The 54,109-nt window shown below is 65.9% G+C and carries 56 protein-coding genes and 1 pseudogene (1 of these 57 cut by a window edge); 27 read left to right on the top strand and 30 right to left on the bottom strand.

The annotated features are described in order from the left end of the window. Window positions 1–658, top strand: partial view of an ABC transporter substrate-binding protein gene (locus NFX52_RS07485; RefSeq protein ID WP_055396962.1) — the 3' portion only. The gene continues 491 nt to the left of window position 1, outside the view; only the last 658 of its 1,149 coding nucleotides appear in the window; its start codon lies off the left edge, out of view; its stop codon occupies window positions 656–658. A 54-nt stretch (window positions 659–712) separates the two neighbouring features. Here the strand turns inward: NFX52_RS07485 and argE are convergent, their stop codons facing one another. Continuing rightward, on the bottom strand, window positions 713–1,873 hold the full coding sequence (gene argE / locus NFX52_RS07480; protein ID WP_055396963.1) for an acetylornithine deacetylase: 1,161 nt from the start codon (window positions 1,871–1,873) through the stop codon (window positions 713–715). A 77-nt stretch (window positions 1,874–1,950) separates the two neighbouring features. Between argE and NFX52_RS07475 the strand changes: the two genes are divergently transcribed. The 4 genes from NFX52_RS07475 to NFX52_RS07460 all read left to right on the top strand — a co-directional run bounded on the left by NFX52_RS07475 (window position 1,951) and on the right by NFX52_RS07460 (window position 7,416). Then, entirely contained in the window at window positions 1,951–3,162 is a 1,212-nt protein-coding gene (locus tag NFX52_RS07475) for a M20 aminoacylase family protein (RefSeq protein WP_055396965.1), read from the top strand. Window positions 3,163–3,254: 92 nt separating this feature from the next. Beyond that, a complete protein-coding gene (locus tag NFX52_RS07470) occupies window positions 3,255–4,352 on the top strand; it encodes a M14 family metallopeptidase (RefSeq protein WP_055396967.1) in 1,098 nt (365 codons plus the stop codon). A 204-nt stretch (window positions 4,353–4,556) separates the two neighbouring features. Beyond that, entirely contained in the window at window positions 4,557–5,597 is a 1,041-nt protein-coding gene (locus NFX52_RS07465) for a helix-turn-helix transcriptional regulator (RefSeq protein WP_055396969.1), read from the top strand. Between the two features lie 172 nt (window positions 5,598–5,769). Further along, on the top strand, window positions 5,770–7,416 hold the full coding sequence (locus NFX52_RS07460) for a tannase/feruloyl esterase family alpha/beta hydrolase (RefSeq protein ID WP_207401934.1): 1,647 nt from the start codon (window positions 5,770–5,772) through the stop codon (window positions 7,414–7,416). Window positions 7,417–7,488: 72 nt separating this feature from the next. Here NFX52_RS07460 and NFX52_RS07455 read toward each other — a convergent pair whose 3' ends face one another. After that, on the bottom strand, window positions 7,489–7,956 hold the full coding sequence (locus tag NFX52_RS07455; RefSeq protein ID WP_055397008.1) for a nuclear transport factor 2 family protein: 468 nt from the start codon (window positions 7,954–7,956) through the stop codon (window positions 7,489–7,491). Window positions 7,957–8,059: 103 nt separating this feature from the next. Here NFX52_RS07455 and NFX52_RS07450 point away from each other — a divergent pair, with 103 nt between their 5' ends. Further along, a complete protein-coding gene (locus NFX52_RS07450) occupies window positions 8,060–8,644 on the top strand; it encodes a TetR/AcrR family transcriptional regulator (RefSeq protein ID WP_055396971.1) in 585 nt (194 codons plus the stop codon). 22 nt (window positions 8,645–8,666) lie between these two features. On the opposite strand, the gene NFX52_RS07445 is transcribed toward NFX52_RS07450, so the two are convergent. Then, entirely contained in the window at window positions 8,667–9,047 is a 381-nt protein-coding gene (locus NFX52_RS07445; protein WP_055396973.1) for a tautomerase family protein, read from the bottom strand. Window positions 9,048–9,134: 87 nt separating this feature from the next. On the opposite strand from NFX52_RS07445, the gene NFX52_RS07440 reads away from it, so the two are divergent. Then, window positions 9,135–9,992: a LysR family transcriptional regulator gene (locus tag NFX52_RS07440; RefSeq protein WP_055396975.1), complete on the top strand. Its 858-nt coding sequence runs from the start codon at window positions 9,135–9,137 to the stop codon at window positions 9,990–9,992. A 36-nt stretch (window positions 9,993–10,028) separates the two neighbouring features. Here the strand turns inward: NFX52_RS07440 and NFX52_RS07435 are convergent, their stop codons facing one another. Further along, complete coding sequence (locus NFX52_RS07435) at window positions 10,029–10,625, bottom strand: DUF922 domain-containing Zn-dependent protease (protein WP_238385551.1); 597 nt, start codon at window positions 10,623–10,625, stop codon at window positions 10,029–10,031. Then, window positions 10,622–12,256 (bottom strand): wax ester/triacylglycerol synthase family O-acyltransferase, encoded by a 1,635-nt coding sequence (locus NFX52_RS07430; protein ID WP_055396977.1) that lies wholly within the window; start codon window positions 12,254–12,256, stop codon window positions 10,622–10,624. Before NFX52_RS07430 ends, NFX52_RS07435 begins: the two co-directional genes overlap by 4 nt. Window positions 12,257–12,404: 148 nt before the next feature. Here NFX52_RS07430 and NFX52_RS07425 point away from each other — a divergent pair, with 148 nt between their 5' ends. Beyond that, the gene (locus NFX52_RS07425; protein WP_055397012.1) at window positions 12,405–12,659 is read left to right on the top strand and encodes an acyl-CoA-binding protein; all 255 of its coding nucleotides are present in this window, start codon (window positions 12,405–12,407) and stop codon (window positions 12,657–12,659) included. Window positions 12,660–12,721: 62 nt separating this feature from the next. On the opposite strand, the gene NFX52_RS07420 is transcribed toward NFX52_RS07425, so the two are convergent. After that, window positions 12,722–13,642, bottom strand: a complete 921-nt coding sequence (locus NFX52_RS07420; RefSeq protein WP_055396979.1) for a hydroxymethylglutaryl-CoA lyase — start codon at window positions 13,640–13,642, stop codon at window positions 12,722–12,724. 211 nt (window positions 13,643–13,853) lie between these two features. Between NFX52_RS07420 and ocd the strand changes: the two genes are divergently transcribed. Next, entirely contained in the window at window positions 13,854–14,915 is a 1,062-nt protein-coding gene (gene ocd, locus NFX52_RS07415) for an ornithine cyclodeaminase (protein WP_055396980.1), read from the top strand. Window positions 14,916–14,936: 21 nt separating this feature from the next. Here ocd and NFX52_RS07410 read toward each other — a convergent pair whose 3' ends face one another. From NFX52_RS07410 to NFX52_RS07400, 3 genes are read right to left on the bottom strand one after another with little or no spacing between them, the layout of a single operon-like run. Continuing rightward, a complete protein-coding gene (locus NFX52_RS07410) occupies window positions 14,937–15,641 on the bottom strand; it encodes a nitroreductase (RefSeq protein ID WP_055396982.1) in 705 nt (234 codons plus the stop codon). A 17-nt stretch (window positions 15,642–15,658) separates the two neighbouring features. After that, on the bottom strand, window positions 15,659–16,066 hold the full coding sequence (locus NFX52_RS07405; protein WP_055396984.1) for a polyhydroxyalkanoic acid system family protein: 408 nt from the start codon (window positions 16,064–16,066) through the stop codon (window positions 15,659–15,661). Next, entirely contained in the window at window positions 16,059–17,189 is a 1,131-nt protein-coding gene (locus tag NFX52_RS07400; RefSeq protein WP_238385552.1) for an aminopeptidase, read from the bottom strand. Before NFX52_RS07400 ends, NFX52_RS07405 begins: the two co-directional genes overlap by 8 nt. Window positions 17,190–17,304: 115 nt before the next feature. Here NFX52_RS07400 and NFX52_RS07395 point away from each other — a divergent pair, with 115 nt between their 5' ends. Next, the gene (locus tag NFX52_RS07395) at window positions 17,305–17,970 is read left to right on the top strand and encodes a DNA-3-methyladenine glycosylase I (protein WP_055396987.1); all 666 of its coding nucleotides are present in this window, start codon (window positions 17,305–17,307) and stop codon (window positions 17,968–17,970) included. Window positions 17,971–17,974: 4 nt separating this feature from the next. On the opposite strand, the gene NFX52_RS07390 is transcribed toward NFX52_RS07395, so the two are convergent. The 5 genes from NFX52_RS07390 to phnF are packed head-to-tail and all read right to left on the bottom strand — an operon-like array spanning window position 17,975 to window position 21,741. Further along, window positions 17,975–19,174: an MFS transporter gene (locus tag NFX52_RS07390; RefSeq protein WP_055396989.1), complete on the bottom strand. Its 1,200-nt coding sequence runs from the start codon at window positions 19,172–19,174 to the stop codon at window positions 17,975–17,977. Window positions 19,175–19,213: 39 nt separating this feature from the next. Continuing rightward, entirely contained in the window at window positions 19,214–19,636 is a 423-nt protein-coding gene (arsC, locus tag NFX52_RS07385; protein WP_055396991.1) for an arsenate reductase (glutaredoxin), read from the bottom strand. Continuing rightward, on the bottom strand, window positions 19,633–20,247 hold the full coding sequence (phnN, locus tag NFX52_RS07380; RefSeq protein WP_055396993.1) for a phosphonate metabolism protein/1,5-bisphosphokinase (PRPP-forming) PhnN: 615 nt from the start codon (window positions 20,245–20,247) through the stop codon (window positions 19,633–19,635). Before phnN ends, arsC begins: the two co-directional genes overlap by 4 nt. Continuing rightward, window positions 20,244–20,972: a DUF1045 domain-containing protein gene (locus NFX52_RS07375; protein ID WP_207401933.1), complete on the bottom strand. Its 729-nt coding sequence runs from the start codon at window positions 20,970–20,972 to the stop codon at window positions 20,244–20,246. The genes phnN and NFX52_RS07375 overlap by 4 nt, the downstream gene beginning before the upstream one ends. Beyond that, window positions 20,959–21,741 carry a phosphonate metabolism transcriptional regulator PhnF gene (gene phnF / locus NFX52_RS07370; protein WP_055396997.1) on the bottom strand — a complete coding sequence of 261 codons (783 nt, stop codon included), beginning with the start codon at window positions 21,739–21,741 and terminating at the stop codon, window positions 20,959–20,961. The genes NFX52_RS07375 and phnF overlap by 14 nt, the downstream gene beginning before the upstream one ends. Window positions 21,742–21,816: 75 nt before the next feature. Between phnF and phnG the strand changes: the two genes are divergently transcribed. The 12 genes from phnG to NFX52_RS07310 all read left to right on the top strand — a co-directional run bounded on the left by phnG (window position 21,817) and on the right by NFX52_RS07310 (window position 31,627). Continuing rightward, entirely contained in the window at window positions 21,817–22,329 is a 513-nt protein-coding gene (phnG, locus tag NFX52_RS07365; protein ID WP_055396999.1) for a phosphonate C-P lyase system protein PhnG, read from the top strand. Continuing rightward, on the top strand, window positions 22,326–22,967 hold the full coding sequence (phnH, locus tag NFX52_RS07360; protein ID WP_055397001.1) for a phosphonate C-P lyase system protein PhnH: 642 nt from the start codon (window positions 22,326–22,328) through the stop codon (window positions 22,965–22,967). Before phnG ends, phnH begins: the two co-directional genes overlap by 4 nt. Window positions 22,968–22,969: 2 nt before the next feature. Then, window positions 22,970–24,073, top strand: a complete 1,104-nt coding sequence (locus NFX52_RS07355; RefSeq protein ID WP_207401932.1) for a carbon-phosphorus lyase complex subunit — start codon at window positions 22,970–22,972, stop codon at window positions 24,071–24,073. Continuing rightward, window positions 24,070–24,990: an alpha-D-ribose 1-methylphosphonate 5-phosphate C-P-lyase PhnJ gene (locus NFX52_RS07350; RefSeq protein WP_055399970.1), complete on the top strand. Its 921-nt coding sequence runs from the start codon at window positions 24,070–24,072 to the stop codon at window positions 24,988–24,990. Before NFX52_RS07355 ends, NFX52_RS07350 begins: the two co-directional genes overlap by 4 nt. Beyond that, window positions 24,987–25,448, top strand: coding sequence for a GNAT family N-acetyltransferase (locus tag NFX52_RS07345; protein ID WP_055399972.1), 462 nt, complete (start codon window positions 24,987–24,989; stop codon window positions 25,446–25,448). Before NFX52_RS07350 ends, NFX52_RS07345 begins: the two co-directional genes overlap by 4 nt. Next, entirely contained in the window at window positions 25,445–26,233 is a 789-nt protein-coding gene (phnK, locus tag NFX52_RS07340; RefSeq protein ID WP_055399975.1) for a phosphonate C-P lyase system protein PhnK, read from the top strand. Before NFX52_RS07345 ends, phnK begins: the two co-directional genes overlap by 4 nt. Next, entirely contained in the window at window positions 26,230–26,961 is a 732-nt protein-coding gene (gene phnL / locus NFX52_RS07335) for a phosphonate C-P lyase system protein PhnL (protein ID WP_252635593.1), read from the top strand. Before phnK ends, phnL begins: the two co-directional genes overlap by 4 nt. Further along, window positions 26,958–28,112 carry an alpha-D-ribose 1-methylphosphonate 5-triphosphate diphosphatase gene (locus NFX52_RS07330; RefSeq protein ID WP_055399979.1) on the top strand — a complete coding sequence of 385 codons (1,155 nt, stop codon included), beginning with the start codon at window positions 26,958–26,960 and terminating at the stop codon, window positions 28,110–28,112. The genes phnL and NFX52_RS07330 overlap by 4 nt, the downstream gene beginning before the upstream one ends. Before the next feature lie 103 nt (window positions 28,113–28,215). Then, a complete protein-coding gene (gene phnC, locus NFX52_RS07325; protein ID WP_055399980.1) occupies window positions 28,216–29,076 on the top strand; it encodes a phosphonate ABC transporter ATP-binding protein in 861 nt (286 codons plus the stop codon). Window positions 29,077–29,121: 45 nt separating this feature from the next. Then, window positions 29,122–30,069 (top strand): phosphonate ABC transporter substrate-binding protein, encoded by a 948-nt coding sequence (gene phnD / locus NFX52_RS07320; protein ID WP_055399982.1) that lies wholly within the window; start codon window positions 29,122–29,124, stop codon window positions 30,067–30,069. A 34-nt stretch (window positions 30,070–30,103) separates the two neighbouring features. Then, on the top strand, window positions 30,104–30,910 hold the full coding sequence (gene phnE / locus NFX52_RS07315; protein WP_055399984.1) for a phosphonate ABC transporter, permease protein PhnE: 807 nt from the start codon (window positions 30,104–30,106) through the stop codon (window positions 30,908–30,910). A gap of 132 nt (window positions 30,911–31,042) precedes the next feature. Beyond that, window positions 31,043–31,627 (top strand): phosphonate degradation HD-domain oxygenase, encoded by a 585-nt coding sequence (locus NFX52_RS07310; protein WP_055399986.1) that lies wholly within the window; start codon window positions 31,043–31,045, stop codon window positions 31,625–31,627. A gap of 36 nt (window positions 31,628–31,663) precedes the next feature. Here the strand turns inward: NFX52_RS07310 and NFX52_RS07305 are convergent, their stop codons facing one another. After that, window positions 31,664–32,125, bottom strand: a complete 462-nt coding sequence (locus NFX52_RS07305) for an Lrp/AsnC family transcriptional regulator (RefSeq protein ID WP_055399988.1) — start codon at window positions 32,123–32,125, stop codon at window positions 31,664–31,666. Between the two features lie 97 nt (window positions 32,126–32,222). Between NFX52_RS07305 and NFX52_RS07300 the strand changes: the two genes are divergently transcribed. Beyond that, window positions 32,223–33,191 carry an EamA family transporter gene (locus NFX52_RS07300; protein WP_055399990.1) on the top strand — a complete coding sequence of 323 codons (969 nt, stop codon included), beginning with the start codon at window positions 32,223–32,225 and terminating at the stop codon, window positions 33,189–33,191. Here the strand turns inward: NFX52_RS07300 and NFX52_RS07295 are convergent. The 6 genes from NFX52_RS07295 to NFX52_RS07270 are packed head-to-tail and all read right to left on the bottom strand — an operon-like array spanning window position 33,136 to window position 40,130. After that, entirely contained in the window at window positions 33,136–33,534 is a 399-nt protein-coding gene (locus NFX52_RS07295; protein ID WP_055400021.1) for a RidA family protein, read from the bottom strand. The genes NFX52_RS07300 and NFX52_RS07295 overlap by 56 nt on opposite strands. Next, window positions 33,534–35,198, bottom strand: coding sequence for an AMP-binding protein (locus NFX52_RS07290; protein WP_055399992.1), 1,665 nt, complete (start codon window positions 35,196–35,198; stop codon window positions 33,534–33,536). The genes NFX52_RS07295 and NFX52_RS07290 overlap by 1 nt, the downstream gene beginning before the upstream one ends. A 4-nt stretch (window positions 35,199–35,202) precedes the next feature. Further along, window positions 35,203–36,420 (bottom strand): acyl-CoA dehydrogenase family protein, encoded by a 1,218-nt coding sequence (locus tag NFX52_RS07285; protein WP_055399994.1) that lies wholly within the window; start codon window positions 36,418–36,420, stop codon window positions 35,203–35,205. Between the two features lie 4 nt (window positions 36,421–36,424). Then, window positions 36,425–37,279, bottom strand: a complete 855-nt coding sequence (locus tag NFX52_RS07280; RefSeq protein WP_055399996.1) for an enoyl-CoA hydratase family protein — start codon at window positions 37,277–37,279, stop codon at window positions 36,425–36,427. Next, window positions 37,276–37,767 carry a MarR family winged helix-turn-helix transcriptional regulator gene (locus NFX52_RS07275; RefSeq protein WP_055399997.1) on the bottom strand — a complete coding sequence of 164 codons (492 nt, stop codon included), beginning with the start codon at window positions 37,765–37,767 and terminating at the stop codon, window positions 37,276–37,278. Before NFX52_RS07275 ends, NFX52_RS07280 begins: the two co-directional genes overlap by 4 nt. A gap of 2 nt (window positions 37,768–37,769) precedes the next feature. Beyond that, window positions 37,770–40,130: a bifunctional salicylyl-CoA 5-hydroxylase/oxidoreductase gene (locus NFX52_RS07270; protein WP_055399999.1), complete on the bottom strand. Its 2,361-nt coding sequence runs from the start codon at window positions 40,128–40,130 to the stop codon at window positions 37,770–37,772. A gap of 113 nt (window positions 40,131–40,243) precedes the next feature. Between NFX52_RS07270 and NFX52_RS07265 the strand changes: the two genes are divergently transcribed. From NFX52_RS07265 to NFX52_RS07255, 3 genes are all read left to right on the top strand, one after another. Continuing rightward, window positions 40,244–41,512 (top strand): class I SAM-dependent methyltransferase, encoded by a 1,269-nt coding sequence (locus NFX52_RS07265; RefSeq protein WP_055400023.1) that lies wholly within the window; start codon window positions 40,244–40,246, stop codon window positions 41,510–41,512. A 29-nt stretch (window positions 41,513–41,541) separates the two neighbouring features. Continuing rightward, window positions 41,542–41,865, top strand: a complete 324-nt coding sequence (locus NFX52_RS07260; protein ID WP_055400001.1) for a DUF1840 domain-containing protein — start codon at window positions 41,542–41,544, stop codon at window positions 41,863–41,865. A 99-nt stretch (window positions 41,866–41,964) separates the two neighbouring features. Next, window positions 41,965–42,354: a nuclear transport factor 2 family protein gene (locus tag NFX52_RS07255; RefSeq protein WP_055400003.1), complete on the top strand. Its 390-nt coding sequence runs from the start codon at window positions 41,965–41,967 to the stop codon at window positions 42,352–42,354. Window positions 42,355–42,382: 28 nt separating this feature from the next. Here the strand turns inward: NFX52_RS07255 and NFX52_RS07250 are convergent, their stop codons facing one another. The 9 genes from NFX52_RS07250 to NFX52_RS07210 form a co-directional block, all read right to left on the bottom strand. Further along, on the bottom strand, window positions 42,383–43,411 hold the full coding sequence (locus NFX52_RS07250; protein ID WP_055400005.1) for a Bug family tripartite tricarboxylate transporter substrate binding protein: 1,029 nt from the start codon (window positions 43,409–43,411) through the stop codon (window positions 42,383–42,385). A 181-nt stretch (window positions 43,412–43,592) separates the two neighbouring features. Further along, window positions 43,593–44,579 carry a tripartite tricarboxylate transporter substrate-binding protein gene (locus NFX52_RS07245; RefSeq protein ID WP_055400007.1) on the bottom strand — a complete coding sequence of 329 codons (987 nt, stop codon included), beginning with the start codon at window positions 44,577–44,579 and terminating at the stop codon, window positions 43,593–43,595. Window positions 44,580–45,042: 463 nt separating this feature from the next. Then, entirely contained in the window at window positions 45,043–46,290 is a 1,248-nt protein-coding gene (locus tag NFX52_RS07240) for a phenylacetate--CoA ligase family protein (protein WP_055400009.1), read from the bottom strand. Window positions 46,291–46,515: 225 nt separating this feature from the next. Next, window positions 46,516–47,328 (bottom strand): ABC transporter ATP-binding protein, encoded by an 813-nt coding sequence (locus NFX52_RS07235; protein ID WP_055400025.1) that lies wholly within the window; start codon window positions 47,326–47,328, stop codon window positions 46,516–46,518. A gap of 221 nt (window positions 47,329–47,549) precedes the next feature. Beyond that, window positions 47,550–48,878 (bottom strand): ABC transporter substrate-binding protein, encoded by a 1,329-nt coding sequence (locus NFX52_RS07230; protein ID WP_055400011.1) that lies wholly within the window; start codon window positions 48,876–48,878, stop codon window positions 47,550–47,552. Window positions 48,879–48,930: 52 nt separating this feature from the next. After that, window positions 48,931–50,007, bottom strand: coding sequence for a branched-chain amino acid ABC transporter permease (locus tag NFX52_RS07225; protein ID WP_055400013.1), 1,077 nt, complete (start codon window positions 50,005–50,007; stop codon window positions 48,931–48,933). 29 nt (window positions 50,008–50,036) lie between these two features. Next, a complete protein-coding gene (locus NFX52_RS07220; RefSeq protein ID WP_055400015.1) occupies window positions 50,037–50,966 on the bottom strand; it encodes a branched-chain amino acid ABC transporter permease in 930 nt (309 codons plus the stop codon). Between the two features lie 15 nt (window positions 50,967–50,981). Beyond that, on the bottom strand, window positions 50,982–51,767 hold the full coding sequence (locus tag NFX52_RS07215; protein WP_055400027.1) for an ABC transporter ATP-binding protein: 786 nt from the start codon (window positions 51,765–51,767) through the stop codon (window positions 50,982–50,984). A gap of 38 nt (window positions 51,768–51,805) precedes the next feature. Further along, window positions 51,806–53,752: an AMP-dependent synthetase/ligase gene (locus NFX52_RS07210; RefSeq protein WP_121507718.1), complete on the bottom strand. Its 1,947-nt coding sequence runs from the start codon at window positions 53,750–53,752 to the stop codon at window positions 51,806–51,808. 243 nt (window positions 53,753–53,995) lie between these two features. Between NFX52_RS07210 and NFX52_RS07205 the strand changes: the two are divergent. Continuing rightward, a pseudogene (locus NFX52_RS07205) lies at window positions 53,996–54,109 on the top strand (ExeA family protein); the annotation flags it as partial.

Raw genomic sequence — 54,109 nt, 5'->3', positions numbered from 1 at the left:
CAACCTGGGCCTCAAGAAGATTGCGGTGTTCTACCAGAACGACGCCTACGGCAAGGCGGGACTTGATGGCGTGACAAAGGCGCTGACCGAACTCAAGCTCGCGCCTGTGGCCACTGCCACGGTGGAGCGCAATTCCACCGACGTGAAAGCGGCTGTGGACAAGCTGGTGCCGGCCAAGCCGGATGCCGTGGTGCAGATCACTGCCTATGCCTCGGCCGCATCCTTTGTGCGCGCAGCGCGCAAGGCGGGCTTTGGCGGCACGTTCTACAACGTGTCTTTCGTGGGCACGCAGGCGCTGGCCGACGAGCTGGGCAAGGATGGCGCCGGTGTGGTGGTGTCGCAGGTCGTACCTTCGCCCTATCAGCCGTCGCGCCAGATTACCCGCGAGTTTCTGGAAGCCATCAAGAAGGGCGGCGACAAGGTGCAGGCCAACTACTCCAGCATGGAGGGTTTTCTGGCCGCCCGCATCTTCACTGAAGGCCTGCGCCAGGCCCAGGGCAGCGGAAGGCCCACCCGCGAGAGCCTGATCACCGGCATTGAGTCGCTGGGCAGCCAGGTGATTTCGGGCTTTCCGGTCACCTACAGCGCTACGAGCCATGCGGCATCGAAGTTTGTCGAGATGTCCATGCTGACGGGCGACGGCCGTGTGAGGACCTGACTGCAGCGCCGCAGGCCCCGGCGGAGGGCTCTGCGGCATCTATCTGCAAGGCGATCAGCCCAGTGTGCGTGTGCGCACCAGTCCTTGCATGAAGGCCTCGCAGCGCGCCAGCTGCTCCAGGCTCACGTATTCGTCGGGCTGGTGGGCCTGCTGGATGCTGCCGGGGCCACACACCACGGTGGAGATGCCCGCGTTCTTGAACAGGCCCGCCTCGGTGCCAAAGGCCACCAGCGTGGTGTTCTTTTCGCCGCTCAGCTCCTGCGCCAGGCGTGTCACCGGGTCATCCTTGCTGCCCAGAAAACTCGGAATCTCGCAGATGGTCTCGAATTCAAAGCCTGCTGCGGGCGCCACCTTCTTCATCGCAGGCTCCAGCGACTTGGCATAGGCCACCACCTCGGACTGCATCTGCGCCGCATTGGCCGTGGGCAGGTCGCGGAACTCGTAGCGGAACTCGGCGTCGCGCGGCACCACGTTGTCGGCAATGCCGCCGTGGAACTGGCCCACGCTGGTGGTCGAAAACGGCACGTCGAAGCCCTCAAAGCGGGGCTCATTCTTTTCAAAGTCTTCCGCCATGTCGCGCACCCGGCCCACCACGCGGGCGGCCATCTCGATGGCGTTGACCGAATGCGGCGTGAGGGAGGAATGCGCCTCCTTGCCGCGCACGCAGCACTTGTAGCGGTACACGCCCTTGTGTGCGATGGCGGGCACCATGCTGGTGGGCTCGCCCACGATGCAGGCCAGGGGCTTGATGTTGGCATCGCGCAGGTCGGCGATGAGCTCTTTTACGCCAAAGCAGCCGATCTCTTCCTCATAACTGAAGGCCAGGTGGATGGCGAAGGGCGCGTCGCTGTTCAGGAATTGCTCGGCGTGCGAGACCGCAATGCCAATGAAGGCCTTCATGTCGGCACTGCCGCGCCCGTACAGATTGCCGTCCTTGACCAGAGCGCTCAGTGGGTCCATGGTCCAGTCCTGCCCGTCCCACGGCACCGTGTCGGTGTGGCCCGAGAGGATCACGCCAGCGGGTTTGCCCTCGCCCAGCGTGGCGAACAGATTGGCCTTGGTCTTGTCGTCGTTGAAGGTCAGTCGGCTTTTCACGCCCAGCTTGGCCAGGTGGTCGCGGATGAAATGGATCAGTTCCAGGTTGGAGTGGTGGCTGACGGTGTTCATGCGCACCAGGGTTTGCGCAAGTTCGAGGGCGTGGGGGGAGAGTGTCATGTTGCAGTGCAAATAAACCCGGGGTGGCGCAAGGGGCGGCCAGCGGGCTAGACTGTGAGATCGTAAGGACACATATCATGAACGTTATTGACTCCATCGTCACCCAGGCGGCCAGTATTGCAGCGGTGCGCCGGGACATTCACGCCCACCCCGAGCTGTGCTTTGAAGAGGTGCGCACCGCCGACGTGGTGGCCCAAAAGCTCACCGAATGGGGCATTCCCATCCACCGGGGGCTGGGCAAGACGGGCGTGGTGGGCATCGTCAAGGGGCGCGACGGTGGCGCCAGTGGCCGGGCGATTGGCCTGCGCGCCGACATGGACGCCCTGCCCATGCAGGAGTTCAACACCTTCGCCCACGCCAGCAAACACCAGGGCAAGATGCACGCCTGCGGCCACGACGGCCACGTGGCCATGCTGCTGGCGGCGGCCCAGCACTTTGCCAGGCACCGCAACTTTGACGGCACTGTGTACCTGATCTTTCAGCCCGCCGAAGAAGGCGGCGGCGGCGCCCGCGTGATGATCGAAGACGGCCTGTTCGAGCAGTTCCCCATGCAGGCCGTGTACGGCATGCACAACTGGCCCGGCATGCCCGTGGGCACTTTTGCCGTCAGCCCCGGCCCGGTCATGGCATCGACCAGCGAATTCAAGATCACCCTGCGCGGCAAAGGCGGCCATGCGGCCCTGCCGCACACAGGCATCGACCCGGTGCCGATCGCCTGCGGCATGGTGCAGACCTTCCAGACCATCATCAGCCGCAACAAGAAGCCGGTGGACGCGGGCGTGATCTCGGTCACCATGATCCATGCGGGCGAGGCCACCAATGTGGTGCCCGACAGCGTCGAACTGCAGGGCACGGTGCGCACCTTCACCGTGGAAGTGCTGGACCTGATCGAAAAGCGCATGCGCCAGATTGCCGAGCACACCTGCGCCGCACACGACGCCACCTGCGAGTTCGAGTTTGTGCGCAACTACCCGCCCACCATCAACTCGCCCGCCGAGGCCGAGTTTGCTCGCAAGGTCATGACCACCATCGTGGGTGAAGAGCGTGTGCTGGCGCAAGAGCCCACCATGGGCGCCGAAGACTTCGCCTACATGCTGCAGGCCAAGCCCGGCGCGTACTGCTTCATCGCCAACGGTGACGGCACGCACCGCGAAATGGGCCATGGCGGCGGCCCCTGCATGTTGCACAACCCCAGCTACGACTTCAATGACGACCTGATCCCGCTGGGGGCGACCTACTGGGTCAAGCTGGCTGAAGAGTGGCTGGCTCAGCCCACCAGCGTGGCCTGAAGCGCCGTTGAACTACCTTTACCCCGGGCGCACGCAGCGCGCGTGCCCGGGTTTTCTTTTTCCTCCCACACTGACTCCTGAAAGCCCCGCCCATGACCGGAATCGTTGAAGCCTTCTCGCCCAGCTACGCGCAGGCGCGAAAGAAGTTTCTGGAGGCCGCCGCAACAGCCGGCCTGCCCATCGAATCGCACGCCCATCCGCTCAAGGGCCGCGACGGCGAGGACCTGGCCATGGACGTGGTGCGTGACGGCCCGGCGGACGCGAAGAAGCTGCTCATCGTGAGCAGCGCCTGCCATGGCGTCGAAGGCTATTGCGGCAGCGGCGTGCAGGTGTTTGCGCTGCACGACGCCGAGTGGCGGGCCAAGGCGCGCGATGCCGGTGTGGCCACGCTCTACATCCATGCGCTGAACCCGTATGGCTTCTCGCATGTGCGCCGCTTCACGCACGAGAACGTGGACCTGAACCGCAACTTCCAGGACTTCAGCAAGCCCCTGCCCGTGAACACCGCCTACCGCGAGGTGCAGCCCCTGCTGCTGCCCGAGCAGTGGCCGCCCGGCCCCGAGAACCTGGCCGCCGTGCAGCAGTACATCGCCACCAAGGGCGAGGCCGCGTGGCAGGCGGCCATCTCGCAGGGCCAGCACGAGTTTCCACAGGGCGTGTTCTTTGGTGGCACCGAGCCCACCTGGAGCAACCGCACGCTGCGCCAGGTGCTGCGCCAGCACGGCGCCAGCGCTTCGAACATCGCCTGGATTGACCTGCACACCGGCCTGGGCCCCAGCGGCCATGGCGAGCGCATCTACGCAGGCAATGATGACGATGTGGCCGTGGCCCGTGCGCGCGCCTGGTGGGGCGGCGGTGGCGCCACGCCGGTCACGTCCATCTACGACGGCTCGTCCACCTCGGCCTTCCTCACCGGCCTCATGTGGACCTCGATCTACGACGAATGCCCGCATGCAGAGTACACCGGCATCGCCATGGAGTACGGCACGGTGCCCGTGCTCGACGTGATGAACGCCATCCGTGCCGAGCAGTGGCTCAACCTGCACCCCGACACGCCCGCCGACAAGGCCGCCCAGATCAAGGCACAAATGCTGGCGGCCTTCTACACCGACACCGATGCCTGGAAGGGGCAGATCATCAGCCAGGCGCGGCAGTCGATGTTCCAGGCGGTGGAGGGGCTGGTTTCTTGAATACTTGGTGAAAAATGCACCTGGCGCTTATCCAGCAAGCGCAAGTAGCTATAAAAAATATAGTATTTCAGGTCCATGGGGCCTGGTTTTTACGAGGGAGCCGCTGGCGCATGGCGGCTACCATCGTTCCCAAAAACCAGGAGACCCCATGGCGCCACGCCCCCGCACACCCCCCATCCCGCACGCAGCAGAACACGCTGGCCCATGAGGCCGCCCAGCGTGGCACACGTGGCAGCGCAAGCGCAGCAAGCAGATCCCCTGCGCGCGCTCAGCCGCAGCCTGCTCCAGCTGGCTGAACAGGCCCAGCACGCGCCGCCGCAGGACCTGCTGCACCAGGCGCTGCAGACGCTGCGCGGGCTGGTGCCTTTTGATTCGGCGTGGTGGGGCGAGGTGTCGGCAGGCGAGTCTGGCGCAGGGGGCGGCGCGCAGGATGTGCAGGCCGCGCCGCGCAACTGGCTGCACGGCAGCATCGGCCTGGCCCGGGGCTTTGCCGACGAGTGGAACGCCCTGGCCGCTGCGGACGATTTTGCGCAGCATTCCATGCGACACCTGGGCGAGGTGATCCGCGAGCGCGACCTGGTCGGCGCGCCACCCGAAGACCCGCAGGTGATGGCCTTCGCAGAGCGGCATGGCCTGTACCACTGCATGGCCCTCACGGCCGAGCTGCCGCACAGCGGGCTGCTGTTTTTTGTCTCGGTCTACCGGACGCCCAAATGCAGTGAATTCACCGACGCCGAAACCGTGCTGTTTGGCGAGTTTGTGCTGCACCTGCTGCAGCACTGGCACTACCGGCTGCAGCGGTTGCAAAGCGATTCTCCACGCCGCCCGTGGGACAGCTTTGCGCTGGCACAGCCCACGGGCGAGCTGCTGTTTGCGGGCCTGCGCATCAGCCAGGCCTTGCGCGCGGCCTACCCGGAGTGGGCGGGCACCCGCCTGCCACCGGCCGTGGTGCAGGCGCTGCCCGGCGCGCCCTGCAACCTGGCGCTGGGCAAGGCCTGCCGCCTGCGGCTGGAGCGGTGCGGCCCGCTGGTGGCGCTCAGCATCGCATCGCGCCAGCACAAGCAGGCGCTGGCCCCGCGTGAGCTGAGCGTGGCCATGCTCTACGCCCAGGGGCAGTCGCACAAAGACATTGCGGCCACGCTAGGCCTCACGCCCGCCACGGTGCGAACTTACCTGCGCACTGCCTACGCAGCGCTGGGTGTGCGCAACAAGCTGGAACTGGTGGCGGCGCTGCGCAACGCGTAGGGCGGTGGCCCGCCGCTGTGCGGGCTCGGTAGTTTCCCGCTCCCTCTGCATTTGCAGAGGCCGCAGCGGCAGCTTCTTTTTCTATCGTCCGCACCGGAGTCCCAGAGACTGCGGTGGCGCTGCCGCCGCAAGCTGGGCTCCTGAGAAAAACACACCACAGGAGACTTTCCGCATGTTCCCGAACCCCACCCGCGCCGCCGTGGCGCAACCCCGTCGCATCGCACTCGCGGCACCCTTGGGCCGATGGCCCGCGCGTGCGCTGAGCGGCCTGGGCGCCGCAGCCACCCTGGCGCTGACGGCCTGCGGCGGTGGCAGCGATGCCCCTGCGCCGCTGGCCAGCAAGCCCCTGGCAGAAGCTTGCGCTGCCTACACGTCAACCACCTTGCCCCATGGCGCCAAGCTCACGCGCACCGAGCTGCGCAAGGCCGAGGGCACGTTGCCCGACGTGTGCATCGTGCGCGGGCAGATCGTGTCCTCGCCCGACTCCACCATCAACTGGGCGGTGGAACTGCCCACGCTGGCGCAATGGAACAGCAAGACGCTGACCATCGGCGGTGGCGGCTTCGACGGATTTATCCCCACCGACGATCCGTGGTACCAGCAGCTGGTGGGCCCATCGGCCAATCCGTATGTGAAGATCAGCTCCGACTCCGGCCACCAGATCCAGGGTTTTGCCTGGGGCAAGAGCGATGTGGCGCTGCGCAACCATGCGTTCGACGCCAACCATTTTGTGCTGGAGGTGGGCACCGCCATCGCCACCGAGTTCTATGGCAAGCGTCCCGTGCGGCGCTACCACATGGGCCATTCCAACGGCGGGCGCTCAGGTCTGATCTCCACGCAGAAGTACCCCAAGGACTACGACGGCGTGGTGGCCATGGAGCCCGCCATCGCCCAGCAGGCGCACCAGGTCAACCTGGGCCCCACGGTGCTGCGCCACATCTTCAAGAGCCGCGAGAACTGGATGAGCCCCGCCAAGATCGCGCTCTACGCCAAGGCCGAGACGGCCGCGTGCGACGGGCTGGACGGTCTGAAGGACGGCATCATCGGCAACGTCGAGGCCTGCAACTACGTGCCCACCGAGCTGCTGTGCCAGGGCGCGGACAGCGACAGCTGCCTCACGGCCGGTCAGATCGAATCCATCCGCCTCATCTACAGCGACCACAAGACGCCCGTGACCCTGTCGCGCGGCGCAGTGGGCTACCCGCGCTTTGGCCGGGGCGGCGCGTCCACGTCCGATTGGCAGTCGTACATGTTCGGCACCAGCTTCGATGCCCCCGATTCGTTCAACCACATGGCCGTGACGGCGGCTGCGCGCCTGGTGGAGGGCAACCCCAACGCCAACATCCTGAGCCACGACCCCACGCAGTACCAGGCGCAGTACAGCCGCCTGGCCGAGATGATCGACGGCACCGACCCGGACATTGCTGCCTTTGCCGACAACGGCGGCAAGCTGCTGATCTGGTACGGCGCGGGCGACACCTGCGTGTCGATGTACCGCACGGTGGAGTACCTCGACACGGTGAAGCAGCGCCTGGGCGCCAGCAAGGTGCAGAGCTTCGCGCGCATGGTCACCTCGCCTTCCAACGGGCACGACTTGGACGGCGTGGGCACCGAGCCCCGCTCCATCGACCTGCTGGCCGCCATGGACGCATGGGTGGAAAAGGGCACGGCGCCCGACAAACTGGTGGCCACGAAGTTCGCGCCCGGCACCACCACCCCCGTGGCCCAGCGCCCGGTGTGCGAGTACCCGAAGTTCCCGCGCTACAACGGCACGGGTGACCCGGCCAAGGCCGAGAGCTTCACCTGCTCGGCGACCTGAGCGCGGTGGGTGGAGCAAGGGCACGCCCTGCCCGGGCGTGCCCTTTGACCACGGCATGGGGCCTTTGCGGTTTCACAGCCCCAAGTCGCTCAACCCCGGATGGTCGTCCGGCCGGCGCCCCAGGGGCCAGAAGAATAGCCGGTCTGCGGCCTGGATGGGCCGGTCGTTGATGCTCGCGTGGCGCACGGCCATCAGGCCCGCATCGTTGAACTCCCAGTTCTCGTTGCCATAGCTGCGGTACCACTGGCCTGCGTCGTCATGCCATTCGTAGGCGAACCGCACGGCGATGCGGTGGCCGCTGAACGCCCAGAGCTCTTTGATGAGGCGGTAGTCCAGCTCGCGCGCCCACTTGCGCTCCAGCAGCTGCCGGGCGGCCTCGCGGCCCACGGGAAACTCAGCCCGGTTGCGCCAGCGGGTGTCCTCGGTGTAAGCCAGGGCCACACGCGCCGGGTCGCGCGAGTTCCAGCCGTCTTCGGCCAGGCGCACTTTCTGGATGGCGGTTTGCAGGGAGAAGGGCGGAAGAGGCGGGCGGGTTTCCATGGGCAGCACCTTGGGGTTGTGGGTCAAGAGGGTTGAGGATGTAGACAAGTCTGTCTACATCGCATCATAACGAAATGTAGACAGACTTGTCTACAATGCCCACATGATTCCCCTGCCGCCTTCCGACTGGAAAGACCTGCCTGCCCGCGACCGCCTGCTGCAGACCGCGCACGCGCTGTTTTACCGCGACGGTATCCGTGCCACGGGCATCGACCGAGTGATCGCCGAGTCGGGGGTCACCAAGGTCACGTTCTACCGGCATTTCCCCAGCAAAAACGATCTCATCTGCGCCTATCTTGAATACCGCCATGCAGGCTGGATTGCATGGTTTGCTGCGGCCCTGGAGCGCCATGGGAATGCAAAGCGTGGTGGTGCGTCCGGCCTGAATGCGCTGTTGGCCACGCTGGCCGAATGGTTTGGCCGCGGCGACTTCCGGGGCTGCGCTTTCATCAACAGCGTGGGCGAGCTGGGCGGCACGGTGCCGGAGGTGATGGAGATTGCACAGCGCCACAAGCATGAGATGACGGACCTTCTGGCCACCCTGCTGCCCCCTGGCGCACAGAGGGTGCGCGACGCGCAGGCCGTGACGTTGGTGGTGGAGGGCGCCATCGTGCGTGTGCAGATGGGCGAGCCTGTCAAGGCGGTGCTGGGCAGCGTGGAGCGCCTGCTGGCGGGCCTTGCCCCCTAGTGTCCCGGTGCCGCGCATCACCTCACGCGTACTGCGCCAGGCCGTGGCCGAAGGACCAGTTCTCCTTAGCCACCTCGACAATGTTGATGAACACGTCCTCGGGCCGCAGGCCTGGGCTCTCACCCAGCAGCTGCGCGGTGCGCGAAAACAGCGCCTTTTTCTGCTCCAGGCCGCGCGTGTTGTTGGCGGTGATCTGGATGAACACCACGTCGTCGCTGCGGGCCACGCCCAGGTACGTGGGGCTGTAGCGGAAGTTGGCGGCGTCGTGCTCGGTGATGGTCATGAACTGGTCGTCCTCGGGCACGTTGAAGGTCTCGCGCAAGGCGCGGTACAGCGTGTCAAAGATCGCCTGCCGGTAGGCCGCAGGCTTGCCGGCGCGCATGGCAATGTGGATGAGGGGCATCGCAAGATCCTTTCTGAACAAGATGCTGGCGAAATCCTATCCATATGAATATGCTATGGATATCTATTTCAGAAATATCAAATTCAAATGGTTGAGCGATCCCTGGATCTGGATGCCGTCGAAGCCTTTGTGCGCATTGCCGAGCTGGGCAGCTTCACGCGCGCAGCCGAAGCCATGGGCACGGCGCAGGGCGCGATAAGCCTGAAGCTCAAGCGGCTTGAGGACCGGCTGGGCTGCCGCCTCATCGAGCGCACGCCGCGCCACGTGCAGCTGTCGGCCCGGGGCGCGGCATTTCTGGAGCATGCGCGTGAACTGCTGGCCGCGCACGATCGCGCCCTTGCCACGTTCGCCCAGGCCCGCCAGCGCCTGACCATCGGCATCAGCGACCATGTGGCCGGGCCGGAGCTGCCCGCGCTGATCGCCCGCATGAACCAGCAAGACCCACAGCTGCTCATCGAGATCCGCATCGGCTCGTCGGGCGACCTGCTGCAAAGCTACGACCGGCGTGAGCTGGATGTCGTGCTGGCCCGCATGCACGTGGGCCGCAGCGATGGCGAGCTGCTGGCCGAAGAGCCCTTCGGCTGGTTCGCCGCCCCCGGCTGGCAGCACCGTGCGGGCGAGCCCTTGCCCCTGGCCACGCTGGCCGAGCCCTGCGGTGTGCGGGCGATGGCGGGGCAGGCGCTGGACGCTGCGGGCATCGCCTGGGCCGAGGTGTTTGTGGGTGGAGGCGTTGCTGCCGTGGCGGCGGCCGTGATGGCCGGGTTGGGTGTGGCGGCGCTGGCACCGCGCATGCTGCCGCTGGGGGCGGTGGATGTGGGTGCCCGCCTGGGGCTGCCTGCGCTGCCGCGCCTGCCGGTGCTGCTGCACACACGCACCCAAGACGGCCGTCCGCGCGATGCGCTGACAGCGTTGTCGGCGGCCTTTCGCAGCGCGGTGCGGGGATAGCTCACAAGCCTGTACCCTTGTTGATGGACCGGCCTTTCACTCCAGCCTGGCGCCTTGCGATGCGCCGTGCCGCGTGTCGCGGTCGTACTGCTTCTCGCGCTCCGCGTGTTCGCGCAGCAGGCGGTGGCCCAGCGTGTTGGCCTGGCGCTCCAGCGCCGCGCAGTCGGGGGCAGCAGGCAGTGCGGCAATGCCCTCGTCAATGGCCTGCGCCGCATCGCGCCCGAACTGGACATGGCCCTGTTCGTGGCGGGACAAGGCGCTCAGGTACCGGTCGAACACCGCCTGCTGGGCGGGTGTGGCGCTGTGCAGTTCGGGCAATTGCACCTGGGTGCGCAGCCGGGTGGTGACCTCGGTGATGGTGCAGCGGCCCGATGCCTCGCGCCACCAGCGAAAGGTCCAGCGCACCTTCCAGCGGGTGTAGCCGTGAAAGCGCTGGCCGTCGACGGTGATGGGCGTGGCAGCGTTCAGCGCTTTCCGCAGGGTCTCGCCGGGCTGGGCGCGCACGGGGTAGGGCTGCTGGATATGTTCTTCCGTGACGGCGGCATGGGCGGCGCCCGCGCAGACCAGGGCCACCAGCACCCCGGCAAGGTCCACCAAGCGCGCCCTCAGCACCACCGAGGCTCCCCGGTTCACTCGCCCCAGGGCAGCATCAGCGTGAGCAGCGACAGCTGGTCAAACTCGGGCGCAAACGCGTCGATGATCTGCTGTGGCTCGGGGCAGAGCGTGGTGTCGGTGATCACGCCAAACTGCACACCGCCACCGTAGCTCAGGATGGAGACACCGAGGCCGATGTCGCCCGACTGCGGCACCCAAAACATGCACTGGGTGACGCGTGAGCCGCACAGTGTCAGCTGCTCCTTGGGCCCAGGCACATTGGTCATCACGGCCGTGGTCTTGCGGCCGAAAAGATTGAGCAGCGCGTCCTGCGCGGGTTTGATCATCAGTCCTGCCACGGCCAGCATCGCAAACGCCAGGATGGGCTGGGTGCTGCCCTTGAGCGCGTTCATGCGCTTGCGCACCTCGTATACGCGCTCGACGGGGTTGGCCACGCCAATCGGCAGCACCAGCGGCACCAGCCCAAAGCGGTTGCCCAGCTTCCACGCCTCTTCCATGGGGCGCAGGTTGACCGGGATCATGGCGCGGATCTCCTGCCCCGTGGGGTCGTCGCCCTGGCTGCGCAGGTAGCCGCCGATGGCGCCCGCCACGCACGACAGCAGCACATCGTTGATGGAGCAGTTGAGCGCCTTGCCGATGGCCTTGACTTCTTCCAGCGGGATGGGCGGGCACCAAGCCACGCGCTTGGCACTGCCGGGCTGGCCCTTCAGGCGCGTGGGGGAGTCGTCGGGCATCAGCGCCAGGGCAGCGGCATCGCTCACCAACTGGTAGGCCACGCGTGCCATGTCCATGGTGCCAGCCAGCCCATGGTGCATGGTCTTCTCGGGGTCGCTCAGCATCTTGAACGACTTGGCTGCGCCGTCACCGGCCAGATCCAGCGCCTTCACCGTCATGTCCGTAAAGGGCTTGATGAGCGCGTCCGCAATCCAGTCCTCGGCCGTGGCGGCCTGCTCGCGCTCTTTGCGGGTGCGCTTGGGCGGTTCGGCGCCGCCGTCCACGATGGACATGGTCACCGAGATCAGCGCAATGCCGTCCGCAATGCAGTGGTGGATGCGCACGATGAGCGCGCTGCCGGGCTGGCCGTCGTCACCCACAAAATCTTCGATCAGGTGCATTTGCCACAGCGGCCGCCGGGTATCGAGCGGCTGCATGGCGAGTTCACCCACACGGTCTTGCAGGGCGCGCTGCATGCTGTGGCCTTGTCGGTGGGGCAGCTTCTCGCGCAGCACATGCGCGGCGATGTCGAAGTTGCGGTCCTCCACCCAGGTGGCTCCCGCTGCATCTTCCACCACGCGCTGGCGAAAGCGCGGGTACTGCAGCAGGCGCTGCTGAACGCGCTCACACAGGGCGTCCCAGGTGATGCCGGGCGACAAGGTCCACACGCCGTTGATCATCATCAGGTTGCTGTGCGAATCCATGCGCAGCCAGGCGGTGTCGACCTTGGTCATGCGTTCGCCCGACAGGCCCAGCATGCCGGTGGCAGCGCGGCGCACGTTCTTCTGCACCACGGTGGCGGCCTTGCGGGCGGCTGGGGGCAGGGCCTGGGCGGCCTTGCGCGCCACCTCGGGGGCCTGGTTGCGCATCGTGCGCAGGGGGCTGGAGCCTTTGCCCGGAGTGGCTTTGCTGGGGGCTGGAATGCGGGTCACCATCGGATGTACACCTGTTGTTTGATTTTTGGGGACTTGCCTCTATGGATTGAGCGGTCCCAGACTGTGCTCAGCCCGTAAGATACAACGCAGCAAACCCTTGCCGACACCGTTCTTTCCCTCCCCCAAAGATCTCAAGGAGCACACCGACATGGCCGACCTCAACGCCACCTTCGAAGCCGCCGTGGCCAATTCCAAGAACCTGAGCGAGCGTCCCGACAACGCCACGCTGCTCAAGATCTACGCGCTGTACAAGCAAGCCACCGCCGGCGACAACACCGAGAAGAAGCCCAGCTTCTCCGACATGGTGGGCCGTGCCAAGTGGGACGCCTGGGAAAAGCTCAAGGGCACGGGTGCCGACGAGGCCAAGCAACAGTATGTGGACCTGATCACCTCGCTGAGCTGATACGGCGGTACCCCAAAGCAAAAGGCGACTTCGGTCGCCTTTTGCTTTGGGGGCAAAGGTGCCTAACGCTGGACCCACCCCTTGGGCAGTCCCGCTTCCGGCGTCATGCCGTAGACCGGCTCTCCCGGCAGCCCCACCTGCAGCGGCGCGCGTGCTGCCATCAGGCGCTCCAGATCCACCCCCGTGTCAATGCCCATGGCTTCGAACATGAACACCAGGTCTTCCGTCACCACGTTGCCCGACGCGCCCGGCGCATAGGGGCAGCCGCCCAGGCCGCCCAGCGACGCATCAAACGTGCGCACGCCGACGTCGTAGGCCGCCAGGCAATTGGCCAGGCCCAGGCCGCGGGTGTTGTGCATGTGGGCCGCCCCGGCCTTGGCGCCCAGCTCGGCGCGCAGGCGCATGAAGAGGCGGCGCACCTGAGCCGGGTTGGCCATGCCGGTGGTGTCCGACAGGCCCACCTCGTCGGCCCCGGCCTCTGCGCACAGGCTCGCGAGCCAGATCACGTCGTCCTCGGGCACCTCGCCCTGCAGGGTGCAACCAAAGGCGGTGGACAACCCCACCTCCACCAGCATGCCGGGGGCCTGCGCGTCGCGCAGGTGGGCCACGGCGCGCACCTCCTCGACCATGGCCTCGCGCGTCTTGCGCACATTGGCCAGCGAATGGGCGGCGCTGGCCGACACCGGCAGTGTGACCTTGTGCACACCTGCCGCGAGGGCCGCCTCGGCGCCACGCAGGTTGGGGGCCAGCGCCATCACAGTGATGCCAGGGCGGGTCAGCGCGTGGCGCACCACCTCGGCCACATCGGCCATCTGGGGCAGCAGGCGGGCAGGCACGAACGAGCCCACTTCAATCTCGCGCAGCCCGGCGGCCACCAGGGCGTCGATCCAGCGCAGCTTGTCGGCCGTGGGCATGGTGGCTTTGACGGACTGCAGGCCATCGCGCGGGCCGACTTCACTGATGAGGACTTGGGGTTGCGTCATGGTGCGGAATGTTGTCGGACGTGGGTGGAATGTGCCGGATGCGGGAGGATAGCGCGCCCATGCCCCCATGGCGCGGGGGCCGACGATTGTGCAAAGTGGCAATTTGTTCTGCCATACCGGCAAACCACCCCGCAACATGCGGCAGTTTGGGCAATTCCCATTGCTGCGTTGCTCCGGGACACTGCTTGTATCCCACCCGGAGACAAGCACCATGCCTTCCAAGAACCACTTTTCCACCCTCTACCTCAGTGCGCCCGATGTCATCGAGTTGGTGCAGCGCAAAGGCGTCGAGGCCTGCCTGCGCGGCATTGCCGACTACATCCAGTCCGACTTTCTGCGCTGGGGCTCGTTCGACAAATCCGCGCGTGTGGCCAGCCACTCGCGCGACGGCGTGATCGAACTCATGCCGATTGCCGACGACCAGACCTATGCGTTCAAGTACGTTAACGGCCACCCCAAGAACACGCGCTGGGGCTTGCCGACCGTGATGGCGTTTGGCGTGCTGGCCGATGTAGCCACTGGCGCGCCGCTGCTGCTGAGCGAACTCACCCTCATCACCGCCCTGCGCACCGCCGCCATGTCGGCCGTGGCCGCCCGGGCCCTGGCACGCCCCGGTGCGCGCACCATGGCGCTGATCGGTAACGGAGCCCAAAGCGAGTTCCAGGCGCTGGCCTTCCACCACCTGCTGGGCGTCACCACGCTGCGGCTGTTTGATACGGACCCCGCCGCCACCGCCAAGCTGCAGGCCAACCTGCAAGGCACGGGCCTGCGCACCGTGGTCTGCACCAGCACGGCCGAGGCCGTGCGCGGTGCCGACATCGTCACCACGGTGACGGCCGACAAGACCAATGCCACCATCCTCACGCCCGGCATGCTGGTGCCCGGCATGCACATCAACGCCGTGGGCGGCGACTGCCCCGGCAAGACCGAGCTGCATGCCGACGTGTTGCGCCAAGCCCAGGTGTTTGTGGAATACACCCCGCAGACACGCATCGAAGGCGACATCCAGCAGTTGCCTGCCGACTTTGTGGTGACCGAGCTGTGGGAAGTGCTGGCAGGTCAGCACACCGGCCGGGCCAGCGATGCGGCGGTGACGGTGTTCGACTCCGTGGGTTTTGCGCTGGAGGACTTTTCTGCACTGCGATTCTTGCGCGATGCGGCCACCGAGCTGGGCATGGGCCAACCCATCGAACTCATCCCCCAGCTGTCAGACCCCAAGAACCTGTTTGGGCTGCTGCGCACGCACAACCCCCTGCTGCGCGCTGTGGCCTGACGCCCGCCCGGTCACGCCCTTTCAGTCTCGCCACACCACACTGCTGGCCGGATCGGCGCGTGTGGTGCGGAAATGGTTGGCCGGGTGGGCGGTGTCTGCCAGGCCAAACGAGATGCCGCAGACGATGCTGCGGTCCTCGCCAATGCCCAGCACCTCGCGCAGCACGCCGGGGTAGGACGCGAGCGCGGCCTGTGCAATGGAGCCCACGCCCAGGCTGTGCGTGGCCAGCATGAAGTTGTTCACGTAGGCGCCGCAGTCCACCGCGCCGTACACGCCCAGTGCCTCGTCGCTGCTGATGATGGCCACATGCGGTGCACCAAACATGGTGAAGTTCTGCGCCGCCTGACGGGCCGAGGCTTCGCGGTCGCCCTTGGCAATGCCCAGGGCTTCGTACAGGCCCCAGCCACATTCGCGCCGCCGTTCCTGGTACACGCCCCGGTATTCGCGGGGCCAGGGCAGGTCGGGGTTCGGGGCTGCGGTGGCCATGTGCGATTGCAGCGCGACGCGCAGGCGCTCCAGCGTGGCGCCACTGGCGATGGTGAGCTGCCAGGGCTGCGCGTTGCACCACGATGCCGTGCGCTGCGCGGTGACCAGGATGGCTTCGATGGTGGCGCGCGGTAGGGGTTCGGGCAGAAACGCGCGGCAGCTGTAGCGGGTGTGGAGCAGCGTGGAGAGGGTGTCGAATGCCGTGCTGTGGGTGGCAGAGTCCGTGGCGGTGGATGTCATGGTGATGGCATCGGTAGCTATGCCTTCTTGGCTTTGGCGGCAGGTTTGGCCGCTGCCTTGGTACCCGGCTTGTATGCCCCTGCCTCAGCCGCGTGCTTCTTCTTGTCGACAGCGGGCTTCTTGGCGCCGGGGTGAGGCGCATTGAGCAGGGCGTCGAGCTGCTCACCAATTTCGGCCTCGATGCGGTCCTTGAACGCGCCGAACAAAAAGCCCAGCTGCGCCTTCATCTCGAACTGGTGGGCATCCACGAGCAGCGTGCCCTTGACGCCCGAGCGGGTGAATGTCAGCAAGTCTTCCGTCTCGCCCTCTTCGTAGGTGCACTCCATGTCGAATTTTTCTTCGGCCTTTTCGGCCCAGGAGAAGGCGACCTTGCGGGCCTCCTTGAAGCCCAGGTGGTGGTCGCGGTGGATATGGATGTCAGGCACCGGGTGTCTCCTTGAGGTGTTGGGTATCAGATAGAAGGGCGCGCAGTGCCTCGTGCCGTTGTGGCTGGGGCTGTTGCGTCAGTTGCCGTACGGCATCATAAAACCGGGGCCAGTCGCGGCCCTCGCGTTCGAACAGGGCTTCGAACGCGGGCACCAGTTCATCGTAGGCAGCCTGGGCGGCAAAGCTGGCGTTGTTGGCCTTGGCCACCCAGCGGTCGTAGCCCGCCACCTGGGCGGTGGTGGCTTGGGGTGCCCCCCCGCTGGATGTGTTCAGCCATTGCGTGCGCAGGGCTGCATAACCGGTGCGAAAAGCCTCCATTGCTTCATTTTTCATAGCTGCTAGCGCTTGATCATCCAGCGCTAGAGCTTCTTTTTGTTCATAAATGGCTGCCAGCCGAGCGCGGGTGGCACGGGTCAGCGCGCGGAAGGCGCTGCGCCGTGCCTCGCTGGTGGCAAAGGCCGTACGGGCCTCGGGGGTGGACTGGGTTGCCAGCCACTGTGCAACGCCGATGCGCTCCACCGCCGTGGCAAAGGACTCGTTGAACAAGGTGTCGTTCTTGGCATAGACCACCTGGTGCGCCAGCTCGTGGAACAGCAGGCGCACAAAGTCGCCCTCGGGCCAGGCGACAAAGGTGGAGAGCAACGGGTCGCCGCCCGCCCAGTTCATATAGCCCAACGTGGAATACGCGGGCACGCCATACACCTCCACTTCCAGCCCCTGGGCGGCCAGCTCCGCTGCCTCGGCTTGCGCGGCAGCCTCGGTGAAGTAGCCCCGGTAGCCAATGCAACCCGTCACCGGGAAGCACCAGGTGTGCAGCGTGAGGGAGTACGGCGGCGCGGCCACCACGTTCCAGACGGCGGCGGGGCGTTTGAGGTCCGCATAGCGGCGGTAGCTGGCGTTGTCAGGCAGGCCCAGCTCGGCCACGGCAAAGGCGCGGGCGCGCTGCGCCAGTTGCAGCCGCTCGCGCAGGGCGGGTTGGATGTCGGTGCGAGCGATCCAGCGGTCGATGGGCTCGGCCGCCTGCATGATCTGCATGTGCCCCTGCACCGACTGCCAGTAGTAGCCCAGCATGCTGGTGGGGCCGGTGGTGCTGGCGCAGCCCGCCAAGACAAGGCTGATCATGAGGAAAGATACGGCTCGCAGATGGGGGGGGAACTGGCGCATGCGGGCAGTTTATGGGCAGATCGCGCGGGGCGTTTGAAGGGGTGTCAGCAGTGTGGCCGGTGCAGTTTCTAGAATGCAGCGCATGACCGCTGAATCCGCCCCTGACCTGCCTGCTGGCCTGTTTGCCGACGAGGCCGATTGCCCACGCTGCAGCTGGTGCCAGGCCACGCCTTTCTATCGCTATTACCACGACCACGAGTGGGGTTTCCCCGTGGCGGACGACCGGCGGCTGTTCGAGAAGATCTGTCTGGAGGGTTTTCAGTCGGGTCTGAGCTGGCTCACCATCCTGAACAAGCGCGAGGGCTTTCGCGCCGCGTTCGCGAACTTCGATGCCGAGCAGGTTGCGGCTTTCGGCCCTGCCGATGTCGAGCGCCTGGTGCAGGATGCGGCCATCGTGCGCCACCGGGGCAAGATCGAGTCCACCATCAACAACGCGCGGCGCGTGCTGGAGCTGCGGCGCGAGTTTGGTTCGCTCGCGCACTACGCCTGGCGCTACGAGCCCGCTGCCACCGACCGGCCCGAGCGCCTCACGCGCGAGGTGGCGCGCACCCTGTCCACGTCGCCCGCGTCGATTGCCATGTCCAAGGACCTCAAGAAACGTGGCTGGAGTTTTGTGGGCCCCACCACGGTGTACGCATTCATGCAGGCGATGGGGCTGGTCAATGACCACCTGGAAGGCTGTCACTCGCGCCCCGCAGCGCTCGCTGCGCGCAAGGCGTTTGTGGTGCCGCGCGGTTGATTGTTCAGACCCGCGCCACGGGACGCAGTAGCCACAGCGCTCCCAACGCGGCGAGGCCCAGCAGTGTGGTGAGCCACAGGGCAGCTGCCCCGGCGCTGTCCAGCAGCATGCCAAACAGCACCGGTGCAAAAGCCTGCGCCACGCGGGCGGGCACCATCATCAGGCCCTGGCGCGCGCCGTAGCCTGCTGGCCCAAACAGCACCAGTGGCAGCGTGCCCTTGGCAATGGTCAGTATCCCGTTGCCTGCTCCGTGCAGCACGGTAAATACTGCGGCAGCAGGCCCGCCCAGCACCATCAGCAGGCCCGCGCCCACGGGGTGTGCGGCGGCAGCCAGCTGGGCCGACAGCAGCGGGTGCAGGCGGCGCAGAAAACCAAACTCCAGCAGGCGCGCCGCCACCTGTGCCGGGCCCACTAGCGCCGCCAGGGCCACTGCCGCCTGCAGCGATGTGCCACTGGCCTGCAGCAGGCGAGGCAGGTGGGCTGCCATGGCGGTGCTCGTGAACCAGGTGACCGCAAACACGAAGGACAGCAGCACGGTGGTGCGCAGCGGGTGGGCTGGAGTGGGCGGGGCGGATACGGCCGGTTCTGTGGTGGGCGCTGCGATGGCGTCCGTCGATGGTTCGGGGGCCTTGTCTGCGGCGTCGGCGCGTGGCAGCCAGCCATTGAGTGGAACGCCCACCAGCAAGTGCAATGCGGCCCAGCCCGCGCACGCTCCGCGCCAACCCCACTGCGTCTCCATCCAGGCCGACAGCGGCCAGCCCACGGTGCTGGCAAACCCCGCGATCAACGTGATGCCGGTGATGGCGCCGCGTGCGCCCTGGCCATACAGCCGCACCAGCGTGGCAAATGCGGCTTCGTACAGGCCGGACCCCATGGCCACGCCCATCAGTACCCAGGCGGCAAACAGGCCCACGGGGCCTTGCGCCAGCGCCATGCCGACCAGACTGGCGGCAAACAACAGATTGGTGCCCACCAGCACCGGGCGGCCGCCATGGCGGTCGATGCCCCGGCCCGCGAAAGGCCCGAGCAGCGCCGACACGATGAGCGCCACCGAAAACGCGGCGAACACGGTGGGTGTGGTCACGCCCAGGTCGCGCGCCATGGGCGCGGCCAGCATGGCGGGCAGGTAGTAGGACGAGGCCCAGGCCAGCGTCTGGGCCGTGCCCAGGCGCGCCACGGTCCAGCGTTGCGAGGCGGCGTTCATGCCGCGCGGTGGGCTATGGCAGGGGCGAGCGAGGTGGCATCAGACACGCTGGCCCTGCGCGTTGATGACGACCTCGCCATCCTCCTTGGTGAAGGCGCCTCGCTGCGGCGCGGGCAGGATGTCCAGCACTTGCTCGGACGGGCGGCACAGCCGCGTGCCCAGGGGCGTGACCACGATGGGGCGGTTGATGAGGATGGGGTGCTGCAGCATCGCGTCGATGAGCTGCGCGTCGGTGACGCCCGGCGCGTCCAGCTGCAGCTCGGAGAAGATCGCCTCCTTGGTGCGCACGGCGTTGATCACCGGCTCGCCCGTGGCGGCAATCAGCGCCACCAGCGTGGCACGGTCGGGCGGGGCTTTCAGGTATTCGATGACCTCGGGCTCCAAGCCGCTGTTGCGGATCATGGCGAGGGTGTTGCGGGACGTGCCGCACTTGGGGTTGTGATAGATCGTGATGGTGGTCATGGCGTGCTGGAAAGTACGGAAACAATGGGCGAAAGTTTGCCACTGCGCTGGGGCCAACCCGGTAAATTTTCCAAAGCAATCAGCAGCCGCAGGCCCGCATCGCCCAGCGCTCCGTCGTTGTGCACCTCCAGGCTGGCCGCGCCCGGCGGCGGGCTGTACGCCAGCGCGCGCTGCACGCGGGCCTCCACCTCTTCGCGCGTCTCGCGGCCCCGCGCCAGCAGACGTTCGCGCAGCACCTGCGGGCTGGCAGTGATGTGGACAGCCACCAGGTCCGGGAAGCGTGCCAGGGCCTCGGGCAGGTAGGCGCGCGAGCCATTGAGCAGCACCCAGTGGCCCTGCGCCAGCGGCGCCAGTTGCGCATGCCGCACGCCGTAGCCCAGGCCGTTGGCCTGCCAGTGCAGGGCAAATGCGTGGTCGCTGCACAGCGCAACAAACGTTTGGGGCGAAACGCTTTCATGCACTTCGCCGGCAGACGTCGCGGCACGGCTGATGGTGCGCTGCGCCCAGTGCACGGGGCAGGGCTGGGGCAGGTGGGCGCGCAGCCAGTCCAGCAGGCTGTCCTTGCCCGCGCCCGAGGGGCCCATGCAGTAGACCAGCCGGCCCGCGGTCATGCGCCCATCTCCAGGTGATCCAGCAGCACAAAGTCGGCGCCGGGTGTGGGCTCTGCGAACAAGGCCAGGCTGTTGAACTTCAGGATGGGCAGGTCCGAGAAGAACTCCTGCGCGGCCTCGAACACCAAGGCCTGTGTTGGCGGGTCCACCTGCGCCAAGCTGCCGGTGAGCGACAGGTGAAAGCGGAACTCGTCCAACACAAACGGGTAGCCCCATTGCTGCAGCAGCGCATCCTGCCGGGCAGTGAGCCCCGCCGAGCGGCGCCGGGCGAGGTCGGCGTCGGACAAGGGTGCGGCCAAAGGCTGCAGCGCCGTCACGCAGGTGGCGGCGGTCTCCTGGATCTGCGCATTGGCGGGGTGCAACGCCGGGGGCACCAGCGCCAGAAAGTCGTCGATGCGCTGCACCTGCAGGGGCGGCAGCACAAAGGGTTGCAGACCGCGCGCCACGGACTGCACGGCCTGGTGCAGCGTGATCCAGTCGGTGCCGGGCGCCAGCGCAAACGGCGCCTTGAGCGTGGCGTGCCAGCCGTAGCGGCGGGGTGCTGCGGTCAGGCGGTGCAGGTTGTCCGCCGCCACGCCGTCGATGGCGAGCTGCTGCAGCGGCTGCAGCAGCGCGGCGCAGCGCCCCAGCCAGTGGCTGCCGGCGAGCCAGCCCAGGCTGCCCGGGTTGGGTGCGAAATAGACCGCATAGCGGTGGTGGGTGGGTGGCATTTCAGGCGTGTTCATCGTGGTCAATGGTCAGTTTCACGCGGTCGCCCGCAAACCAGGCGCGCGCCCATTCGATGGGCGTGCCTGCCAGGTCCACGTTCAGGCTCTCTACCTGCAGCACGGGGCGTGAGGTGGGCTGGCGCAACTGGGCGGCCACTTCGGCGCTCGGCAGCTCGGCGGTGATGCGGCTTTCGCGGCGCGTGTAGTCGGCCACCCCGTGGGCGGTGAAGCCTGCGGTGATGGAGCCCGTTTCGCGCACCACAGCCGCGAGGTTTTCGAAGCGGGGCAGGGGAAAGTAGCGCTCGCTGATGTGCAGGGGCTGGCCCTCGGCGTCGCCCCGCACGCGCAGCGCCAGCAGCGGGCTGCGCGCGGGCACTTGCAGCGCCTTCGCCAGCGCCGCCGTGGCGCGCGTGGTCTGGGCCTGCAGCACCAACAGGCTGCCGCGCAGACCGGCCTGTGCCAAGCCCTGCTGGTGGCGCGTGCGCTTGCCCAGCACCAGATCCACCGCAAAGTCTTCAACATAGGTGCCGCTGCCCTGCGTGATGCGCACCAGCCCCTGGCTGCACAGGCTGGCGAGCGAACGGCGGATGGTGTGGCGGTTCACGCCGAACTGCTCGGCCAGCGCGTGTTCCGAGGGCAGTCGCTGGCCCGGCGGATAAACGCCGCTGCCGATGGCCTCGGCCAGCTCGGCGGCTATGCGCGTCCAGAAGCTGTCGCGCGCAGGGCGCAGTGGTGGTGCTTGCGGGACCTGTAGCGGGGTCGTGAGAGAGGTGGTGCTGGCTGTCATGAAACCTACATGCGCGCTCTTTAAGCTGGCGCCAGTTGTTCAATTTGTCTATACAACTTTCAGGGTACCACTTCCATGTTTCAAGCCTTTGACAACCCGGGGCCGGGCCGCCCCCTGGGCCGCGCGCAGTGGATGGCGCTGCTGGCCCGGGCGCCGCTGGGGCTGCTCGAATCTGCGTTGCACGAGCACGCCACGCGCCCCGCGCGCTGGCTGCGTGCACCAGAGACCGGGCTGATGATGGTGCAGGGCCGCGCCGGTGGCACGGGCGAGCGCTTCAACCTGGGTGAGGTCACCGTCACCCGCTGCGCGCTGCGCGTGGCCGACGCATCGGACGCTTCTGAGGCCACCGTGGGCGTGGCCTACGTGCTGGGCCGTTCGCACCGCCAGGTGCAGCTGGCGGCCTTGGCCGATGCGCTGCTGCAAGACCCTGTTCAGCAACCGGTGCTGGACGCACAACTGCTCGAACCCATCCGCAACCACCTGCGCAATACGCAGGCCGAGCGCCAGGCGCGGGCCGCCAGCACCAAGGTGGACTTTTTCACCGTGGCGCGCGAGAGCGGCTCCGACAACGACGAGGACACCGAATGAGCACGACCCCCTTGGCATCGCTGGGTGCCGGATTCTCGAACGAAGCCTTTGGCAGCCAGGCGGTGTTCCGCGCCGTGCTGCAGGCGCTATCGCACCCCGGCCGCACGGTGGCGGTAGAACATGACGCGCAGGCTCCGTCTGTGGGGCATGCCGCATCGGCTGCCGTGCTGCTGGCACTGCTAGACAGTGACTGCACGCTGTGGCTCTCGCCCAGGCTGGCAGCCAGTGATGCCGGTGCCTGGTTGCGCTTTCACACGGGCTGCACTGTGGTGGTCGACGCTGCTCAAGCCCGTTTTGTGTGGGTGGCGCAGGGCGACGCACTGCCCGCGCTGGGCAGCTTGGCCCAGGGAACCGACATCTACCCCGATCAATCGGCGACTTGCGTGGTCGATGTATCGCGTGCCGCCGCCACCACGGCGGACGCGAGTGATGCATGGCACTTGCGCGGCCCCGGCATCCAGGAGGTGGCGGCCTTGCAGGTGGATGGCCTGCCTGACGAATTCGAGGCCCAGTGGGCGGCCAACCATGGGGTGTTTCCATGCGGTGTGGATCTGCTGCTGGCCACTGCGGACCACATCGTGGGTCTGCCACGCACCACGCGGGCAACGCGCGGTGCCACTGCCCTTCAGGAGGCCTGAGCATGTACGTAGCCGTCAAAGGCGGAGAAGCCGCCATTCTCAACAGCTACCAGTTGTTGGCCCGCCAGCGCCGGGGCGATGTCTCGCAGCCTGAACTCTCGGTAGCGCAGATCCGCCAGCAGCTCAAGCTGGCGGTGGACCGCGTCATGACCGAGGGATCGGTGTACGACCCCGAGCTTGCGGCCCTTGCCATTAAGCAGGCGGCGGGCGACCTGGTGGAAGCCATCTTTTTGCTGCGCGCCTACCGTGCCACGCTGCCGCGCCTGGGCACCACCTGCCCGCTGGACACCAGCCGCATGGCACTGGACCGGCGCATCTCCGCCACCTTCAAGGATCTGCCCGGCGGCCAGGTGCTAGGCACCACCTACGACTACACGCAGCGCCTGCTCGACTTCAAGCTGCTGGCCGAAGGCACGGTGACGCCACTTGCCGCTGCGGCAGCTGCGGTGCCACCCGGCCCCACGCCGCGCGTAGTGGACCTGCTCAACCAGGAAGGCTTGATCGAGACCCGCCCCGTGCCCCCTGGCGACCCTGCGCCCACGGACTTGACCCGCGAGCCACTGCGCTTCCCCGCCAACCGCGCTACACGCCTGCAAAACCTGGCACGTGGCGACGAGGGCTTCCTGCTCGCCATGGCGTATTCCACGCAGCGCGGCTACTCGCACTCGCACCCGTTTGTGGGTGAGGTGCGCCTGGGCACAGTGGCGGTGGAGATCGTGCCCGAAGAACTGGGCTTTGCCATCGACATCGGCGACATCGAAATCACCGAGTGCGAGATGGTGAACCAGTTTGCAGGCAGCAAGAGCCAACCCCCGCAGTTCACGCGCGGCTACGGCCTGGCGTTTGGCCACAGCGAGCGCAAGGCCATGGCGATGAGCCTGGTGGACCGAGCCCTGCGTGCCGATGAGCTGGGTGAACCGGTGGAGTCGCCCGCGCAGATGCAGGAGTTTGTGCTGGGCCACAGCGACAGCCTGGAGGCGTCTGGCTTCGTGCAGCACCTGAAGTTGCCGCACTACGTGGACTTTCAGTCCGAGTTGGAGCTGGTGCGCAAGATGCGCGCCGCTGCCGCCCACCCCACCCCCCCCGCCGAGAAGGATGCCGCATGAACGCGCCCATGGAACCCGCCGTGATGGGCTTGCCCGCCGACGCCGCACCGGTGGACGGCCACTTCAACTTTGCCTACCTGGACGAGCGCACCAAGCGCATGATCCGCCGCGCCATCCTCAAGGCCGTGGCCATCCCCGGCTACCAGGTGCCGTTTGGCTCCCGCGAAATGCCGCTGCCCTATGGCTGGGGCACGGGCGGCATCCAGGTCACCGCTTCCATCATCGGCCCGCAGGACTGCCTCAAGGTCATCGACCAGGGATCGGACGACACGGTCAACGCGGTCAACATCCGCCGCTTCTTCGAGCGCACCACGGCCGTGGCGACCACCACCCGCACGCGCGAGGCCACGCTGATCCAGACGCGCCACCGCATCCCCGAGACACCGCTGGCCGAAGGCCAGGTCATCGTCTACCAAGTGCCAGTGCCCGAGCCCATGCAGCGCCTGGAGCCGCGGGAGACCGAAACGCGCACTCTGCATGGCCTGGCCGAGTACGGGCTCATGCACGTCAAGCTCTACGAAGACATCGCGCGCTACGGCCACATTGCCACCACCTACGACTACCCCGTGCTGGTCAACGGCCGCTATGTGATGGCGCCGTCGCCCATCCCCAAGTTCGACAACCCCAAGATGCACATGAACCCCGCGCTGCAGCTGTTTGGCGCGGGCCGCGAAAAGCGCATCTATGCCGTGCCGCCCTATACGCCGGTGGAGAGCCTGGGTTTTGAGGACCACCCGTTCGAGGTGCAGCGCTGGGATGCTGCTTGCGCGCTGTGTGGCGCCACCGACAGCTTTCTGGACGAGGTCATCACCGACGACCAGGGCGGGCGCATGCATGTGTGTTCGGACTCGGATTACTGCCAGGAGCGCCAGGCGCGGCAGGCCGAAACTGCGCAGGTGGAAGGCGGCGCCGCATGAGCACTGTGCACATCCGCGAAGCCCGGCAGGCCGACCTGGAGAGCGTGCTGGCGCTTTATGCCGCCATTGAAAACAGTCCGGCCGACGTGCTGACCCTGGAAGAAGCGCAGGCCGTGTGGACCCAGTTCGCCCGCTACCCCAGCTATCGCCTGTGGGTGGCCTGCGACCCCGCGCAGCACGGCGCCGTGGTGGGCACCTATGCGCTGCTCGTCATGCACAACCTGGCGCACCGGGGCACGCCCTCGGCCATCGTGGAAGACGTGGTGGTGGCACAGGACCAGCAGGGACGAGGCATTGGCCGCCAGATGATGGCCCACGCCATGCAGCAGGCGCGCGACGCGGGCTGCTACAAGCTCGCGCTCTCGTCCAACGCCCGCCGCAAGGGCGCGCATGCCTTCTATGAATCCCTGGGCTTTGCGCAGCATGGCCTGAGCTTTGTTGTCGAGACCCTCACATGAATCACCCCGAACCTTCTGCGCCGCTGCTGAGCGTGCGCAACGTCAGCAAGCGCTATGGCGACCGTGTGGCGCTGCAAGGCGCGTCCTTTGACCTGTGGCCTGGCGAGGTGCTGGCCGTGGTGGGCGAGTCGGGCTCCGGCAAGTCCACGCTGCTCAACGCCATTGCAGCACGCAGCGCCCCGGACGAAGGCACGGTGCAGTTCCGCCAGCGCAGCGGCGAGCTGCAGGACATCTATGCCATGACCGAAGCGCAGCAGCGCCTGCTGGCCCGTACCGACTGGGGCTTTGTGCACCAGAACGCGGCGGACGGCCTGCGCATGGATGTGTCGGCCGGTGCCAACGTGGGCGAGCGCCTGATGGGGCTGGGCGAGCGCCACTACGGCCGCCTGCGCGCCACGGCCACGGAATGGCTGCAGCGTGTGGAGATCGACGCGGCGCGCATCGACGATGCACCGCGCACGTTTTCGGGCGGCATGCGTCAGCGCCTGCAGATTGCGCGCAACCTCGTCACCCAGCCCCGCCTGGTGTTCATGGACGAACCCACCTCGGGCCTCGATGTATCGGTGCAGGCGCGCCTGCTGGACCTGCTGCGGCAGCTCACGCGGCAAATGCAGTTGGCGGCCATTGTCGTCACGCACGACCTGGCCGTGGCGCGCTTGCTGGCGCACCGCATGGTGGTCATGCAGCGCGGCCGCGTGGTCGAAGCGGGCCTGACCGACCAGGTGCTCGACGACCCGCAACACCCCTACACCCAGCTCCTCGTTTCTTCGGTACTGCAGCCATGAACCAGCCTTCCATTGCGCCCATTCTCCAGATGCAAGGGGTGGCCAAGCGCTTTACCCTGCACCACCAGAACGGCATCGAACTGCCCGTGCTGGCCCAGGTGAACCTGGATGTACGGCCCGGTGAATGTGTGGTGCTCGACGGCCCCTCGGGCATGGGCAAGAGCACGCTGCTCAAGATGATCTACGCCAACTACCGCGCCAACGCGGGCAGCATCACCGTGCGCTCGGCCGACGGCGCCGTGGTGGACGTGACGCAGGCCACATCGCGTGCGCTGGTGCAGCTGCGGCGCGACACCGTGGGTTATGTGAGCCAGTTCCTTCGGGTCATCCCGCGCGTGTCGGCGCTGGATGTGGTGGCCGAGCCGCTGGCCGAAGACGCGGGCGACGACCCTGCGGGCATCGAGGCAGCGCGTGAGGCCGCCCGCCAGTGGCTGACCCGTCTGCGCATCCCGGAGCGGCTGTGGCATCTGCCACCCGCCACGTTCTCCGGAGGAGAGCAGCAGCGCATCAACATCGCCCGCAACATGATCAAGCCCAAGCCGCTGTTGCTGCTGGACGAGCCCACCGCATCGCTCGACGCGGCCAACACCGAGACCGTGATTGCCATGATCCGCGAGGCCGTGGCGCGCGGCGCCGCCCTGGTGGGCATCTTTCACGATGCGCAGGTGGGTGCGGCAGTGGCCACGCGCCGCGTGAACGTGGGTGACTTCCGGGGAGCATCGGCATGACTGCGACCGTGTTCAAGAACGCTCGCATGGTGCTACCGGGCGAAGTGGTGCACGGCAGCTTGCAGGTGGATGGCGGGCGCATTGCGTCGCTGGATAGTGGGGGTACTGCGGCCCTGCAAGGCATCGACCTGGGGGGCGACTACCTGCTGCCCGGGCTGGTCGAAATTCACACCGACAACTTCGAGCGTCACCTCATGCCTCGCCCCAAAGTGCAATGGGCCGAGATGCCCGCACTGCTGGCGCACGATGCCGAGATTGCCGCCGCAGGCATCACCACGGTGCTGGATGCGCTGGGTGTGGGCGAGGCTGATGTGGACAGCCTGCGCGGCAGCGCCTGGAACCGCGTGCTCGACACCATCGACACCTGCACCAAACGCAACCTGCTGCGTGCCGACCACCACCTGCATGTGCGCTGCGAGCTGCCCGCACCCAACACCATCGACCTGTTCGAGCCGTTCCGCGGCCACCCGCGCCTGTCGCTGATCTCGCTGATGGACCACACCCCTGGCCAGCGCCAGTGGGAGAACATCGAGCAGGCGCGCACCTACTACACCGGTAAAAAGGGCTGGAGCGCCGAGAAGTTCGAGCGCCAGGTGGCGCACGCGGCCACGCTGCAGGCGCAGTACGCCGAGCCGCACCGTGCGTACTTTGTAGATTACTGCCGCACGCACGGCATCTCGCTGGCCAGCCACGACGACACCACGGTGGCCCATGTGGAGCAGGCCCATGCCGAAGGGGCGGCGATGTCGGAGTTTCCCACCACGCTGGCTGCGGCCCAGGCGGCACACGAGCGGGGCCTGCTCACGGTGATGGGCGGGCCCAACGTGGTGCGTGGCGGATCGCACTCGGGCAATGTGGCGGCTGCCGACCTGGCGCGACGGGGGCTGCTGGACATCCTCTCGTCCGACTATGTGCCCGGCAGCCTGCTGAGCGCGGTGATGCGGCTGGTGCAGGACGACATCCTGCCCCTGCCACAGGCTGTGGCTACCGTCACCCGCAACCCCGCCAAGGCGGCAGGCATGACCGACCGGGGCGCGCTGGCTCCGGGCCTGCGTGCGGACCTGGTGCAGGTGCACATGGCCGAGCTGCCCGATGGGGGCCGCCAGGCCGTGGTGCGTGGCGTGTGGCGCGAAGGGCAGCGGGTGCTGTAGACCGCTCTCTGACATCCAAACTTCTCCCAACTGTCAAAGCACTGTCACGCGTGGCAACCACACTTCGGTTGTCTAGACGACTTAACCCCCTCAGGAGGCTGCCATGACTGCCGCACTGCACATCCACCAACTGAACAAGCACTTCGCCAACGGCAAACATGCCCTGCGCGACATCAACCTCACCGTGCAGCGCGGCGAGATGGTGGCGCTGATCGGTGCTTCGGGCTCGGGCAAGTCCACCTTGCTGCGCCATGTGGCGGGTCTGGTGGTGGCCGATGCGGCCAGCGATTCGCTGATCGAGGTCGATGGCCGCTGCGTGCAGCAGGGCGGACGCATCCACAGCGACATCCGCAAGGTGCGTTCGCAGGTGGGCTTTGTGTTTCAGCAGTTCAACCTGGTGGACCGCTTGCCGGTGTTGATGAACGTGCTGGTGGGCCTGCTGCACCGCACGCCCTGGTGGCGCGGCTGGCTGCGCATGTTCAAGCCGCAGGAGCGCGCACTGGCGCTGGAAGCGCTCCACCGCGTGGGCATTGCCGAATGCCATGCACAACGTGCTTCCACCCTGTCTGGCGGGCAGCAGCAGCGCGCGGCCATTGCCCGCACGCTGGTGCAGGGCGCCAAGGTGGTGCTGGCCGACGAGCCCATCGCCTCGCTCGACCCGGAGTCCTCGCGCAAGGTCATGGACATCCTGGCCCGCATCAACCGCGAGGACCGCTGCACCGTCATCGTGTCGCTGCACCAGGTGGATGTGGCCATCAAATACTGCCCCCGCGTGGTGGCCTTGCACCACGGCCAGGTGGTGTACGACGGCCCCTCGGCGGCCCTCACGCCCGCACTGCTGCGCAGCCTGTATGGCGTGCACGCCGACGAAATTCTGTCGGATGCAGCGGGTGCCCCACCAGCACCCGTGCATGCCCCAACACCCGTCCCGCAGTGGGCGCCCGCCATGGTCCAGGCCGCCTGAACGGCCTTTTGTTTCTTTTCAATTCCTTTCTCTGGAGTTTTCAACATGTTCAAGAAACTGTGTGCCGCCCTGACGATCGGGCTGGGTTTGACCACGGGCGCGTTGGCCCAGGACATCAACTTCGGCATGATCTCGACCGAGGCCTCGCAAAACCTCAAGGCCGACTGGCAGCCCCTGCTGGACGACATGGCCAAGCAGACCGGTCTGAAGATCAATGCCTTCTTTGCATCCGACTACGCAGGCCTCATCGAAGCCATGCGGTTCAACAAGATGCAGGTGGCCTGGCTGGGCAACAAGTCGGCCATGGAAGCCGTGGACCGCGCCAACGGCGAAGTCTTTGCGCAGATGGTGAACGCAGACGGCACGCAGGGCTACTACTCGCACCTCATCGTGCACAAAGACAGCCCCCTGGCCACGCTGGATGACGTGCTCAAGAACGGCAAGTCGCTGAGCTTTGGCAACGGCGACCCCAACTCCACCTCGGGCTTCCTGGTGCCCGGCTACTACGCCTTTGCACAGAACAAGATCGACGCGAAGACGCACTTCAAGATCACGCGCAGTGCCAACCACGAGACCAACGCGCTGGCCGTGGCCAACAAGCAGGTGGATGTGGCCACCAACAACAGCGAGAACCTGGAAAAGATCAAGGAGCGCCAGCCCGAGAAGTTCAAGGACATCAAGATCGTCTGGACCTCGCCCCTGATTCCGCTGGACCCGCTGGTGATGCGCAAGGACTTGCCCGAGGCCACCAAGACCAAGATCCGCGACTTCTTCTACAACTACGCCAAGACCGATGCGCGCGAGAAGGAGATCGTGATGAAGATCTCCAAGCTCTCGGGCTTCAAACCATCGACCAATGCCCAGCTCACCCCCATCCGCCAGCTAGACCTCTTCGGCAAGCGCAACAAGATCGAGGCCGACGCCACGCTGGCCGATGCCGATAAGAAGACCCGCCTGGCCGAGATCGACCAGCAGCTGGCGTCGTTGAAGTAATTCGTAGGTTTCTTGTTGCGGCCCGGGTGTCTCCATGTCCTCTGCTTTGAATCCCTCGCTGGCCACACTGGCCAGCACCTCGTCGCCCAAGCGCAGCCTGGCCTGGTACCTGTCGTGGGGCATCCTGCTGGTGTTGCTGGCGGCGTCCTGGAAGGGCGCCGACATGCGCCCGCTCGATCTGTGGAACGACTCGGGCAACATGGTCAGCTATGCGGCGGAGTTCTTTCCGCCCAATTTTGCGCAGTGGCAGATCTATGTGCAGGAGATGCTGGTCACGCTGCAGATCGCGCTGTGGGGCACGGCGCTGGCGGTGGTCACCGCCGTGCCGCTGGCACTGCTGGCCTCGTCCAACATCGTGCCCTGGTGGGTCTACCAGCCGGTGCGTCGCGTGCTGGACGCGTTCCGCGCCATCAACGAAATGGTGTTTGCCATGCTGTTTGTGGTGGCCGTGGGTCTGGGGCCTTTTGCGGGCGTGCTGGCGCTGTGGATCCACACCTCGGGCACCCTGGCCAAGCTGTTCTCCGAAGCCGTGGAGGCGATTGACCCGCAGCCCGTGGAAGGCATTCGCTCCACCGGTGCGAGCGCACTGCACGAAATCATCTATGGCGTGATTCCGCAGGTCATGCCGCTGTGGATCTCGTACACGCTGTACCGCTTCGAGGCCAACGTGCGTTCGGCCTCGGTGGTGGGCATGGTGGGCGCCGGGGGCATTGGGGTGGTGCTGTGGGAAATCATTCGGGGCTTCCAGTACGCCGAGACCTGCGCGGTCATGCTCATCATCGTGGTCACGGTGAGTGTCATCGACCTGGTGTCGGCCCGCATCCGCAAGGCCTTGGTCTGAGAGCGGCGAACAAAACTCTTCTGGCGTTGTTGTCGCGTCTTGTCGTACTACTCGTACTGCCTGCGACGCAGCGCCTAGCCAGAACCGCTTCGCTGAGTTCTGTTAGCCGCTCCAAGTTTTTAGGAAGATTCCATGGCATTGAGCCTTGAAGACATTGCCCACCTGCTCGCTACCCGGGGCGTGAACCAGTACGGCCGCGAGGCGGTCAGCCAGCTCGAGCACGCACTGCAGTGCGCGCAGTGGGCCGAAAAATCGGGTGAAACCCCGGCCACTGTCGTCGCTGCCCTGCTGCACGACCTGGGCCACCTGCTGGCGCCCGGGGGCGACACGGCCGAGCAGGACGACCTGCACCAGTACATGGCCATCCCGTTCTTGCGGGGCCTGCTGCCCGACGCGGTGCTGGAGCCCATCCGCCTGCATGTGGATGCCAAGCGCTACCTGTGCACCATGGAGCCGGGGTACTGGGAGACACTGTCGCCCGCATCGCAGCACAGCCTGGTGCTGCAGGGCGGGCCCTTCACGCCCAAAGAGGCGATGCAGTTTGCGGCCCAGCCCTTTGCGCAGGAGGCCATCCGCCTGCGCCGCTATGACGACCATGCCAAGGTGCCGGGGTTGGTCACGCCCCCGCTGGGCTACTACATGGCGCTGGTGCAGCGTCTGGTGCCAGTTCCGGCAGCTGTTGCCGCTGCGGCTGAACTCGCCCCGGTGGCAGCGTAAAAAGCCGCGCGGCCAAGCCGAGGCCGCCCCTGCGCGTCAACCTCCCTTGTCGCCATTCACCCAGCCCAGGTCCAGCGGGCGGTCCTCGAACTCAGTGTTCAGTACCACCGTGCTGGTGGTGCGGGCCACGCCCGCGATGGCCTTGATCTCGTAGATCACGTCTTCCAGCGCGCGGGCGTGCGTGGTGCGGACCTTGGCCAGAAAGTCGTATTCACCCGCCACGCTGTGCAGCTCTTCGACTTGGGGCATGGCGCGCAGGCGGGGTGCCACGTCGCGGCAGTGGATGCCGCCATCGTTGCGGATGGCCACGAATGCGGTGAAGTTCAGCCCCACGCGTTCCGGGTCCACGCTGATCGAAAACCGGCGAATCACGCCCTTGTCCAGCAGCTTCTTCACGCGCTCGTGCACTGCGGCGGTGGACAGTCCCACTTCGGCCCCCACATCGGCATAGGAACGTCGGCCATCGGCGCCTAGCGCCGAAATAATTCTGGCGTCCATGTCATCTGTCTGAATATTTGCTTGCATAGACGCTCGATTTTGGTAAAAATTCCGAAAACCTTGCGGTTTCCATAAATTATTCGGTCAGGTGAAGAATATGCCGGCAATTTTCAATGCGCAAGCCCGCGCACAGCGCAAAGGGGCGGTGGCCATGGCACTGCTGTTGGTCTACATCGTCTGGGGCACTACCTATTTCGCCATTGGTATTGCGCTGCAGAGCATGCCGCCGCTGCTGATGAATGCGATCCGCTTTCTGTGTGCAGGGGGGGTGATGCTGCTGATTGCGCTGTGGCAAGGCCATGCATTGCCCACGTGGGTGCAATGGCGCAATTCGGCGGTGGTGGGCGGCTGCATGGTGTTTCTGGCCATGAACCTGATGGGTTTTGCGCAAAAGCTGGGCATTGGCTCGGGCCTGATGGCCACGGTGGTCACCACCATGCCGATGTGGTTGGCGCTGTGGTCGCGCTGGGGCGGCGAGCGGGTGCCCTTCACCAGCTGGATCGGTCTGGCGCTGGGCGTGGTGGGCGCACTGCTGCTGGCGCTGGAGGGCGATTTCTCGGCCACCTGGCTCGGTGCGCTGCTGGCCTTTGGTGCACCGCTGTGCTGGAGCATGGGCTCGTATGCATCGCGCAAGCTGTCGCTACCTGCGCCCGCCATGGCATCGGCCGCGCAGTGGTTTGCGGGGGGCGCCATGGGGCTGCTCGTGGCGTTGTGGTTTGAGCCGTTGAGCGCCCTGGGCCAGGTCACTGCCAAGTCGTGGGCGGCGTGGGTCTATCTGCTGGTGTTTGGTACCTTGGTGGCGCTCAATGCGTACCTGTGGCTGCTGCAGAACACGTCGGCCGCGCTGGCGGGCAGCTATTCGTTTGTGAACCCTGCGGTGGCTTTGCTGGTGGGCGTGGCGCTGGGGGGCGAGCTGCTCACGGGCTGGGTGTTTGCCGCGCTGCCGTTGATTGGGGCGGCGCTGGCGTTCATTCTTTACGGTCAAGCGCTGCAGCGGTGGCTTGAAAAGCTCAGTCCGGGATTACAGCGGTTGCTTCAATCTCGATCTTCGCGCGCTCTTCCATGAGTCCCGCCACCTGCACACAGGCCATGGCCGGAAAGTTCTTGCCCAGCACCTCGCGGTAGACCGCACCCAGCTCCTTCAAGCGGCTGTTGTATTCGTTGCGGTCGGTCACATACCAGGTCAGCCGCACCAGGTGCTCGGGGCCTGCGCCGCCAGCCTCCAGCACCGCCCGCACGTTCAGCAGCGTCTGCCTCGTCTGGTCGATGAAGTCGTCGCTCTCAAACTGCTGCTGCGCATTCCAGCCGATCTGTCCTCCGGTAAAGACCATGGTGCCGCGTGCGGCCACGCCGTTGGCGTAGCCCTTGGGGGTGACCCAGCCTTCGGGCTGCAAAAGGGTGTTTTTCATCATGTTGTTTTTGTTGAAGAAGAAGGTGCCGGCACCGCGCCCTGGCGCAGCTTGAAGCGCTGCAGCTTGCCGGTTTCGGTGCGGGGCAGGGCCGTGACGAACTCCACCACGCGCGGGTATTTGAACGGGGCGATGGTGGCTTTCACATGGTCCTGCAGCGTCTTGACCATGGCGGCATCGCCCGTGTGGCCGGGCTTCAATACGCAGATGGCCTTCACCACCATGCCGCGTTCTTCATCCGGCACGCCGATCACGCCGCACTCGGCCACGGCCGGGTGGCGCAGCAGGGCGTCTTCCACCTCGGGGCCGCCCACGTTGTAGCCGGCGGTGATGATCATGTCGTCGTCGCGTGCCTGGTAGAAAAAGTAGCCGTCAGCGTCTTGCGTGAACGCATCGCCCGGGTAGTTCCAGCCATCCTTCACGTACTTGGCCTGGCGCGGGTCGTCGAGGTACTTGCAGCCCGTGGGGCCGATCACCGCGAGCTTGCCCACGGTGCCGCGCGGCAGCTCGTTGCCGTTGTCATCTACCACCTTCGCGGTGTAGCCGGGTACCACCTTGCCGATGGCGCCGCGCCGGCTTTCTCCACCGGGCGAGGAAATGAAGATGTGGAATATCTCGGTGGCGCCGATGCCGTCCGTCATGTCGAGGCCAGTCGCCTCCTTCCACAACTGGCGTGTGGCGTCGGGCAGGCCTTCGCCCGCGCTCACGCTGGTGCGCAGCTGGGGCAGGCCGATCTGCTTGGCGAACGGTGCCATCTGCCGATAGAAGGTGGGGGCGGTGTAGCAGATGGTCACGTCCGCGTCGCGCATCAGCCGCACCATGGTTTCGGGGGTGTAGGGCTGGTCCGGAAAGTACACGCTGGCCCCGGCCCACATCGGAAACACCAGCAAGCCGCCCAGGCCAAAGGTGAACGCCAGCGGAGGAGAACCCGCCACGATGTCGTCGGGCGTGGCCTTGAGTACATGGCGCGGCCAGGCCTCGCAGGCGGCCAGCACATCGCGGTGTGTGTGTACGGCGGCCTTTGGCGCGCCCGTGGTGCCTGAAGTGAAAGCCATCAGCGCGATATCGTCCGCCGACGTGGGGCAGGGGGCAGTGGTACCGGGCTTGCCCTGCGAGCGCTGCAGCAGGTCGGCAGCATCGGGCGCTGAGTGAAACGGCACGATGGTGGCCAGCACCGGGTGCTGTGTCTGGGCCGTTTGCAGCTCTGCCAGCAGGCGACCGTCGCACAGCGCCAGCGTGGGCTGAGCGCGGTCGATGATGCTGCCCAGTTCGCCCGCGCGCAGCAGCGGCATGGTCGCCACCGCAATCAGACCTGCATAAACGGTACCCAGCCAGGCCAGCGCCATCTCCACCGTGTTGCCGCCGCGCAGCAGTACGCGGTTGCCGGGCACGAGGCCGTGGTCCTGTGTCAGTACCTCGGCAATGCGCGCGGCCTCGGTGCGGGTGTCGCGGTAGGTATATGTTCGGTGCGGGCCGCGCAACAGAGGGCGGTCGATGTGGCCCGCACGTTCGGCCTGGTCGAACAGCGCCTGCACCAGGTTGGCTTGGTTGGCGATCTGCAGTTCGGGCAGGTCGTAGCGCAGTGTGGGCCAGGCCTCGGGTGCAGGCAGGCGGTCGTGCACGAAATGGTCGGGCTGGGCGGAAGGTTTGGAAGAGGCTTTCATGGCATCACTCCTGCAAAACGGCCTTACCGATGATGAGCTGCTGCACTTCGGTGGCGCCTTCGTAAATGCGCAGCGAGCGGATGTCGCGGTACAGCGATTCGACCTTGCTGCCCACTTCCACGCCGCGCCCGCCGTGCAGCTGCAGCGCCATGTCGATGACGCGCTGGGCGTTTTCAGTGGCGGTCATCTTGGCCATGGCCGCTTCAGCCGTGACGCGCGTGCCGCCGCGCTTCTCGCCTTCATCGCGCAGCCAGGCCGCGCGGTAGGTGAGCAGCGCGGCGCTGTCCACCAGCGCAGCCATCTCGCCGATCTTGGCTTGCGTGAGCTGGAAGTCGGCGAGCGTCTGGCCGAACATGCGGCGCTGGCGTGCGTGGTGCACGGCCTCGGCCAGCGCGCGGCGGGCCATGCCGAGGGCGGCAGCGGCCACCGACGCACGAAAAATGTCCAGCGTGCGCATGGCCAGCTTGAAGCCGCCGTTCTCCTCGCCCAGCAGCGCCGTGGCAGGCACGGCGCATTGGTCGAACTGCAGCGTGGCCAGCGGGTGTGGCGCCATCACGTGGATGTGGCGCGAGGTGTCGAGCCCCGGCGTGTTCGCATCCACGATGAACGCGCTGATGCCGCGCGTGCCCCCAGCCGGGTCGGTCTTTGCGAACACGCAGTAGAAGTCGGCAATGCCGCCATTGCTGATCCAGGTTTTGGTTCCGGTCAAGAAATATGAGCCTTTTAGGCCGTTACCGCCTGATGGGTAAGCGCTTTCAGCTATTGCTTTCATAGCGCCAACATCCGAGCCCGCCTCAGGTTCGGAGAGCGCAAACGCAGCGATCAGCTCGCCGCGCGCCACCCCCTGCAGATAGTGCGCCTGCTGCGCGGGGCTGCCGGCCAGCGTGATCGCGCCGCTGCCCAGCCCCTGCATGGCAAACGCAAAGTCGGCCAGCGGCGAGTGGTAAGCCAGCGTCTCACGCAGCAGCACCAGCGCGCGCGAGTCGAGTGCCGGCAGCGCGCCGCCGTGCGAGGCGGGCACGCAGTAGCGCAGCCAGCCGCCCGCGCCCAGGCGCTGCACCCAGTCGCGGCAAGCAGCACGGTCGTCGGTTTCATCCACTTCTTGCGCGGCCGCCCAGGGCACCAGGCCTGCGGCCAGCGCGCGGTGGGCATCGTCGAAAAACGGCAGGGCCAGGTGCGCCGTCGAAGGTGGGCAAGGGGCGGGTGGCGTGGCTACGTGCATGTTGTTAGTCCCCTTGGAAAACGGGCTTCTGCTTGGCGGCGAACGCTTCGTAGGCGCGGCGGAAGTCTTCGGTCTGCATGCAGATGGCCTGGGCCTGCGCTTCGGCTTCGATGGCCTGCTCGATGGTCATGCTCCACTCCTGGCTCAGCATGGTCTTGGTCATGCCGTGGGCGAAGGTGGGACCATCGGCCAGCGCGCGCGCCGTGGCCTGGACGTTGGCCAGCAGGTCAGCGCTCTCATACAAATCGTTGAAGAAGCCCCAGGCCAGGCCTTCGTGCGCCGTCATCGCGCGGCCGGTGAACAGCAGTTCGCTGGCGCGGCCCTGGCCGATCATGCGCGGCAGCAGCGCGCAGGCGCCCATGTCGGCGCCGGCCAGGCCCACGCGGGTGAACAAGAACGCGGTCTTGGTGGCCTCGGTGCCGTAGCGCATGTCGCAGGCCAGCGCCATCATGGCGCCCGCACCGGCACAGATGCCGTCGATGGCGCCCAGCACGGGCTGCGGGCAGGCGCGCATGGCTTTCACCAGGTCGCCTGTCATGCGCGTGAACTCCAGCAGTTCGGGCATGGTCATGGTGGTCAGCGGGCCGATGATCTCGTGCACGTCGCCGCCCGAGCAGAAGTTGCCGCCCGCACCCGTGACCACGATGGCTTTCACATCGGTGGCGAAGCGCAGCGCGTAGAAGAAGTCGCGCAGCTCCGCATAGCTCTGGAAGGTGAGCGGGTTCTTGCGGTCGGGCCGGTTGAGCGTGACAGTGCCCACACCATCGGTAAAGCTCCAGGCAAAGTGCTCGGCCACATAGCTGGCCTGCGGGTTGAACTGCTCGCGCATGGGGTTGCTCGCCCCGATGTAATGCTTCATTCGGCTGTCTCCAAAGAATTGTTTTGTGTGTGTTCCTTCACCTTGCCCAGCAGGCGGTACAAGGTGGCGATGTCGCGCTCGCCCAGCGAGGCGAAGGCTTCGACGATCCATTGCTCGTGCTGGCGCGCCATGGTGTTGAACTGCTCGCGGCCCTGCGGCGTGAGGCGCACCAGGTACGCGCGGCGGTCGCCTTCCACGTCCAGGCGCTCCACCAGGCCTTCGACTACGAGCTGGTCGGTGATGCCGGTGATGTTGCCGCTCGTCACCATCATGCGGCGCGAGAGTTCCTTCATCTTCATGCCGTCCGGCGCCCGCTCCAGCTGCGCCATCAGGTCAAAGCGTGGCAAGGTGGTGTCGAACTGCGCGCGCAGGTGGCTGCGCACCTGTTTTTCGATGAGCTGCGTGCAAGTGAGCAGGCGCAGCCACAGGCGCAGGGCCTCGGGGTGTTCACTGGGAGCGGCGCCGTGCAGGCGGGCTTCGAGGTCCATGGCTAGCCTTCTTCCTCGGATGCTCTGTTTTTAGTAGCTGCTTGCGCTTGATTGACCTGCGCAAGGAGCTGTTTTTGCTTGGAAATTTCGCGCAGCATCTGGTCGCGGCCGCTGTGATACTGCACCGGCCAGTCGGTGTGCGCTGCGGCCACGGGGCTCAGTTGCGCAGCGGCATGCAGCGTCCAGGCCGGGTCGGCCAGGTGGGGGCGGGCGATGGCGCACAGGTCAGCACGGCCGGCGGCGATGATGCTGTTGGCGTGGTCGGCCTCGGTGATCGCGCCCACGGCCATGGTGGCAATTCCCACCTCGTTGCGGATGCGGTCGGCAAACGGCGTCTGGTACATGCGGCCATACACCGGACGCGAGTCGCGTGTGGTCTGGCCGGAGGACACGTCGATCAGGTCTGCGCCTGCCGCCTTGAACAAGCGCGCAATGGCGATGGCGTCGTCGGCAGTATTTCCGTCGGGGAGCCAGTCGTGGGCCGAGATACGCACGGAGAGCGGCTTGTCGGCCGGCCACACGGCGCGCAGCGCGGTCAGCACCTCCAGCGGGTAGCGGCAGCGGTTCTCCAGGCTGCCGCCGTATGCATCGGTACGCTGGTTGGTGGCGGGGCTCAGGAAGCTGGCGAGCAGGTAGCCGTGTGCGCAGTGCAGCTCCAGCCAGTCAAAGCCGCAGGCCACGGCGCGGCGGGCGCTGTCCACAAACGCGGCGGTCACGCGGTCCATGTCGGCGCGGGTCATGGCGGCAGGCGTCTGGTTCTGCGCGCCGTAGGCGAGGGGGCTCGCGGCCAGCAGGGGCCAGTTGCCCGCGTCCAGCGGTTCATCCGTGCCTTCCCAGCCGACGCGGGTCGAGCCCTTGGGGCCGCTGTGGCCCAGCTGCAGGCCGATCTTGGCTGTGCTGCTGCCGTGCACAAAGTTCACGATGCGCGCAAAGGCGGCTTGCTGTGCGTCGTTCCACAGGCCGGGGCAGGCGGGGGTGATGCGGCCCTCGGGCGTGGGGCTGGTCATCTCCACCATCACCAGCGCGGCGCCGCCCAGGGCCCTAGCGCCCAGGTGCACCAAGTGGAAGTCCTGCGGCACGCCCTCGACCGCGCTGTAGGTGGCCATGGGCGAGACGACGATGCGGTTCTTGAGTGTGAGGCCTTTGAGCGTGAAGGGCGTGAGCATGGGCGGAATCGCGGCCTTGCCACCCGCGAGCCAGGCCTCATAGCCCTCCAGCCACGCGGCATCGCGCAGCCGCAGGTTCTCGTGGCTGATGCGCTGGCTGCGCGTGAGCAGTGAGTACGTGAACTGCTCCACGGGCATGCCGGCGTAGCGCGCCACGTTCTCAAACCACTCGGTGCTGTTGCGCGCGGCGTTCTGGATCTTCAGCACCTCCACGCTGCGGCGCGCTTCATAGTGCTGCAGCACCTCGTCAATCGGCAAGCCCGTAGCGAATTCGTTGGCCAGGTCAATGGCGTCTTCGAGCGCGAGCTTGGTGCCGCTGCCAATCGAGAAATGTGCGGTGTGCGCCGCGTCACCCATCAGCACGATGGGCACCTGCTTCCCGCCGATGGTCTCGCGGTGCACCCAGGTGTTGCAGATCACGCGCGGGAAGCGGATCCAGTTGGCCGAGCCGCGCAGGTGCGTGGCGTTGCTGATGAGCGCGTTGCCGTCCAGGTATTTGGCAAACAGCTTTTCGCAGAATGCAATGGCCTCGGGCTGCTCCATCTGGTCGAGACCGTGCGCCTTCCACACCGCTTCGGGTGTCTCGATGATGAAGGTGGAGGTATCGGCATCGAACTGGTAGGCATGCGCCTGGAACCAGCCATGCTCCGTTTGCTCGAAAGCAAACGTAAAAGCGTCGAGTTTTTTGTGAGTGCCCAGCCAGACGAAACGGCATTCGCGCAGGTCGATGTCGGGCTGGTAGGTGGTGGCGTAGCGCGTGCGGATGCGGCTGTTGAGGCCGTCGCTGGCGATCACCAGGTCGGCGTTGTACTCGGCGGCCAGCGCCTGGTCGTCGGCCACATCGGTCTCGAACACCAACTCCACGCCCACCGCCAGGCACCGGTCCTGCAGGATGTTGAGCAGCCGCTTGCGGCCGATGCCACAGAAGCCGTGGCCCGTGGAGCGCACGCTGCGGCCCTTGAAAAACACCTCGATGTCGTCCCAGTGGTTGAACGCATCGCCGATGAGCGCGGCCGTGGGCGCGTCGGCCGCCTGCAGGTTGGCCAGCGTCTGGTCCGACAGCACCACCCCCCATCCGAAGGTGTCGAACGGCCGGTTGCGTTCGACCACCGTGACGCGGTGCGTGGGGTTTTGCTGCTTCATGAGCAGGGCGAAGTAGAGACCGGCGGGCCCACCGCCAATGCAAAGGATGTTCATGCCAAAATAGTTTAGGCTTAAACAAAATGCTGTCAATGGGGCCTTCCCGGCGAAACCCCTGATGCCATCGCGGGGTGTTGACGCAGTGCAGCAAATTTCTCAAGATGCGCCGCATGAAGCACTTGCTGCACACCTTGGAGGGGCGGCTCGCGGCCTTGCCGGTGCCGATGGCCGTCCAGTTGCCTGCGGGCCAGCAACTGGGCGCGCCCGAGCCTGCTGTAACGCTGCGCTTTCGTGACCGCATGGCGCTGGTGGCGCTGGCCACGGGCGAGATCGGCAATGTGGGGGCTGCCATCGTCGAGGGGCGCGTGGCGCTGGAAGGCGGCATGCGCGACCTGATGGCCGCCGCTGCGGGCCTGTTGACCCGCGACCCGGCCCGCGACCAGCACCACGGCTGGTGGCAGCGGGTGCTGGCACGCGCGCGGTCGATGGCGGTGCACACGCTGGCGCATGACGCGCGCCATGTGCAGTTCCATTACGACCTGTCGGACGACTTCTACGCGCTGTGGCTGGACCCGCGCCGCGTGTATTCGTGTGCGTACTACCGGTCCCCAGACCTGACGCTGGCCCAGGCGCAGGAGGCCAAGCTCGACCACATTTGCCGCAAGCTGCAGCTGCAACCGGGGGACCGGTTTCTGGACATTGGCGCGGGCTGGGGTGGCCTGCTGCTGTGGGCGGCCGAGCACTACGGCGTGGATGCCACAGGCATCACGCTGTCGCGCAACCAGCACGCCCATGTACAGCGGCGCATTGAAGAGCGTGGGCTGCAGGGGCGCGTGCGCATGCAACTGGTGGATTACCGCGAGCTGCAGGTGGCGCAGCCCTTCGACAAGATCGCCTCGGTGGGCATGTTCGAGCATGTGGGCCGCGCGCAGATGCAGCGCTACTTTGAGACGGTGGCGGGCCTGCTGCGGCCCGGAGGGCTGGTGCTGAACCACGGCATCACAGCGGGGGGCGCAGACAACGCGCAACTGGGCGCGGGCATGGGTGACTTTATCGAGCAGTACATCTTCCCGGGCGGCGAGCTGTTGCATGTGAGCACGGTGCTGCACGACATGGCCCGCGCAGGCCTGGAGATGGTGGACACCGAGAACCTGCGCCCACACTACGCGCGTACGCTGTGGGCGTGGTCCGACGGGCTCGAAGCCCAATTGCCTGCGGCCCGTGAGGTGCTGGCCGCACAGGGTGGGGCGCAGCAGGGTGATAAGGTCTTGCGTGCATACCGCCTGTATCTTGCGGGCAGTGCCCTGGGGTTTGAGCGCGGCTGGATGGCACTGCACCAGATGCTGGCCATCAAGCCGGACGGCGATGTGGCCACCGGGGCCATGCCCGGCGCACAATCAGGCTATCCGTTCATTCGCGATTACATCTACCGCAGCTGAGTCTGCTTCTTCCACGAAAACGCTTCTCCATGCTCTACAAATTCAAATCCCGCGCCGCAGCCGATCTGATCATGCTGGAGCCGCAGGGCCGCCAGGTGGTGACCATCATGGGCAAGACACCCGGTGCCAGCGGCATCGTGACGGCCGCCCAGATCCCTGCCGCCATCGCTGCGCTGGAGTCCGCCGTGGCGTCCGAAGAGGCTCAGCAGGCGTCCGCAGACGCGGTTGGAGAGGACGAGGCCAGTGCGGAAGACCGCGCTGAGGCCGTGCGCCTGCGGCAGCGGGTGGCACCGCTGATCGACATGCTCAAGCGCAGTGCGGCGGCGGATGTGGACGTGGTCTGGGGCGTGTAGCGCCTCGTCTTTTGAGCCAGTGGGCGGCGGGCAGCTTCGTTCGCGGCGCATCTTCACGGCAGCCCCCTGCAGGTTTCTTCTTTCTCGTGCAACCCTCCAATGACCCGCGACCTTTCTCCGCTGGCCGTCGTCCAGGCGCAGCTGGACGCCTACAACGCCAAGAACATCGACGCCCTGCTCGCGACCTACGCCGAAGACGCGCAGCAGTTTGTCCTCCACGGAGAACGGCTTGCGCAAGGGCATGCCGAGATGCGCCCGCGCTTTCTGGCGCGCTTTGCCGAGCCCGACCTGCATGCACGGCTGCTGTCGCGCACGGTGGTGGCGAATGTGGTGGTGGACTGCGAATTGATCACGCGCAATTTTCCCGAGGGCCTGGGGACGCTGGAGATGCTGTGCGTGTATGAAGTCTTGAACGGGCGCATCGAGCGCGCCTCGTTTGCCACGGGTGAAAAGCGCCTGCAGCCCGCGCAGGCAGCCATCACGGGCTGACCCGCAGGCCCGTCACCACGGCAAGAGGTCAGTCCACCTTCGCCCCCGACGCCTTCACCACCTGAGCCCACTTCTTGTGTTCGTTGTCGATGTGTTTGGCAAACTCGGCGGGTGTATTGCCACCCGGAATAGCGCCTTGCGCCACCAGCCGTTCTTTCATCGCCGGGGTGGCCAGTGACTTGGCCACTTCCTGCTGGATGCGGTTCACGATGTCCTGGGGCGTGCCCGCCGGGGCAAGCAGGCCGAACCAGGAGCTGGCCTCGTAGCCCTTGAGGGTCGGGCCTCCGGCCTGCTCCACTGTGGGAACGTCGGGCAGGGCGCTGGAGCGCTCTGAACTGGTCACGGCCAGGGCCGTGAGCTTGCCCGCTTTGATCTGCGCCATCGACGAAGGCAGGTTGTCAAACATCACGTCGGCGTTGCCCGCCACCATGTCCATGAGCGCGGGGCCGGAACCCCGATAGGGCAAGTGCAGCATGAAGGTGCCAGTCATGCTCTTGAACAGCTCGCCTGCCAGATGGATCGATGTGCCGTTGCCGCTGGAGGCCATGTTCATCTTGCCGGGGCTGGCCTTGGCGACGCGGATGAAATCCTGCACGTTGGCGATGCCCTGGGCCTTGGCCTTGTCGGCATTCATCACCATCACATTGGGCACCGCAGCCACCAGCGTGACGGGGACAAAGTCCTTGATGGGGTCGTAGGGCAGCTTGGCGTATAGCGCGCGGTTGATGCCGTGCGTGCCCACGGTGCCCATCAGCAGCGTGTAGCCGTCCCCCGGTGACTTGGCGACGATGTCGGCGCCCACATTCCCGCCAGCACCGGCGCGGTTGTCCACAATGAACTGCTGACCAAACGCGCGCGAGAGTTCGGGTGCCATGGCGCGCGCCAGGATGTCGGTGGTGCCACCGGGGGCAAAGGGCACCACGATGCGCACGGGCTTGGTGGGCCAGGTGCTGGCTTGTTGTTGGCCGTGCGCAAGAGGCAGCAGGGCAGCGCAACCCAGGGCGACGCAGGCCAGTGCCGCAACGGTGCGGCGGCGTGGATGGGGGCGTGTTGTCATGGCGGGGGCGTCCTTTCGCAGGTGTTTCGTATGCATGCAAAGCTTTTTACGCGGCGCGGCGCGATCCGTGCAGATGGATTACCCCAAGGTGGTGGTGCCGAGTTCGATGGCAGGCACAAAAAAGCCGCCTCGGCCAAGGCCGAGGCGGCTTTTCCATCAATGGCTGGAAGGGATAAACTGATCAGTCTGCGTAGGTGCCTGCAGCCTTGATCACAGCGCCCCACTTGTCGATTTCGGCCTGTACAAACTTCTTGTGCTCGGCGGGTTCCATGCGCTTGTCGGTGACGACCACCGCGCCCAGGCCTTCTTGTTTCTTGATGAACTCGGGGTCCTTCAGTGCAAGCTTGAGGGCTTCGTTGATCTTGGTCACGACGGGAGCTGGCGTGCCCTTGGGCGCGTACAGGCCGTGCCAGATGCTGACGTTGAAGTCCTTCAGGCCCGACTCCGCCAGGGTGGGCAGGTCCTTCAGAGCCGGGGTGGTCAGGCGCTTGGGCGTGGTCACGGCGTAGGCCTTGACCTTCTTGCCTTCGATCTGTGGCGTGGTGTTGGTGGTCTGGTCGCACAGCAGGTCGATCTGGCCGCCAATCAGGTCGGTGATGGCGGGGGCCGTGCCCTTGTACGGCACGGGGGTCATGTCCACCTGCATGGCGCTCTGGAACATCAGGCCACACAGGTGCGACGCAGCGCCCAGGCCGGCATTGCCCAGGTTGATCTTGCCCTTGTTCTGCTGGATCCAGGCGGTGAGCTCCTTGAAGTTGTTCGCGGGCATGGTGGGCCGAGCGATCAGCGTCATGGGCACATCGTTGACCATGCCCAGGTATTCAAAGTCGTTGGGCACGCTGAACGACAGCTTGCGGTACAGCGCGGGCATGGTGGACATGCCAATGTGGTTGAGCAGCAGCGTGTAGCCGTCCGGTGCAGCGCGGGCTACGCGGGCTGCACCGATGGAGCTGCCGGCGCCGGCCGTGTTGTCCACCACCACAGTAGCACCCAGGGGCTTGCGCAGTGCTTCGGCCAGGTCGCGCGCCACGCGGTCGGTAGGGCCGCCCGCAGCAAAGGGAACCACGATGGTGACGGTCTTGTCCTTGGCGGGATAGTCTTGGGCGCTGGCGCCAAAAGCGGTGGCTGCGGCCGCAGCGATCAATGCAAGTTTCAGCGTTGTTTTCATGGGTCTCTCCTGTGAATGACGGGCCATGATAGCGAGGGGGGTTTGCGGGAACATTGCGGATATTACGTAGCACACAGGGGGCATGGTCTTTAACAAAAAGACGCCTGTAGCGCTTTTCTATAAAGCGCTGAATGCTACAAAATAAGGAGCAATGCTAGGGTAAACACTGCGGCATGCCTCCGCCCAAAGCGGGCACTTTTTGCGCTGACGCAAACCTTTGGGCGGAGCGGGAAGGGCTCACGTTTGCGCATTGACAGCACGCCCATGCCGCTCATCACCGAGACAGGCACGACCCGATGCCAGCGTCACCGTGGAGCGGGCTTTGCCAGGCCGCGGGCGGCATTTCCTTTGGGGATAGAGGAGCGGCAGCTCCGAGCCTGCCTGCGCAGGCTTGGAGTGCATCGAAGAGGAGCTGCCGCCCCAGGCAGCTGCGGCTAGGCGCCGCAGGGCGCCATGGCGGAGGCTACTTATAGCTCCGCGCGTCTTCAATCACCTTGCCATCGTTGGGCAGCGTGCCAGGGGCCACCATCTGCACGTCGCCCCGCAGCTTGGTCACTTCGCGGATAGCGTCCGAGAGCTGGTGTGCCAGGCCCTCGGCGGTCTCCACGGTTTCCACCTGCAGCACCATCTGGTCGTTGGCCATCTCGCCGCTGACCACCAGGCGTGCGCGCAGCACCTGCGGAAAACGCTGTGCAATCGTGGCCACCTGGCCGGGGTGCACGAACATGCCGCGGACCTTGGTGGTCTGGTCGGCCCGGCCCATCCAGCCCTTGATGCGGGTGTTGGTGCGGCCCGTGGGGCACTGCCCTGGCAGCACGGCCGACAGATCGCCCGTGCCAAAGCGGATCAGCGGGTAGTCGGGGTTGAGCGTGGTCACCACCAGCTCGCCCACCTCGCCCTCGGGCACCGGGTCGCCGGTGCCGGGGCGCACGATCTCGACGATCACGCCTTCATCGAGCACCAGGCCTTCGCGGGCCGAGGTTTCGTAGGCAATCAGCCCCAGGTCGGCCGTGGCGTAGCACTGGTAGCCCGCGATGCCGCGCTCGGCAAACCACTCGCGCAGTGAGGGCGGAAAGGCCTCGCCCGACACCAGCGCCTTGGTCACCGTGGGCAGCGTTACACCTATCTCGGCGGCTTTTTCGACAATGATCTTGAGAAAGCTGGGCGTGCCGATGTAGCCCGCAGGTTGCAGTTCGGCCATGGCTTGCACCTGCTGCTCGGTCTGGCCCGTGCCACCGGGGAACACGGTGCAGCCCAGCGCGTGGGCGCCGGTTTCCATCATCGAACCCGCAGGCACAAAGTGGTAGCTGAAACTGTTGTGGATCAGCTCGCCACTGCGAAAGCCCGCGGAGTGGATGGCGCGCGCCATGCGCCAGTAGTCGCGCCGCGTGCCTTCGGGTTCGTAGATGGTGCCGGGGCTGGCAAACACACGTGGCATGGCCGCGCCAAAACCCAGCGCGCTGAAGCCGCCAAACACGTTGGTGGCGCGGCCTGCCTGCTGGCGCTCCAGCAACTCGTACTTGCGCGTGACGGGCAGCTTTGCCAGGGCTGCGCGGCCGGTGATGGTGGTTGCATCCACGCCCGCCAGGATGCCGGCAAATGCGGGCGATGCCTTCTGGGCATGGGCGATCTGCTGCGGCAGCGCAGCCATCAGCGCCGCTTCGCGCTCTGCGGGGCTGCGCGTTTCCAGGGCGTCATAAAACGTGCTCATGCCTGGGGTTCCTTGTGAGGTGGTTTGAAGTGAAATTGGCCTCTGGCGCTCATCCATAAAGCGCAAGCAGCTATGAAATTGAGAGTGAATTTGTCCGAGGTCCGAAAATGAGCACTGCGCTGGCCGCCCGCGCTGCCCCACCAGCGCACCCGTGGAACTGGCTTTGCCAGGCCACCGGGTGCGTCCCCCTGAGGGGGATGGCGCGTCAGCGCCTCAGGGGGCTCCCTAAGCAAGCCAGCGCTTGCGCCGCTTGTAGCTTTTGACATCCTTGAAACTCTTGCGCTCGCCGCCGCCCACGCCCAGGTAGAACTCCTTGACGTCCTCGTTGTTGGCCAGGTCGCTCGCTGCGCCGTCCATCACCACGCGGCCGCTTTCCATGATGTAGCCGTAGTCGGAATACTTGAGCGCCATGTTGGTGTTCTGCTCGGCCAGCAGGAAGGTGACCTTTTCTTTGGTGTTCAGGTCCTTCACGATGTTGAACACCTCCTCCACGATCTGCGGCGCCAGGCCCATCGAGGGCTCGTCCAGCAGCACCATGCTGGGGTTGGCCATGAGCGCGCGGCCGATGGCGCACATCTGCTGCTCGCCACCCGAGGTGTAGGCGGCCTGCGAGGTGCGGCGCGTCTTGAGGCGCGGAAAGTAGTTGTAGACCTTCTCCAGGTTGGCTGCGATCTCGGCCTTGCTGGTACGGGTGTAGCTGCCCGTCATCAGGTTCTCTTCAATCGTCAGGTGGGCAAAACAGTGGCGCCCCTCCATCACCTGCACCACGCCACGCTGCACCAGGTCCGCGGGCGAGAGGTTTTCGATGCGCTCGCCGCGCAGCTCGATGGAACCCTTGGTGACCTCGCCCCGCTCGCCCTGCAGCAGGTTGGAGATGGCGCGCAGCGTGGTCGTCTTGCCCGCCCCGTTCCCCCCCAGGATGGCCACGATGGAGCCCTGCGGCACCTGCAGTGACACGCCCTTGAGCACCAGGATCACGTGGTTGTAGATGACCTCGATGCCGTTGACGTTGAGAACGATATTGCTGTTGGAGTCCATGGTGTTGCCTTCCTGTACCAATCCAAAGAGCTGTTGCACAACCCTTTGGATTGGCGGCTGCCAAAGAGGCAACCGCTTTTCACTGGCCCTTGAAACGGTCGCTGCCCAGGCCAGGGCCACCGCGCAAGTGCCGCCCCGCCGCGCTGGTGGCGTCCCCCTTCCCGCAGCGCGAAGCGCTAAGAGAGAAGGGGGAAGCGGCAAAGCCGCTCAGGGGGATGTGCTTAGCTCTGGCAGTCCGCAGCGTCGCGGCGCGTCATCTTCTTGTCGGCCAGGTACTTGTCCGCACCGGCCTTGACCATGGGCTTCAAGATCTGCTCATCGGCCTGGTACCAGTCGGACGAGAAGTTCCACTTGCTGCCATCCCAGGTGTGGACGCGCGCCCAGGTGGATCCCATGTGGTCAGCGCAGCTGGTGGACAGCGGACGCATCACGCCGCCAAAGCCCAGCGCATCGAGCTTCTTCTGGTCCAGGGCCAGGTTTTCCATGCCCCAGCGCACTTGTTCGCCGGTCATGACCTTGCCCTTGCCAAAACGCTCCTGTGCGCGGCGCACCGATTCGACGGCCAGCATCTGGATGATCACGCCGCGCGTGTACAGCACCGAGCCCACTTCGTCCTTGGGACCCGTGCCCTGGCCCTTGTCGTGCACGTTCTTCAGGATGTCCTGGATCACCTTGGGCTGCTGGCCCGAGGTGTTCAGTGCCAGCGCGTTGTAGCCCTTGGCGCCTTCGCCCACGTCACGCACATCGGGCTCGGCACCCGCCCACCACACGCCATACATCTTGTCGCGGGGGTAGCCCGTGGCCTGGGCTTCCTTGAGGGCGGTGGAGTTCATCACGCCCCAGCCCCACAGCAGCACGTAGTCAGGGCGGCTCTGGCGCACTTGCAGCCAGGTGGCCTTCTGCTCCACGCCAGGGGCCGTCACGGGCAGCATCTGCAGCTCAAAGCCGTGCATCTTGGCGCGCTCCTGCAGCAGCGGGATGGGCTCCTTGCCGAACGGGCTGTCGTGGTACACCAGCGCAATCTTCTTGCCCTTGAGCTTGTCCAGACCGCCGTTGGCCTTGCCAATGTGCTGGATCAGGATGTCGGCGCCGGTCCAGTAGCTGCCCATGAACGGGAAGTTCCACTTGAACGCCTGGCCGTCCTGCGCCACCGACAGGCCGTAGCCCAGCGTCATCAGCGGAATCTTGTCCACAGGGGCTTTTTCGGTCAGTGCAAACGTGATGCCGGTGGCCTGGGGGTCAAACAGCGACACGCCGGGGCGGCTCTTGAGGCGTTCGTAGCATTCGACGCCACGGTCGGTGGCATAGCCGGTTTCGCACTCTTCAAAGGTCAGCTTCACACCGTTGATGCCGCCGTCGCGGGCGTTGATCATCTTGATGTAGTCCTGCTTGCCGTTGGCCCATGGCACACCGTTGGGTGCGTAGGGGCCTGTGCGGTAAGACAGCAGCGGGAAGAACTGCTCCTTGGCTTGTGCGAGGGCGCTCGTCGCAACGGACGAGGCACCGGCAGCAACCACCGCAGCGGCGATCACGAGTTTCGAAAGCTTCATGGATGTCTCCTTTGGATGAATGTGTTGAAGCACGGGGAAAACTGGCAGGGGATCAATGGGGGAAGGGCCAGAGGCGGAGTTTTTGTTTGGCGGTGGACCACAGCTTGGCCAGACCATGGGGCTCCACGATGAGGAACCACACGATCAGAGCGCCGAAGATCATCAGCTCGGCATGCGAGACACCGGCGGTGGACACCTCGATGCCAAAGATCCCCATGAAGGCCGGCAGGAACTGGTTGAGCACGATGGGCAGCACCACGATGAAGGCCGCACCAAAGAAGCCACCCATGATCGAGCCGAGACCGCCGATGATCACCATGAACAGCAGGCGGAACGAAATTTCCACCGAGAAGGCCGCAGGCTCCCACGCGCCCAGGTGCACAAAGGCCCACAGCGCGCCGGCCATGCCCACGATGAACGAGCTGACCGCAAACGCGCTGAGCTTGGCGTACATGGGGCGGATGCCGATCACGGCCGCAGCCACGTCCATGTCACGGATGGCCATCCACTCACGCCCGATGGCGCCGCGCACCAGGTTCTTGGCCAGCAGGGCCACCACCACCAGGATGGCCAGGCAGAAGATGTACTTGCTGGTGGCGCTTTCGATCGGCATGCCCAGCACCTGCAGGTTGGTGACCGACACCGAGCCCGAGTCGGAGTTGTTGGTGAACCACTTGATGCGCAGGAACATCCAGTCGCTGAAGAACTGCGCGGCCAGCGTCGCCACGGCCAGGTACAGCCCCTTGACGCGCAGGCTGGGCAGCCCGAACAGGATGCCGAAGAACGTGGCGCACAGCCCGCCCAGGATCAGTGCCGGGATCAGCGGCATGCCGGGGAAACGCACGAAGAAGTTGTAGGCCCCGTAGGCGCCCACGGCCATGAAGGCGCCCGAGCCCAGCGAGATCTGGCCGCAGTAGCCCACCAGGATGTTCACCCCCAGGGCCGCCAGCGCCATGATGACGAAGGGGATCAGGATGGCACGGAAGATGTAGTCGCTGGCCAGCATGGGCACGGCGATGAAGGCGATGGCCAGGATGATGCCGATGGCAATGCGGTCCTGCGCGATCGGGAAGATCTGCTGGTCAGCGCGGTAGCTCGTCTTGAACTGGCCGTTTTCGCGGTAGAGCATGGGGTGTCTCCTGTTGTTCTTGTGATGGGTTACACGCGGTCAATGATCTTCTCTCCGAACAAACCTTGCGGTCTGAACAGAAGAAACACCAGCGCCAGCACATACGCAAACCAGATCTCGATGCCCCCGCCCACGAAGGGGCCCAGGTACACCTCGGAGAGCTTTTCGCCCACACCGATGATCAGGCCGCCGATGATGGCGCCGGGCACCGAAGTCAGGCCGCCCAGGATCACCACCGGCAGCGCACGCAGGGCCACCGTGGTGAGCGAGAACTGCACCCCGAGCTTGCTGCCCCAGATCATCCCGGCCACCAGGGCCACCACACCTGCCACGCACCACACGATCACCCAGATGCGGTTCAAAGGGATGCCGATGGATTGGGCCGCCTGGTGGTCGTCGGCCACGGCGCGCAGTGCGCGGCCGGTAGAGGTTTTCTGAAAGAACACCGACAGCAGGGCCACCAGCGCAGCGGCAATGGCGGCAGCAATCACGTCTTCCTTGTTGATCAGGATGCCGCCCTGGAACACCGTGTCAAACGCAAAAATGGGCTCCTTGGGCATGCCCACGTCGATTTTGTAGATGTCGCTACCAAACAGCGTCTGGCCCAGGCCTTCAAGAAAGTACGTGATGCCCAATGTGGCCATCAGCAGCGTGGCACCTTCCTGGTTGACCAGGTGGCGCAGCACCAGCTTTTCAATCAGCCAGGCCACCACGAACATGATGGCGCCCGCAATCACGAAGGCGGCCAGGTTGGCCACGATGGGGTTGTCGATGCCGGTCCACTTGGGGATCCATTCGGCAAAGCGGGCCATGGCCAGCGCTGCAAACAGCACCATCGCGCCCTGCGCGAAGTTGAACACGCCTGAAGCCTTGTAGATCAGCACAAAGCCCAGCGCCACCAGCGAATACAGCATGCCGGCCATGAGGCCGCCGATGAGGGTTTCCAAAAAGAATGCCATGAGTTGTTCTCCCGATCAGTGGCTTGTGCCCAGATAGGCACTGATCACGTCTTCGTTGTTGCGCACTTCGTCGGGGCTGCCGTCGCCGATCTTCTTGCCGTAGTCGAGCACCACCACGCGGTCGCTGATGTCCATCACCACGCCCATGTCGTGCTCGATGAGCACGATGGTGGTGCCGAACTCGTCGTTCACATCGAGGATGAAGCGGCACATGTCCTGCTTTTCTTCCACGTTCATGCCGGCCATGGGCTCGTCGAGCAGCAGCACCTGCGGCTCCATGGCCAGGGCGCGGCCCAGGTCCACGCGCTTTTGCAGGCCATAGGGCAGCTGGCCCACGGGCGTCTTGCGAAACGCCTGGATTTCCAGGAAGTCGATGATGTGCTCGACGTACTCGCGGTGGCGGATCTCCTCGCGCTCGGCCGGGCCGATACGCAGCGCCTGCATCAGCAGGTTGCTTTTGATCTTGAGGTTGCGGCCGGTCATGATGTTGTCGATCACGCTCATGCCCTTGAACAGCGCCAGGTTCTGGAATGTGCGCGCCACGCCCATCTCGGCCACCTGGCGCGAGTTCATGTGCGAGAACGTCTTGCCCCGGAAGGTGATCGAGCCGTCCTGCGGCGTGTACACGCCGTTGATGCAGTTGAGCATGGAGCTTTTGCCCGCGCCGTTGGGGCCGATGATGGCGCGGATCTCGTGCTCTTTCACGTTGAACGAGATGTCGGTCAGCGCCTTCACGCCGCCAAACCGCAGGCTGATGTTCTTGACGTCCAGGATGACGTCGCCGATCTTCTTTTTGGTCATGGTGGGGTGTTGCTGCTCGGGCGGGTAGAGAGCGGGTTTCATGCTGCAGCCTTGACGGGCGCGAAGGTCTTTGTGTCCGACAGCTTCAGGGTGGCGCTTACGCTGCCTGTGCGGCCGTCCTCGAACTTGACCTGGGTCTCGATGTACTGCTCGGTGCGGCCTGCGTACAGCGCATCCACCAGCACCGCGTACTTTTCGGCAATGAATCCCCGGCGGACCTTGTTGGTGCGCGTGAGTTCGCCGTCGTCCGCGTCCAGCTCCTTGTGCAGCACCAGGAAGCGGCTGACCTGGCTGCCCGCCAGCATGGTGTCGGTGGCGAGGTCGGCGTTGACCTTTTCGATGCACTCGCGGATCAGCTCGTACACCTCGGGCTTTTGTGCCAGGTCGGTGTAGCCCGCGTAGGGCAGGTTGCGGCGTTCTGCCCAGTTGCCCACGGCGTCGAAATCGATGTTGACCATCACACACACCTTCTCGCGGCCGTCGCCCAGCGCGACCACTTCCTTGATGTGCGGGAAGAACTTGAGCTTGTTCTCCACATACTTGGGCGCAAACATGGCGCCATCGTTGGCGCCGCCCTTGATGCGGCCCACGTCCTTCACGCGGTCAATGATCTTGAGGTGGCCGTGTGCGTCGAGGAATCCTGCATCGCTGGTGTGGTACCAGCCATCGGCGGTGAGCACCTCGGCCGTGGCCTTGGGGTTCTTGTAGTACTCCTTGAGCAGGCCGGCGGACTTGACGAGGATCTCGCCGTTGTCGGCCACCTTGATCTCCACACCGCGAATCGGCACGCCCACCGTGTCGGCGCGCGCCTGGTTGTCGGGCTGCAGGCACACGAACACGGCGGTCTCAGTGGAGCCATACAGCTGCTTCAAGTTGATGCCGATGGAGCGGTAGAACGTGAACAGATCCGGGCCAATGGCCTCGCCTGCCGTGTACGCCACGCGCACGCGGCTAAAGCCCAGGTTGTTGCGCAGCGGGCCGTACACCAGCAGGTTGCCCAGCGCGTACTTGATGCGGTCCAGGGTGCCCACGGGTTCGCCGTCCATGAGGGCGGGGCCCACCCGCTTGGCCACGCTCATGCAGGCGTGGAACATGGCGCGCTTGATGGTGCCTGCGTCTTCCATGCGGATCATCACGCTGGTCAGCAGGCCTTCAAAAATGCGCGGCGGCGCAAAGTAGTAGGTGGGGCCGACTTCCTTCAGGTCGATGGTCACCGTGCTGGCCGACTCGGGGCAGTTGACCACGTAGCCGCAGGCCAGCCACTGGGCGTAGCTGAAGATGTTCTGGCCGATCCAGGCCGGGGGCAGGTAGGCCAGCACTTCTTCGCTGCTGGTGAGCTTGTCGAACTCGGCACCTGCGCTGGCGCGGTCCAGCAGGGTGCTGTGGGTGTGTACCACGCCCTTGGGGTTGCCCGTGGTGCCCGAGGTGAAGAACATCGCCGCCACATCGTCGGGCTGGGCCTTGGCGACCTCGCTCTGGAACCACTGGGGGTTCTTGGCGACGTGCGCCTTGCCTGCTTCGATCAGCGAGTCCAGCGACGCCAGGCCCTGTTCCTCGTAGTTGCGCAGGCCGCGCGGGTCGTCAAAGTAGATGTTCGAAATCTGGGGGCATTGCTCGCGGATCTCCAGCAGCTTGTCCACCTGCTCCTGGTCTTCCACCAGGCAAAAGCGCACTTCGGCGTTGTTGAGCGGGAACACGCATTCGGCCCCCACGGCGTCCTGGTACAGCGGAACAGGAATCGCGCCCAGTGACTGCGCGGCCAGCATGGTGGCGTAGAGGCGGGGGCGGTTGGCGCCGATCACCACCATGTGTTCATGGCGCTGCAGCCCGGCCAGGTGCAGGCCGGCGGCCACCTGCTCCACCAGCCGCACCAGGTCAGCCCAGCTGTGGGTTTGCCAGATGCCATATTCTTTTTCGCGCAGGGCCGGGGCCGTGGGGCGCTCGGCGGCATGCTTGAGCAGCAATTGCGGGAACGTGGTCAACATTGCAGGTTCCTGAAAGTAAGAGGTGTCCGTCCGGTGACTGCCGGGAGCGCGGCCTTGTGGCTGCGTATCTGTGTATGGGATGGATGCTAGGACTGACTTTGACGCCATCTTGTCTTGCCGACGACAATTTACGGGAAACTACTCCTCGGGTAAAACCCTGACGCACTGCGAATGGCCGATTGGCGAGGGTGGCGGACGGGGTATCGCGGAACGCTTCACAGGGGGGCGGTATCCTCACGGGCTATGTACGCCCCGTTCTTCGGCCTTCAGCACCCGCCGTTCTCCATCGCCCCCGACCCCCGCTACCTGTTCATGAGCGAGCGGCACCGCGAGGCGCTGGCCCACCTGCTCTATGGA

Source organism: Acidovorax facilis, assembly GCF_023913775.1.
GTDB classification, from domain to species: Bacteria; Pseudomonadota; Gammaproteobacteria; order Burkholderiales; family Burkholderiaceae_C; genus Acidovorax; species Acidovorax facilis.
The sequence above is the reverse complement of the archived record's forward strand: the minus strand, read 5'-3'. Positions and strand labels throughout refer to the sequence as shown.

Bases quoted from the DNA above. Each gene is read 5' to 3' on its own strand.
- argE (WP_055396963.1), bottom strand. From the start codon at position 1,873: ATGACACTCTCCCCCCACGCCCTCGAACTTGCGCAAACCCTGGTGCGC.
- NFX52_RS07475 (WP_055396965.1), top strand. From the start codon at position 1,951: ATGAACGTTATTGACTCCATCGTCACCCAGGCGGCCAGTATTGCAGCG.
- NFX52_RS07470 (WP_055396967.1), top strand. From the start codon at position 3,255: ATGACCGGAATCGTTGAAGCCTTCTCGCCCAGCTACGCGCAGGCGCGA.
- NFX52_RS07465 (WP_055396969.1), top strand. From the start codon at position 4,557: ATGAGGCCGCCCAGCGTGGCACACGTGGCAGCGCAAGCGCAGCAAGCA.
- NFX52_RS07460 (WP_207401934.1), top strand. From the start codon at position 5,770: ATGTTCCCGAACCCCACCCGCGCCGCCGTGGCGCAACCCCGTCGCATC.
- NFX52_RS07455 (WP_055397008.1), bottom strand. From the start codon at position 7,956: ATGGAAACCCGCCCGCCTCTTCCGCCCTTCTCCCTGCAAACCGCCATC.
- NFX52_RS07450 (WP_055396971.1), top strand. From the start codon at position 8,060: ATGATTCCCCTGCCGCCTTCCGACTGGAAAGACCTGCCTGCCCGCGAC.
- NFX52_RS07445 (WP_055396973.1), bottom strand. From the start codon at position 9,047: ATGCCCCTCATCCACATTGCCATGCGCGCCGGCAAGCCTGCGGCCTAC.
- NFX52_RS07440 (WP_055396975.1), top strand. From the start codon at position 9,135: ATGGTTGAGCGATCCCTGGATCTGGATGCCGTCGAAGCCTTTGTGCGC.
- NFX52_RS07430 (WP_055396977.1), bottom strand. From the start codon at position 12,256: ATGGTGACCCGCATTCCAGCCCCCAGCAAAGCCACTCCGGGCAAAGGC.
- NFX52_RS07425 (WP_055397012.1), top strand. From the start codon at position 12,405: ATGGCCGACCTCAACGCCACCTTCGAAGCCGCCGTGGCCAATTCCAAG.
- NFX52_RS07420 (WP_055396979.1), bottom strand. From the start codon at position 13,642: ATGACGCAACCCCAAGTCCTCATCAGTGAAGTCGGCCCGCGCGATGGC.
- ocd (WP_055396980.1), top strand. From the start codon at position 13,854: ATGCCTTCCAAGAACCACTTTTCCACCCTCTACCTCAGTGCGCCCGAT.
- NFX52_RS07410 (WP_055396982.1), bottom strand. From the start codon at position 15,641: ATGACATCCACCGCCACGGACTCTGCCACCCACAGCACGGCATTCGAC.
- NFX52_RS07400 (WP_238385552.1), bottom strand. From the start codon at position 17,189: ATGATCAGCCTTGTCTTGGCGGGCTGCGCCAGCACCACCGGCCCCACC.
- NFX52_RS07395 (WP_055396987.1), top strand. From the start codon at position 17,305: ATGCAGCGCATGACCGCTGAATCCGCCCCTGACCTGCCTGCTGGCCTG.
- NFX52_RS07390 (WP_055396989.1), bottom strand. From the start codon at position 19,174: ATGAACGCCGCCTCGCAACGCTGGACCGTGGCGCGCCTGGGCACGGCC.
- arsC (WP_055396991.1), bottom strand. From the start codon at position 19,636: ATGACCACCATCACGATCTATCACAACCCCAAGTGCGGCACGTCCCGC.
- phnN (WP_055396993.1), bottom strand. From the start codon at position 20,247: ATGACCGCGGGCCGGCTGGTCTACTGCATGGGCCCCTCGGGCGCGGGC.
- NFX52_RS07375 (WP_207401933.1), bottom strand. From the start codon at position 20,972: ATGAACACGCCTGAAATGCCACCCACCCACCACCGCTATGCGGTCTAT.
- phnF (WP_055396997.1), bottom strand. From the start codon at position 21,741: ATGACAGCCAGCACCACCTCTCTCACGACCCCGCTACAGGTCCCGCAA.
- phnG (WP_055396999.1), top strand. From the start codon at position 21,817: ATGTTTCAAGCCTTTGACAACCCGGGGCCGGGCCGCCCCCTGGGCCGC.
- phnH (WP_055397001.1), top strand. From the start codon at position 22,326: ATGAGCACGACCCCCTTGGCATCGCTGGGTGCCGGATTCTCGAACGAA.
- NFX52_RS07355 (WP_207401932.1), top strand. From the start codon at position 22,970: ATGTACGTAGCCGTCAAAGGCGGAGAAGCCGCCATTCTCAACAGCTAC.
- NFX52_RS07350 (WP_055399970.1), top strand. From the start codon at position 24,070: ATGAACGCGCCCATGGAACCCGCCGTGATGGGCTTGCCCGCCGACGCC.
- NFX52_RS07345 (WP_055399972.1), top strand. From the start codon at position 24,987: ATGAGCACTGTGCACATCCGCGAAGCCCGGCAGGCCGACCTGGAGAGC.
- phnK (WP_055399975.1), top strand. From the start codon at position 25,445: ATGAATCACCCCGAACCTTCTGCGCCGCTGCTGAGCGTGCGCAACGTC.
- phnL (WP_252635593.1), top strand. From the start codon at position 26,230: ATGAACCAGCCTTCCATTGCGCCCATTCTCCAGATGCAAGGGGTGGCC.
- NFX52_RS07330 (WP_055399979.1), top strand. From the start codon at position 26,958: ATGACTGCGACCGTGTTCAAGAACGCTCGCATGGTGCTACCGGGCGAA.
- phnC (WP_055399980.1), top strand. From the start codon at position 28,216: ATGACTGCCGCACTGCACATCCACCAACTGAACAAGCACTTCGCCAAC.
- phnD (WP_055399982.1), top strand. From the start codon at position 29,122: ATGTTCAAGAAACTGTGTGCCGCCCTGACGATCGGGCTGGGTTTGACC.
- phnE (WP_055399984.1), top strand. From the start codon at position 30,104: ATGTCCTCTGCTTTGAATCCCTCGCTGGCCACACTGGCCAGCACCTCG.
- NFX52_RS07310 (WP_055399986.1), top strand. From the start codon at position 31,043: ATGGCATTGAGCCTTGAAGACATTGCCCACCTGCTCGCTACCCGGGGC.
- NFX52_RS07305 (WP_055399988.1), bottom strand. From the start codon at position 32,125: ATGGACGCCAGAATTATTTCGGCGCTAGGCGCCGATGGCCGACGTTCC.
- NFX52_RS07300 (WP_055399990.1), top strand. From the start codon at position 32,223: ATGCCGGCAATTTTCAATGCGCAAGCCCGCGCACAGCGCAAAGGGGCG.
- NFX52_RS07295 (WP_055400021.1), bottom strand. From the start codon at position 33,534: ATGAAAAACACCCTTTTGCAGCCCGAAGGCTGGGTCACCCCCAAGGGC.
- NFX52_RS07290 (WP_055399992.1), bottom strand. From the start codon at position 35,198: ATGAAAGCCTCTTCCAAACCTTCCGCCCAGCCCGACCATTTCGTGCAC.
- NFX52_RS07285 (WP_055399994.1), bottom strand. From the start codon at position 36,420: ATGCACGTAGCCACGCCACCCGCCCCTTGCCCACCTTCGACGGCGCAC.
- NFX52_RS07280 (WP_055399996.1), bottom strand. From the start codon at position 37,279: ATGAAGCATTACATCGGGGCGAGCAACCCCATGCGCGAGCAGTTCAAC.
- NFX52_RS07275 (WP_055399997.1), bottom strand. From the start codon at position 37,767: ATGGACCTCGAAGCCCGCCTGCACGGCGCCGCTCCCAGTGAACACCCC.
- NFX52_RS07270 (WP_055399999.1), bottom strand. From the start codon at position 40,130: ATGAACATCCTTTGCATTGGCGGTGGGCCCGCCGGTCTCTACTTCGCC.
- NFX52_RS07265 (WP_055400023.1), top strand. From the start codon at position 40,244: ATGAAGCACTTGCTGCACACCTTGGAGGGGCGGCTCGCGGCCTTGCCG.
- NFX52_RS07260 (WP_055400001.1), top strand. From the start codon at position 41,542: ATGCTCTACAAATTCAAATCCCGCGCCGCAGCCGATCTGATCATGCTG.
- NFX52_RS07255 (WP_055400003.1), top strand. From the start codon at position 41,965: ATGACCCGCGACCTTTCTCCGCTGGCCGTCGTCCAGGCGCAGCTGGAC.
- NFX52_RS07250 (WP_055400005.1), bottom strand. From the start codon at position 43,411: ATGACAACACGCCCCCATCCACGCCGCCGCACCGTTGCGGCACTGGCC.
- NFX52_RS07245 (WP_055400007.1), bottom strand. From the start codon at position 44,579: ATGAAAACAACGCTGAAACTTGCATTGATCGCTGCGGCCGCAGCCACC.
- NFX52_RS07240 (WP_055400009.1), bottom strand. From the start codon at position 46,290: ATGAGCACGTTTTATGACGCCCTGGAAACGCGCAGCCCCGCAGAGCGC.
- NFX52_RS07235 (WP_055400025.1), bottom strand. From the start codon at position 47,328: ATGGACTCCAACAGCAATATCGTTCTCAACGTCAACGGCATCGAGGTC.
- NFX52_RS07230 (WP_055400011.1), bottom strand. From the start codon at position 48,878: ATGAAGCTTTCGAAACTCGTGATCGCCGCTGCGGTGGTTGCTGCCGGT.
- NFX52_RS07225 (WP_055400013.1), bottom strand. From the start codon at position 50,007: ATGCTCTACCGCGAAAACGGCCAGTTCAAGACGAGCTACCGCGCTGAC.
- NFX52_RS07220 (WP_055400015.1), bottom strand. From the start codon at position 50,966: ATGGCATTCTTTTTGGAAACCCTCATCGGCGGCCTCATGGCCGGCATG.
- NFX52_RS07215 (WP_055400027.1), bottom strand. From the start codon at position 51,767: ATGACCAAAAAGAAGATCGGCGACGTCATCCTGGACGTCAAGAACATC.
- NFX52_RS07210 (WP_121507718.1), bottom strand. From the start codon at position 53,752: ATGTTGACCACGTTCCCGCAATTGCTGCTCAAGCATGCCGCCGAGCGC.